At 69.9% G+C, this 57299-nt stretch carries 46 protein-coding genes and 6 pseudogenes (1 of these 52 only partly in view); 27 read left to right on the top strand and 25 right to left on the bottom strand.

What is annotated here, in order from left to right:
* Positions 1-104: pseudogene (locus IE198_RS27000) on the top strand (DUF6114 domain-containing protein); its annotated part reaches 286 nt to the left of the window's first position; the annotation flags it as partial.
* Between the two features lie 552 nt (positions 105-656).
* On the opposite strand, the gene IE198_RS26995 reads toward IE198_RS27000, so the two are convergent.
* Together IE198_RS26995 and IE198_RS26990 are read right to left on the bottom strand one after the other, a co-directional pair.
* Positions 657-1067 (bottom strand): arsenate reductase ArsC, encoded by a 411-nt coding sequence (locus tag IE198_RS26995; RefSeq protein ID WP_189891095.1) that lies wholly within the window; start codon positions 1065-1067, stop codon positions 657-659.
* A 50-nt stretch (positions 1068-1117) separates the two neighbouring features.
* Entirely contained in the window at positions 1118-1786 is a 669-nt protein-coding gene (locus IE198_RS26990) for an arsenate-mycothiol transferase ArsC (RefSeq protein WP_229834371.1), read from the bottom strand.
* Positions 1787-1829: 43 nt separating this feature from the next.
* Between IE198_RS26990 and IE198_RS26985 the strand changes: the two genes are divergently transcribed.
* From IE198_RS26985 to IE198_RS26970, 4 genes and pseudogenes are all read left to right on the top strand, one after another.
* Entirely contained in the window at positions 1830-2144 is a 315-nt protein-coding gene (locus IE198_RS26985; RefSeq protein ID WP_189891093.1) for an ArsR/SmtB family transcription factor, read from the top strand.
* A 63-nt stretch (positions 2145-2207) separates the two neighbouring features.
* Positions 2208-2978, top strand: coding sequence for an aquaporin (locus tag IE198_RS26980; RefSeq protein WP_189891091.1), 771 nt, complete (start codon positions 2208-2210; stop codon positions 2976-2978).
* Positions 2975-3154, top strand: a pseudogene (locus IE198_RS26975) (NAD(P)-binding protein); the annotation flags it as partial. The gene IE198_RS26980 and the pseudogene IE198_RS26975, both read left to right, overlap by 4 nt.
* A 307-nt stretch (positions 3155-3461) precedes the next feature.
* Positions 3462-4010, top strand: coding sequence for a DinB family protein (locus IE198_RS26970; RefSeq protein WP_229834368.1), 549 nt, complete (start codon positions 3462-3464; stop codon positions 4008-4010).
* Here the strand turns inward: IE198_RS26970 and IE198_RS26965 are convergent.
* Positions 3979-4293, bottom strand: a pseudogene (locus IE198_RS26965) (GNAT family N-acetyltransferase); the annotation flags it as partial. The gene IE198_RS26970 and the pseudogene IE198_RS26965 overlap by 32 nt on opposite strands.
* Positions 4294-4555: 262 nt before the next feature.
* On the opposite strand from IE198_RS26965, the gene IE198_RS26960 reads away from it, so the two are divergent.
* Positions 4556-5020, top strand: a complete 465-nt coding sequence (locus tag IE198_RS26960; RefSeq protein WP_189891087.1) for an ArsI/CadI family heavy metal resistance metalloenzyme — start codon at positions 4556-4558, stop codon at positions 5018-5020.
* Positions 5021-5105: 85 nt separating this feature from the next.
* Here the strand turns inward: IE198_RS26960 and IE198_RS26955 are convergent, their stop codons facing one another.
* From IE198_RS26955 to IE198_RS26945, 3 genes are all read right to left on the bottom strand, one after another.
* The gene (locus IE198_RS26955; RefSeq protein WP_189891085.1) at positions 5106-5534 is read right to left on the bottom strand and encodes a hypothetical protein; all 429 of its coding nucleotides are present in this window, start codon (positions 5532-5534) and stop codon (positions 5106-5108) included.
* Positions 5535-5566: 32 nt separating this feature from the next.
* Positions 5567-6763: a globin domain-containing protein gene (locus tag IE198_RS26950; RefSeq protein WP_189891083.1), complete on the bottom strand. Its 1197-nt coding sequence runs from the start codon at positions 6761-6763 to the stop codon at positions 5567-5569.
* 75 nt (positions 6764-6838) lie between these two features.
* On the bottom strand, positions 6839-7282 hold the full coding sequence (locus IE198_RS26945; protein WP_189891081.1) for an RrF2 family transcriptional regulator: 444 nt from the start codon (positions 7280-7282) through the stop codon (positions 6839-6841).
* 705 nt (positions 7283-7987) lie between these two features.
* On the opposite strand from IE198_RS26945, the gene IE198_RS26940 reads away from it, so the two are divergent.
* The 3 genes from IE198_RS26940 to IE198_RS26930 all read left to right on the top strand — a co-directional run bounded on the left by IE198_RS26940 (position 7988) and on the right by IE198_RS26930 (position 12312).
* Positions 7988-9505: a hypothetical protein gene (locus IE198_RS26940; protein ID WP_189891079.1), complete on the top strand. Its 1518-nt coding sequence runs from the start codon at positions 7988-7990 to the stop codon at positions 9503-9505.
* 111 nt (positions 9506-9616) lie between these two features.
* On the top strand, positions 9617-10924 hold the full coding sequence (locus IE198_RS26935) for an AAA family ATPase (RefSeq protein ID WP_189891077.1): 1308 nt from the start codon (positions 9617-9619) through the stop codon (positions 10922-10924).
* A gap of 44 nt (positions 10925-10968) precedes the next feature.
* A complete protein-coding gene (locus IE198_RS26930; RefSeq protein ID WP_373299990.1) occupies positions 10969-12312 on the top strand; it encodes a vWA domain-containing protein in 1344 nt (447 codons plus the stop codon).
* Between the two features lie 156 nt (positions 12313-12468).
* On the opposite strand, the pseudogene IE198_RS36710 reads toward IE198_RS26930, so the two are convergent.
* A pseudogene (locus tag IE198_RS36710) lies at positions 12469-12741 on the bottom strand (hypothetical protein); the annotation flags it as partial.
* A 249-nt stretch (positions 12742-12990) separates the two neighbouring features.
* A complete protein-coding gene (locus IE198_RS26925) occupies positions 12991-13305 on the bottom strand; it encodes a hypothetical protein (RefSeq protein ID WP_189891073.1) in 315 nt (104 codons plus the stop codon).
* A gap of 133 nt (positions 13306-13438) precedes the next feature.
* Between IE198_RS26925 and IE198_RS26920 the strand changes: the two genes are divergently transcribed.
* A complete protein-coding gene (locus IE198_RS26920; RefSeq protein ID WP_189891070.1) occupies positions 13439-13576 on the top strand; it encodes a hypothetical protein in 138 nt (45 codons plus the stop codon).
* A gap of 250 nt (positions 13577-13826) precedes the next feature.
* Here the strand turns inward: IE198_RS26920 and IE198_RS26915 are convergent, their stop codons facing one another.
* The 3 genes from IE198_RS26915 to IE198_RS26905 are packed head-to-tail and all read right to left on the bottom strand — an operon-like array spanning position 13827 to position 20095.
* Positions 13827-16064 (bottom strand): endonuclease, encoded by a 2238-nt coding sequence (locus tag IE198_RS26915; RefSeq protein ID WP_189891068.1) that lies wholly within the window; start codon positions 16062-16064, stop codon positions 13827-13829.
* Positions 16065-16097: 33 nt separating this feature from the next.
* Positions 16098-18134, bottom strand: a complete 2037-nt coding sequence (locus IE198_RS26910; RefSeq protein ID WP_189891066.1) for a M36 family metallopeptidase — start codon at positions 18132-18134, stop codon at positions 16098-16100.
* A 35-nt stretch (positions 18135-18169) separates the two neighbouring features.
* A complete protein-coding gene (locus IE198_RS26905) occupies positions 18170-20095 on the bottom strand; it encodes a M28 family peptidase (protein WP_189891064.1) in 1926 nt (641 codons plus the stop codon).
* A 128-nt stretch (positions 20096-20223) separates the two neighbouring features.
* Between IE198_RS26905 and IE198_RS35570 the strand changes: the two genes are divergently transcribed.
* On the top strand, positions 20224-20628 hold the full coding sequence (locus IE198_RS35570; RefSeq protein WP_229834360.1) for a hypothetical protein: 405 nt from the start codon (positions 20224-20226) through the stop codon (positions 20626-20628).
* A gap of 394 nt (positions 20629-21022) precedes the next feature.
* Here IE198_RS35570 and IE198_RS26895 read toward each other — a convergent pair whose 3' ends face one another.
* Positions 21023-21913, bottom strand: coding sequence for a S1 family peptidase (locus IE198_RS26895; protein ID WP_189891062.1), 891 nt, complete (start codon positions 21911-21913; stop codon positions 21023-21025).
* 369 nt (positions 21914-22282) lie between these two features.
* Here IE198_RS26895 and IE198_RS26890 point away from each other — a divergent pair, with 369 nt between their 5' ends.
* Together IE198_RS26890 and IE198_RS26885 are read left to right on the top strand one after the other, a co-directional pair.
* A complete protein-coding gene (locus IE198_RS26890; RefSeq protein ID WP_189891060.1) occupies positions 22283-22885 on the top strand; it encodes a GNAT family N-acetyltransferase in 603 nt (200 codons plus the stop codon).
* Positions 22886-23736: 851 nt separating this feature from the next.
* The gene (locus IE198_RS26885; protein ID WP_189891058.1) at positions 23737-24666 is read left to right on the top strand and encodes a DUF4344 domain-containing metallopeptidase; all 930 of its coding nucleotides are present in this window, start codon (positions 23737-23739) and stop codon (positions 24664-24666) included.
* 195 nt (positions 24667-24861) lie between these two features.
* On the opposite strand, the gene IE198_RS26880 is transcribed toward IE198_RS26885, so the two are convergent.
* The 6 genes from IE198_RS26880 to IE198_RS26855 form a co-directional block, all read right to left on the bottom strand.
* The gene (locus IE198_RS26880) at positions 24862-26145 is read right to left on the bottom strand and encodes a phosphatase PAP2 family protein (protein WP_189891056.1); all 1284 of its coding nucleotides are present in this window, start codon (positions 26143-26145) and stop codon (positions 24862-24864) included.
* A 586-nt stretch (positions 26146-26731) separates the two neighbouring features.
* Positions 26732-27709, bottom strand: a complete 978-nt coding sequence (locus IE198_RS26875; RefSeq protein ID WP_189891053.1) for a hypothetical protein — start codon at positions 27707-27709, stop codon at positions 26732-26734.
* Positions 27710-27945: 236 nt separating this feature from the next.
* The gene (locus tag IE198_RS26870; RefSeq protein WP_189891146.1) at positions 27946-28152 is read right to left on the bottom strand and encodes a hypothetical protein; all 207 of its coding nucleotides are present in this window, start codon (positions 28150-28152) and stop codon (positions 27946-27948) included.
* A 107-nt stretch (positions 28153-28259) separates the two neighbouring features.
* Positions 28260-28451, bottom strand: a complete 192-nt coding sequence (locus IE198_RS26865; RefSeq protein WP_189891051.1) for a CstA-like transporter-associated (seleno)protein — start codon at positions 28449-28451, stop codon at positions 28260-28262.
* A complete protein-coding gene (locus IE198_RS26860; protein ID WP_189891049.1) occupies positions 28448-30604 on the bottom strand; it encodes a carbon starvation CstA family protein in 2157 nt (718 codons plus the stop codon). The genes IE198_RS26865 and IE198_RS26860 overlap by 4 nt, the downstream gene beginning before the upstream one ends.
* A gap of 59 nt (positions 30605-30663) precedes the next feature.
* Positions 30664-30924: a DUF3311 domain-containing protein gene (locus tag IE198_RS26855; protein WP_189891047.1), complete on the bottom strand. Its 261-nt coding sequence runs from the start codon at positions 30922-30924 to the stop codon at positions 30664-30666.
* A 166-nt stretch (positions 30925-31090) separates the two neighbouring features.
* Between IE198_RS26855 and IE198_RS26850 the strand changes: the two genes are divergently transcribed.
* The 4 genes and pseudogenes from IE198_RS26850 (at position 31091) to IE198_RS26835 (ending at position 35280) form a co-directional block, all read left to right on the top strand.
* Positions 31091-32653: a sodium:solute symporter family protein gene (locus IE198_RS26850; RefSeq protein ID WP_189891045.1), complete on the top strand. Its 1563-nt coding sequence runs from the start codon at positions 31091-31093 to the stop codon at positions 32651-32653.
* Positions 32650-33315, top strand: coding sequence for a sigma-70 family RNA polymerase sigma factor (locus IE198_RS26845; protein WP_189891043.1), 666 nt, complete (start codon positions 32650-32652; stop codon positions 33313-33315). The genes IE198_RS26850 and IE198_RS26845 overlap by 4 nt, the downstream gene beginning before the upstream one ends.
* A complete protein-coding gene (locus IE198_RS26840) occupies positions 33312-33617 on the top strand; it encodes a hypothetical protein (protein WP_189891041.1) in 306 nt (101 codons plus the stop codon). The genes IE198_RS26845 and IE198_RS26840 overlap by 4 nt, the downstream gene beginning before the upstream one ends.
* 107 nt (positions 33618-33724) lie before the next feature.
* Positions 33725-35280 (top strand): annotated as a pseudogene (locus IE198_RS26835) (oxidoreductase).
* An 18-nt stretch (positions 35281-35298) separates the two neighbouring features.
* On the opposite strand, the pseudogene IE198_RS35565 reads toward IE198_RS26835, so the two are convergent.
* Both IE198_RS35565 and IE198_RS26830 read right to left on the bottom strand, forming a co-directional pair.
* Positions 35299-35629, bottom strand: a pseudogene (locus IE198_RS35565) (hypothetical protein); the annotation flags it as partial.
* Between the two features lie 13 nt (positions 35630-35642).
* A complete protein-coding gene (locus tag IE198_RS26830; protein WP_189891039.1) occupies positions 35643-36707 on the bottom strand; it encodes an alpha/beta hydrolase family protein in 1065 nt (354 codons plus the stop codon).
* Between the two features lie 113 nt (positions 36708-36820).
* Here IE198_RS26830 and IE198_RS26825 point away from each other — a divergent pair, with 113 nt between their 5' ends.
* From IE198_RS26825 to IE198_RS26810, 4 genes are all read left to right on the top strand, one after another.
* Positions 36821-37465 carry a GNAT family N-acetyltransferase gene (locus tag IE198_RS26825; RefSeq protein WP_189891037.1) on the top strand — a complete coding sequence of 215 codons (645 nt, stop codon included), beginning with the start codon at positions 36821-36823 and terminating at the stop codon, positions 37463-37465.
* Complete coding sequence (locus tag IE198_RS26820; protein WP_189891035.1) at positions 37462-38337, top strand: PaaX family transcriptional regulator C-terminal domain-containing protein; 876 nt, start codon at positions 37462-37464, stop codon at positions 38335-38337. The genes IE198_RS26825 and IE198_RS26820 overlap by 4 nt, the downstream gene beginning before the upstream one ends.
* 528 nt (positions 38338-38865) lie before the next feature.
* Positions 38866-39984: an amidinotransferase gene (locus IE198_RS26815; RefSeq protein WP_189891139.1), complete on the top strand. Its 1119-nt coding sequence runs from the start codon at positions 38866-38868 to the stop codon at positions 39982-39984.
* A 515-nt stretch (positions 39985-40499) separates the two neighbouring features.
* Positions 40500-42110 (top strand): DUF4153 domain-containing protein, encoded by a 1611-nt coding sequence (locus IE198_RS26810; protein WP_373299985.1) that lies wholly within the window; start codon positions 40500-40502, stop codon positions 42108-42110.
* Between the two features lie 623 nt (positions 42111-42733).
* Here IE198_RS26810 and IE198_RS26805 read toward each other — a convergent pair.
* Positions 42734-43942 (bottom strand): ROK family transcriptional regulator, encoded by a 1209-nt coding sequence (locus IE198_RS26805; RefSeq protein WP_229834359.1) that lies wholly within the window; start codon positions 43940-43942, stop codon positions 42734-42736.
* A 203-nt stretch (positions 43943-44145) separates the two neighbouring features.
* Here IE198_RS26805 and IE198_RS26800 point away from each other — a divergent pair, with 203 nt between their 5' ends.
* The 5 genes from IE198_RS26800 to IE198_RS26780 all read left to right on the top strand — a co-directional run bounded on the left by IE198_RS26800 (position 44146) and on the right by IE198_RS26780 (position 51184).
* Positions 44146-46317 carry an alpha-galactosidase gene (locus IE198_RS26800; protein ID WP_189891033.1) on the top strand — a complete coding sequence of 724 codons (2172 nt, stop codon included), beginning with the start codon at positions 44146-44148 and terminating at the stop codon, positions 46315-46317.
* 76 nt (positions 46318-46393) lie between these two features.
* Positions 46394-47638: an ABC transporter substrate-binding protein gene (locus tag IE198_RS26795; RefSeq protein WP_189891031.1), complete on the top strand. Its 1245-nt coding sequence runs from the start codon at positions 46394-46396 to the stop codon at positions 47636-47638.
* A gap of 23 nt (positions 47639-47661) precedes the next feature.
* On the top strand, positions 47662-48597 hold the full coding sequence (locus IE198_RS26790; protein WP_189891029.1) for a carbohydrate ABC transporter permease: 936 nt from the start codon (positions 47662-47664) through the stop codon (positions 48595-48597).
* The gene (locus tag IE198_RS26785; protein ID WP_189891027.1) at positions 48597-49457 is read left to right on the top strand and encodes a carbohydrate ABC transporter permease; all 861 of its coding nucleotides are present in this window, start codon (positions 48597-48599) and stop codon (positions 49455-49457) included. The genes IE198_RS26790 and IE198_RS26785 overlap by 1 nt, the downstream gene beginning before the upstream one ends.
* Entirely contained in the window at positions 49454-51184 is a 1731-nt protein-coding gene (locus IE198_RS26780; RefSeq protein WP_189891025.1) for a glycoside hydrolase family 13 protein, read from the top strand. The genes IE198_RS26785 and IE198_RS26780 overlap by 4 nt, the downstream gene beginning before the upstream one ends.
* Positions 51185-51402: 218 nt before the next feature.
* On the opposite strand, the gene IE198_RS26775 is transcribed toward IE198_RS26780, so the two are convergent.
* Positions 51403-52773: a wax ester/triacylglycerol synthase family O-acyltransferase gene (locus IE198_RS26775; protein WP_189891023.1), complete on the bottom strand. Its 1371-nt coding sequence runs from the start codon at positions 52771-52773 to the stop codon at positions 51403-51405.
* Positions 52774-53257: 484 nt separating this feature from the next.
* Here IE198_RS26775 and IE198_RS26770 point away from each other — a divergent pair, with 484 nt between their 5' ends.
* A complete protein-coding gene (locus IE198_RS26770; RefSeq protein WP_189891021.1) occupies positions 53258-53902 on the top strand; it encodes a dihydrofolate reductase family protein in 645 nt (214 codons plus the stop codon).
* Between the two features lie 237 nt (positions 53903-54139).
* Here the strand turns inward: IE198_RS26770 and pdxR are convergent, their stop codons facing one another.
* The 3 genes from pdxR to IE198_RS26755 all read right to left on the bottom strand — a co-directional run bounded on the left by pdxR (position 54140) and on the right by IE198_RS26755 (position 57057).
* Complete coding sequence (gene pdxR / locus IE198_RS26765; protein ID WP_189891133.1) at positions 54140-55654, bottom strand: MocR-like pyridoxine biosynthesis transcription factor PdxR; 1515 nt, start codon at positions 55652-55654, stop codon at positions 54140-54142.
* 98 nt (positions 55655-55752) lie between these two features.
* Complete coding sequence (locus tag IE198_RS26760; protein WP_229834358.1) at positions 55753-56253, bottom strand: B3/B4 domain-containing protein; 501 nt, start codon at positions 56251-56253, stop codon at positions 55753-55755.
* A gap of 198 nt (positions 56254-56451) precedes the next feature.
* Complete coding sequence (locus IE198_RS26755) at positions 56452-57057, bottom strand: LysE family translocator (protein WP_189891019.1); 606 nt, start codon at positions 57055-57057, stop codon at positions 56452-56454.
* Positions 57058-57299 lie beyond the last annotated feature (242 nt).

Below are 57299 nucleotides of genomic sequence, written 5' to 3'. Positions count from 1 at the left end.
TGTCCATCCCGATGTCCAACCTCGGCGGACTCCTCATCGGCCTCCTGCTAGCACTGCTCGGCGGAACCCTGTCCATCGCCTGGACACCTGGCCGGTCCGCCCCGACCGCCTGAACTGAAAGCAATCCCCATGCGGCCGGGTTGAGCAGGGTGCCGCCGCCAAGGATCCGACAGGCGATCGCGAACACAAGTCCACCGCTCCTGAAACTTCTCGGTCCGGCCATCGCCCGAGGCTCTCCCGGAAGCCGTGCCGCCACGACGGACCGCGCAGTACCTGCCTCATGCCGCGGATCGCGAAGGAACGGATGGTCGTGGGGCCGACATGGCTCCGGCTCCCTCGGCGAGCTTTCAGCCGTTCTTCCGCTCCAACGGGCAATCAGCCCCGCATGTACGCCCACGACGACTCACGCGGTTCGGTCCTCGCGAACCAATGCCCGAACCGCTCGTGCAACTCGGCCGGCTCCGCCGACCATTCCCGGGCATCCGCCCGCGTGGTCTCCCACCCCAATGCCCGCCCGAGGGCGCGACGGTCGTCTGCGCCGACGAACTCGGACCGATGAGCCCACGCACGTTCCCGCCGGCGCCGCCGACGAAGGTGGAGCTGCCGAACAGGTCGTCGCCGGTGGCGGTGTCGGGTCGGGCACAGGTTCACGCCTCCTACTGCGCGTCGATCTCGGCGATCAGGGCCTCGATACGGGTCTTGATCTCGTCGCGAATGGGACGGACGGCTTCGACGCCCTTGCCGGCAGGGTCTTCGAGGGCCCAGTCGAGGTACTTCTTGCCGGGGAAGATCGGGCAGGCGTCGCCGCAGCCCATGGTGATGACGTAGTCGGACGCCTGGACGGCCTCGGTGGTCAGGACCTTCGGCGTGGCGGCGGAGATGTCGACGCCGACCTCCTTCATCGCCTCGACGGCGGCCGGGTTGACCTGGTCGCCCGGGATGGAGCCGGCGGAGCGGACCTCGATCCGGTCGCCGGCCAGGTGGGAGAGGAATCCGGCGGCCATCTGGGAGCGGCCGGCGTTGTGGACGCAGACGAAGAGCACGGAGGCGAGCGGAGCGGTGGTCATCGGTTCTTCCTTCAGGGCAGGGATGAGCATGGTGCGGGGGACGGGAAGCTTCAGTTGCCGGGCGGCAGGGTGTCCAGCAGGTCGGTGATACGGGCGTCGATCGCGTCGCGAATGGAACGCGACGACCGCGGTCGGCGCGACGTCGAGGTCCGGGACGGGCCAGTCCAGGTAGCGACGGCCGGGCGCCACGGGGCAGGTGTCGCCGCGCCCCATGTGATCACGATGTCGGCGGCCTGGACGACCTCGTCGGTCAGAGGCTCGGGGTAGACCTCGTCCAGTGCGACGCCCGCCTCTGCCAGCAACTGGACCACGTGCGGCTCGACGGCCCCGGCGGGGTGGGTGCCGGCGGAGGAGACGATCACGTCCGCCCCGGCCCGGTGGGCCGGCAGGGCCGCCGCCATCTGCGAGCGGCCGGCGTTGTGACTGCACGCGAACAGCACAGGCCGTCCGCCGTCGGCCGGGCTCTCGACCTGCACCGGCGCGTCCAGGCGCTCGGCGGCGAACCGCTCCTCGAGCACGACCAGGTACGTGCGCACGTGCGGGTTCGCTGCGGGCTGCCCGTAGGAATCGGCGCTCAGCCGCTGCACCTTCTCCACGGCGTACCGGCGCCGGCGCACGGCGAGGCGGGCGGCACCGGCCGGGAGGCGTTCGGCGAGCAGTACCGGGTGCGAGGACGCGGTCATGGTGAGAACCCCCTTCGGCGGGTTCAAAGAGGTCATCCCCGGCTGGTATCAGCAGCGGGTGATGTGAGAGTATCAGCCCATGATGACGTCAGTCGACACTGACCTGATTCGGGTGCTGGCCGACCCGCTCAGGCTCCGGATCGTGACCCTGCTCGCCCGCGAGACGCTGTGCACCACCCACCTCGTCGAGGAGACCGGTGCCAAGCAGACCAACCTCTCCAACCACCTGAGAGTGCTGCGCGAGGCCGGGGTCGTCGAGACCGAGCCCTGCGGCCGGTTCACCTACTACCGTGTGCGCCCGGCCGTCATCGAGACCCTCGCCGACCAGTTCGCCGACCTCGCCCGGACCGCGCGCGCCACCGCAGAGGCGAACGCCAAACGGTCCTGCCCGTAAACCTTCCGCATCCTGCCTCACAGCCTTCCGCGCCGTGCCTCACCTGCCCGAGGAGCCCCTGCCTTGACCGCCACCGAGCCTGCTGCGAGCGACGCCGCAGCCGCCGACACGTCGCCGCAGCCCGCGCCCGGCGCCAGTCCGCCCCGTACGCCGCTGTTCGCCCGCGCCGCCGCCGAGCTCGTCGGAACCGCAGCCCTGGTCGCGGTCGTCGTCGGCTCAGGCATCCAGGCCACCGAACTGACCGACGACGTCGCGCTGCAACTGCTCGCCAACTCCACCGCCACCGTCCTCGGGCTCGGCGTCCTGATCGTTCTGCTCGGCCCGGTCTCCGGCGCGCACTTCAACCCCGCGGTCACCCTGGCCGAGTGGTGGACCGCCCGCCGCGGCGGCGGGGGTGTGAACGCGCGCGAACTGGCGGTGTACGTGCCGTCGCAGATCGTCGGCGCGATCGCGGGCGCGGTCCTCGCGGACGCGATGTTCGGCGAGCCGCTGGTGAAGTGGTCCACGCACGACCGCTCGGCAGGGAACCTGCTCCTCGGCGAGGTGGTGGCCACCGCCGGCCTGATACTGCTGATCTTCGGCCTGGCCCGCACCGACCGGCTCCGCTTCGCGCCCGTCGCGGTCGCCTCCTACATCGGCGCGGCCTACTGGTTCACCTCCTCCACCTCCTTCGCGAACCCCGCGGTCACGATCGGTCGCGCCTTCACCGACACCTTCGCGGGCATCGCCCCCGCCTCCGTCCCGGCGTTCATCGGCATGCAGCTGATCGGCGCGGTCGTGGGGCTGGCCCTGGTCGCGGTCGTCTTCATGCAAGGCAGGACGACCACCGAGTGACACAGGCCGCGGACGTGGTGGTGATCGGCGGCGGCCCGTCGGGCCTCGCCGCCGGCTGCCACCTGCGCCGCCTCGGCGTGGACTTCGTGATCCTCGACGTCCAGGCCACGCCGGGCGGCGCATGGCAGCACACCTGGGACTCGCTGCCGCCACCCTCATCGGTGTCGGCCGCCCCGCCCGTTACGCCGCCCGTCGGATCGCGGCGCTGCTGCGGGTTTGACCTTCAAGCCGACTTGCTGGTGCACGTTCGAGGCATGAGCATTCTGCGGATCTCCCGGCCGGCCGAACGCTCCGGCGTTCGCCCGTCCACGCTGCGGTTCTACGAGTCGGCGGGACCGTTGCCGGCCAGGAACGCGCCATGCAGATCGGGCAGCAGGCCTTCGGCCCGCTCCTCCAGGACGACTTAACACGGCAGCGGCCGGTGAGAGAGCGCCCCTGAGCGGGCATCATTGAAGCCCGGGGTGACGAGAGCGCGGGCAGGCCATGACGACCGAGAACTCCATGGACCGGCAGGCCGTGTACGAGGACTACGAACGCGCCCGCCGGACCTATCACCGACTCCTCGACACAGCCTCGAAGGACGACCTGGCCCGGCCCACCCGCGGCACCAAGTGGACCAACGAGCAGCTGCTGTGGCACATGCTCTTCGGTTACATGGTCGTCCGGGCGCTGCTGATCCTGGTCCGTGTCTTCGGCCGGCTCCCGCGCAGTACGAGCAAGGTGTTCGCGCGGGTGCTGAACGCGGCTACCGTGCCGTTCGACCTGGTCAACCGCGCCGGTCCGTGTGGGGCGGTGAAGGTGTACGGGCCGCGCCGCATGGCCGCCGCGTTCGACCGGGTCACAGGCTCCCTGGAGCGCCACCTGGCCGGGGAGTCCGAAGGCGACCTGACACGCGGCATGCACTACCCCGTCCGCTGGGACCCCTTCTTCCAGGACTACATGACCCTGGCGGACATCTACCGCTACCCGACGCAGCACTTCGACTTCCACCACCGCCAACTCACCCTCGGCGGCGGGAACACGGTCGACTGATCCGCGGACTCCGGCGCTCCAACAAGATCACGTCCCGCCACATGCCGTACCGGCGGCCGATACGTTCGCGGGTGCCGTTGATCCGGAAGCCGGCCCGCCCGCGGACGGCGAGGCCGACGGCGTTCTCGGGGAAGATGCCGGACTGGATCGTCCAGAGTTTGGCCGCCTCGGTGGACTCGACGAGCGCCTCCAGCAGCACGGAGGCGACGCCCCGGCCCCGAGCATGGGGGTGAACGTATACCGAGTGCTCGACGACACCGGCGTACTCGCAGCGGTCGGAGACCGTGGCGATGACCGACGTCACGTGCTCCACGAGACCCAGATTAGATGCATGTCTATGTTGACCTTCATCGAAACAGATGCGATGCTGGTGGTGCAAGCGCGAGGGCCGGCCGGGCCTGCTCCGGGCGGGTGGGCCGAGCCGAGACCGCGCAGGCCGACGGTGGCGGCTGCGCCGCCCCCGCCACCCTCAAGATCGGCATCGGCGCCCCGCCCCCTCCGGCGGCTGCTGCCTTTCACCCGCCCACCCCAACAGGAGGACCGTCATGTCACGCATACAGCTCGCTCTGCGCGTCCCCGACCTCGATGCGTCCGTCGCCTTCTACACGAAGCTCTTCGGCACCGAGCCGGCCAAGCTCCGTGACGGCTACGCCAACTTCGCCATAGCCGAGCCTCCGCTCAAGCTCGTCCTCATCGAAGGCACGACGGGCGAGGACACCCGCATGGACCATCTCGGCGTAGAAGTCGAAAGCACCGAGGCCGTCCACGCCGCCACCACCCGCCTGAGCGAGGCAGGCCTCGCAACAGCAGAGGAGAGCGACACCAGCTGCTGCTACGCCCTTCAGGACAAGGTCTGGGTCCACGGCCCCGGCCAAGAGCCGTGGGAGGTGTACGTCGTCAAGGCCGACGCCGACAGCCTGACCAAGCAAGAGGGCAGCACGTGTTGCTCCAGCCCGGCGACCGCAGACACCGATGCGCTCGAACCCGTAACCGCCGGCAGCTGCTGCTGACGCCGCGTGGTGGCGGCGAACAGGGCGCCTCCGATGGCCTGCCAGAGCGGCGGGTCCGCCGCACTCGCAGTGCCGAAGAAGGCGGTCAGACCGTGAGAACGACGATGCCCAGGGCGAGCAGGGTCAGCCCCTTGACCGACTCGGCGGCCACGTAGAAGTGGTGGGCACGGGAGCGCGGCAGGGTCTCACCGGCGAGCACGCGGCCAGAACGGCGGTTGAGCTTTGGCCGGATCAGCAGCAGTTGCAGGCCCAGCAGCAGCACCGTGGCTCCCGTCAGGACGGATACGGACGGGGGAGGGCCGCCGACCGCCACGGCCGCGATCAGCACGGAGGCGAGCACGATCTCGACGCGATTGAGCGCCCGGAAGATGATGCGGCCGATGCCGAGCCCGATGGGGACGGTCACGCCGGGCGCCCGGAACTTCAACGGCGCTTCCAGGAAGGAGATCGCCAGGACCATTCCGAGCCAGACGAAGGTGACTGCGGCAGCCACAGCGGCAGACGGGGGGTTCATGTACTGCCCTTCCTTCTCGCTCCCTGCCCGGTCTACTCGCCGCCCAGCCAGAGGTCGGGGCCGAAGACTTCGTAGTGGACCGCCTGTGCCGGCAGGCCCCGGCGGAGCAGGTCGCTGCGTACCGCGCGCATGAAGGGCAGCGGGCCGCACAGGTACGCGGTCAGCCCCTCGGGGAGATTCAGCGCGCTCACATCGGCCCGGCCGGCCCGCGCCTGCGGCGCGCTCTCGCCCGGCTCCTCGTACCACAGGTGCAGCCGGCCGTCCGGGAGCGCCTGGACGAGTCGGCGCTGCTCCTCACGGTGGGCGTGGTCGGCGGGGGTGCGGTCGGCGTGGACGACAATCACGGAGCGGGCCGTGCCCTGGGCGGCCAGGTGGTCGAGCATGGACAGCATCGGCGTAGTGCCGATCCCGGCGGACGCCAGCAGCAGGGGCCCGTCGCCCTCCGGCAGGACCAGGTCGCCGAACGGCGCGGACACGGTGAGCACGTCACCGGCACGGGCGTGCTCGTGGAGCCAGGAGGAGACCTCACCCTCCGGCCCCCCGCCGTCCCGGACGCGCTTGACGGTGATGCGCCACTGCGGGCCGCCGGGGGCCCGGGAGAGGCTGTACTGGCGTATCTGGCGGGCGCCGTCGGGCAGTTCGACCTGGACGCTGACGTACTGGCCCGGGCGGAAGGAGCCCGCGGGGCTGCCGTCGGTGCGGCGCAGGACGAAGGAGACCGCGTCGGGGGTCTCCTCCCGTCGCTCGACGATTTCCATCTGACGCCACGTCTCGCCCTCGGCTGTGCGGGCCTCTTGGTAGAGCTGGGCCTCACAGGCGATCAGCGCGTTGGCCATCAGCCAGTAGACCTCATCCCAGGCCGCGGCCACTTCAGGGGTGACGGCAGCGCCGAGGACGTCGCCGATGGCGGAGAACAGATGCCGGTGGACGAGCTTGTACTGGTCGGAGGTGATGCCGAGGGAGGCGTGCTTGTGGGAAATCCGGGCGAGCATCGCGTCCGGCCGGGACTCGGGGTGTTCGAGCAGCATGCCCGCGAAGGCCGCGATGGAGCCCGCCAGCGCCTTCTGCTGGTCGCCGTTGGCCTGGTTGCCCCGGTTGAACAGGTCCCGCAGCAGCTCGGGACGGTCGTCGAAGAGTTTGGCGTAGAACAGTTCGGTGATCTCACCGATTGCGGCGCCGACGGCGGGCAAGGTAGCGCGGACGACCGGGGTGGACTGCTCGGAGAGCACGGCGACTCCTGAACTGGTAGATGATCTTCGCATTTAGAGGTGTGGATGATCTGCGCGCGTCCGGCCAGAGGCCGGCTACTCGGGACGGCGGCCGACGAGCCCCACGAGGACCGGCCCGGTCGGGGAGGTGACCAGATCGGCCACGGTCAGGGGATCGAGCGTGGCGTAGAAGGCTTCCTGCGCGTCACGCAGCGCTCGGCGGAGCCGGCAGGCGCCGCGCAGCGGGCAGGGGGAACCGCCTTCGCAGTCGACGACCTCACCCTCGCCCTCCAGCTCTCTCACCAGCCAGCCGACCGAAGCCTGGCGGCCGAGGCGGGTCAGCCCCAGCCCGCCGCCGCGGCCACGGCGGGCCTCCAGCACGCCGAGGTGCTGGAGCCGACTGACCGCCTTCGCCATGTGGGTGGTCGGCACGCCCATGGCCTCCGCCACCTCACGGGTGGTCACAGAACCGTCCTGATCGCAAACCGCCAGACGCATCACGGCACGCAGCGCCAGGTCGGTGAACTTCGTCAACCGCACGCCAGAACGCTATCAAATGCGCATCTCAGTTTCCTATTTGAAACGTCTCGCGAGCAGTGTGCATTACGTCACCCACGCGGCGCCTCCACGACGAGGTGGACACCGGTCGGAAGCAACGGCTCGATCCCCGCCCACTGCGCACCGGCCAACGTTGCGGAAGTCATGCCCGCGACTTGTCCGGACTTGTCCGGGTGATCTCCGGGAGGCCTCAGCGCCTGGCACTGGTACGTATCTCGGGTGTCGGAGCTCTGATCACCTGGGACGGAACGGCGGCACCCGGCAGATGATCGACGTGATCATTGCACCGGATGCGGAACGGCGTTCAAGGGTGGGATCAGCCGGAGCGGTTCGGGCCGTGGATGATCTTCCATGAACGCCACCGGCTGCGGTGGGCCGACGGCACTCGGGAGCGTCTGGAACAAGTTCGAGCCGCGACCGATGCCGCGGGTGAGGTCGACTGGGACATCCGGTGGACTCCACCATCGTGGTGCTCATCAGCACGCGGCGGCGCGGCGTCCACCGCCCCGCCCCGGACCCTCGAACGCGACATCCGAAGCCCCGCATGCCGACTGGAACAGCAACAAACGAGTGTTCATCCGGAATGGGAGGGCACTGACAGATCGTCTTGCGTGTGGTTAGGATGCGGGAGATGAAGAACTTCTCCTCGTACGGATTGGGGGAATCGTTCGTGCAAGGTGAGTGCTGATGGCACATCACTTCGCGAACGGGATTCCACCCCGCCTGTTGATGTGGCAGCGCGTGCGCGAGTACGCCGTGCCACCGTCCATGATCGAGACCGCGACCACACGGCGTGCGGTCGGTGACTGGGCGGGGGCTTGCGCCGCCGCCCGGATCGACGTCGACCTCGATCTTCGCGCCGTGCGCAATCGCCACGGCACCGATCTCGTCACCCACCTTCGTGCAGATCTGCGTCGGCTGGCGCCGGATCTTCTCCGCTGGCACATGCCCCGGATCGCCCCCGACGGACGGCTCCGGCCCGGCCTCACCATCGCTCTGGCCCGTTATCGGAGTTCCGGTGCCACGCCGCTGCAGCTCGTGGTGCGGACACCGCCGGCCTGGGCGGACGCCGGACAGCGGATGTCCCTGGCTCTTTGGGAAGGCCCCGGGAACGGCGCCCCCTGGCACCATCCGCATCCACACCCGCATCCCGATCGGCGATTCCGGCTCGACCTGCACCGGCATCTCTGGGACTCCGGGCGCAGCAGCGAACTGGCGCGGCGGTGCGGTGCGGGCGGGGCACCGTCCATGACGCCGCCGCCCGACCGGTCCCCCGCACCCGGCCGGCCAGTCCTGCCGGACCGGCCGGATCTGCCACAACCCGATCGACCCAGCGTCCACGGCTCCCCATGGGCGGTGGCAAGTTGGGCCGCCGAGGCGGAGTTGCTGTTGCGGGCCGAGGGGCGCCCTCGCGGAGCCTTCACCGTGCGGCTCGGTGTGCGGAGCCGCGCCGTGCTCGAACTGGTCGCCCCCGACGACAGCCATGCCCCGACGTTCCGGCCGCTGCGGGAAGCGCTGCCGCCGCAGGAGGTCGCGGCGCTCTTGGTGCTACCGGAGGCGGCAGCCCGGGTCCTTCCGGATCTGGAGCTGCTGCGGGCCGGGCTGGTCGCGTCCGAGCGGCTGCATCCGCTCGTCGCCGCAGCACTGGCGGCCTCCTGCTCGACACCGGTGGCGCGCCCCGCCCCCGAGCCCGGCGATCCGCACCGGGTGGAGTGCCGGGGCGAGGTCCACCGGATCGCGCTGCGAGACGGGTCGCTGACGGCGATCGATCACGACCCGGCCCAACTGCGCCGGGAGGAACTGCTGGTAGCGCTCGGCGGGCCGGCGCTGCCCTGCCTGCGGGCGATCGACGCGGTGCACCGCAACCCGGAGGCACTGCCTGCGGTACGGGAGCGGCTCGGCCACGGTGACGTCGCCGGGGCGCTGGCCGTGGTCGAGGGACTGCTCGGTCCCGGTGCGGTCCTGCGCGAGGGGCCACTGCGGGACGAACTGGAGTCGGCCGCAGCCCGCCGCATCGACCACGGGCTGTTCCGCTCGGGTCTGGTCACCGTGCACCCCGGTGTCGGTGCGGCAGGGGCCGGGAACGCCTCGGGCGCGGGGCACCCGGAGGCGGGCCACCGTCCCAGGATCGACCGCCGTACGCCTCCCGCAATGCGCCGCAAGCGGAGCAGCCGGGCCCGGCCCCGCACCGGCCTGACCCGCTGACCGACTGCCCCCGTCGAAGTCCCTTTCCCGCACTGCGCCTTCCGCGCCGCACTCCCCCACGACATCCGGGGCGGGCCGTCCCGTCCCCTTATCCCACCCCAGGTGATGCCCATGACGACCAGCACCCTCCTGCCCGCCCCGGTCCCGGCCGCCGGCACCCACGCACCCACCCCCGCCGGGGCTTCCGGAACCGGCACCGACCTCGCCCTCGCCGACGACCTCCTCACCCTCCTGCGGACGACCACCACCGAGCCGCGCCCCGACGAGCAGCTCGAAGCGCTCACGCTGGCCGTCGCGGCCGACCTGCCCGTGCTGCTCTGGGGCGAGCCGGGCATCGGCAAGACCGCGGCCCTGACGCAGCTCGCCGCCTCCCTCGACCTGCCGCTGACGACCGTCATCGCCAGCGTCCACGAGCCGTCCGACTTCTCCGGGCTGCCCATCGTGGGCGACGACCCGGCAGTACAGGGGGTGCCGATGGCGCCGCCGCTGTGGGCCGTGGAGCTCGTGCGGGCCGGGCGGGGGCTGCTCTTCCTGGACGAGCTCTCCACCGCCACCCCGGCCGTGCAGGCCGCACTGCTCCGGGTCGTCCTGGAGCGGAGGGTCGGTGCGCTGCAACTGCCTGCGGGGGTAAGGATCGTGGCCGCCGCCAATCCGCGCGCGTCGGCGGCGGACGGGTGGGAGCTGAGCCCGCCGCTGGCCAACCGGTTCGTGCATCTGTACTGGGTGCACGACCAAGAGGTGGTAGTGCGCGGTCTGGGCGGGGTCTGGCCCCGGGCGGAGCTGCCCCGACTGGTGCCGGAGCGACTGCCGGAGGCGGTGGTTTTCGCCCGGCGCGCGGTCTGCGGCTTCCTGGAAGTCCGGCCGACGCTGATCCACCGGCTGCCGAGCACCGAGGCCCGGCGCGGCGGAGCCTGGCCCTCCCCCCGGAGCTGGGAGGCTGCTTTGACCCTGCTGGCCTTCGGCACGGCGGCCTCCGTCTCCCGGGAGGTGCTGGCGCTGCTGGTGCGGGGCGCGGTGGGGGACGGGCCGGGCCTCGAACTCCTCGCCCATCTGGACCGGATGGACCTGCCGGACCCGGAGTCGCTGCTGGCCGATCCGGCCGCCGCCGAACTGCCGGTGCGGGGCGACCTGCGTCAGGCGGCGCTGGAGGCGGTGGTGGCCGCCGTCGGGGCGCGGCCGGAGCGGGAGCGGTGGGAGGCGGGCTGGGCGGTACTGGTCAGGGCGCTGGAGACCGGACCCCCGGACCTGCTGGTCGCCCCGGCGACGGCGCTGGCCGCGCTGCGGCGCGACGACTGGGAGGTGCCGCAGGGGGTGGAGCGGCTGACCCAAGTGGTCGGTCTCGCGCGGCGGGCGGACCGGTCGGTGGGGCGGGCCGCGGCGGCGGCCGACGCCGGGCGTGCGCCGGGGGCGTGCCGATGACGGGGGCCGCGAAGCGCCCGGGGCCGCACCCGCTGCCGTACCCGATGTCCCGGACCGCACCGCCTCGCCCGGTGCGGGTCACCGTGCCCAGCCCGCCGGCCGCCTCCGGCGGGCGGGCGGGCCGGCCCCGAATCCCGCTGGACACGGAGAAGTTGCTGGCCGCCCGGCTGCACGCGGTGAAGGTCCGTCCCTACCTGGCCGGCGCGCTCTTCGCGCTGCACGTGGTGGAGGACCGGTCGGTGCCCACAATGGCGGTGGACGCGCACTGGCGCTGCTACGTCTCCCCCGGCTTCGTGGCGCGCACCCCGGTGGAGGAGCTGGCGGGCGTCTGGGTGCACGAGGTCTCCCATCTGCTCCGGGACCACCATGGGCGGGGCGAGCGGTATGCGCGGGAGCACGAGGAGCACGGGCCGGGCGAGCGAAGCGCGAGGGGGGTCCCCCCGGCCGAAGGCTGGGGGAGGCTGCGGCGGAACATCGCCGCCGACTTCGAGATCAACGACGACATCTACGGTGACGGTCTGCCCCTGCCTGCCGGGGCGGTGCTGCCGTCGCTGTTGCGGCTGCCCGACGGGCTGCTGATGGAGGAGTACCTGCGGACGGCGTCGATGTCCGGGCTCGCCGCGGACCTGGCCTGGCTGGACTGCGGCAGTGGTGCCGACGGGCAGCACCGGCCGTGGGAGCTGGGGCCCGAGGGGGCACACGGGCTGAGCCGGCAGCAGCGGGACGCGGTCCGCTTCCGGGTCGCAGAGGCAATCAAGGGCCGGCCGGGCGACGCGCCGGAGGGGTGGCGCCGATGGGCGGACGAGGCGTTCCATCCACCGCAGCCGTGGCGGCAACTGCTGGGGGCGGCGGTCCGCTCGGCGGCGAGTGCGCCGGGGGTGGGCGAGGACCACAGCTACCGGCGTCCGTCCCGGCGCTCGGCCGGTGTCCCGGGGGTGCTGCTGCCCAGCCTGCGCCGTACGCCGCCCCGGGTCTGCGTCGTGATCGACACCTCCGCTTCGGTCAGCGACGCCGAGCTGGGCAGCGCGCTGCTGGAGGTGGCGGCGATCTCGCGGGCGGTGGGCGGACGGCGCGACCTGGTCTCGGTGATCTCCTGCGACGCGGCGGCCGGGGTCGCCGTCCCTCTCTGCCGCGCCGAGAACATCGAACTGGTCGGCGGTGGGGGAACGGATCTGCGCTCCGGTTTCGCCCGGGCGCTCCGCTCCCGGCCACGCCCGCACGTGATCGTCGCCCTGACGGACGGTCAGACACCATGGCCCTCCGCGCAGCCGCCCTGCCGCACCGTCGTCGGCCTCTTCCCCCGTCCCGCCCACGCCGTGGACGAGAGGAACCCCGACTACGTCCCGGACGCCCCACCATCCTGGGCACGTGTCGTCACCATCAACTGAGAAGGCGCAATGCACGGCGTCGCCATCCACTACGAGCGACCCGCGACCATCTACCCGGCCGGACGCCACACCGCAGGCAAGTCCCTCCAGTTCGCGGTCGACAGCTGCACGGACTGATCCACTCATGGCACGCGCGTCGGTCTCCAGGGCCGACACCTCGGCCGGGAAGGAGCCGCTGCCGATCTGCTCGGCATACCCAGGCAGCCATTCGGCCACACCGGCAGCGATCTGCTGCACAAACGGCGCATACGTTGCGGCGTCGACACCGGCCGGCGCGTACGTTGCGGCGTCGACACCGGCCGGCGCGTACGTTGCGGCGTCGGCACCGGCCCTCCCGAGCAGGACAGTGCCCTGAGCAGTCCGCTGGGTGGCCCGTCTTGCGGACCGTCTCGACCAGCGGCACCCGCCGGACTGCCCCCGTGGGGACATGGGCAGCGGCCGGCAGTACGGCCGCCGTTCTCGGGCGCTTCGCAGCCAAGGCCGACGGAGAGGGAACATGCCGGGTCCGTCGCTGCCCTCTCGGTACTCGCACACAGCCCGGAGCGGTGAAGGGACGCACACGATGCGCCCCCGATTTCTCTCAGTCACCGCGCATCCCGTTGTCCCTGACCGGCGACTGCCCCGACGTTGCCGGCCGGGGCAGTCCAGAAACCCTCTCGGGATCAACGCGTCGCCGCGCTAATCCTCGCTCGAACGGGGCGGGTGGCCGCACACCTCCTCATAAGCTTCACGCTCGGCTGCCGTGTAGTCCTCGGCGCCGTACGTGGTGCCGGAACACCACTGGGACCGGTACAGCTCATGCCCGTCCCGTGCGGTGAGGGCCTGGTCCACCTGAGCCCACGCGATCAGGCCCATCAGGACCAGAGTCGTCAGGTACAGGAAGGCCGCGAGTTTCCCCCGGACGACGGGGAACGTGATGGTGACAGACTTGGGCGCCGTGGGCACGGGATGTGCGTACGCGGGCACTTGAGGCGGTTCGGGTATCTGTGTCATCTCTCAACTTTGTGTGTGAATCGTGTTGCGCCGGGGAGCACTCTAGCCAGATGCAGGAGGCCAAAGGCTGTCGTCACGGCAAGTCCTCGTAGGTGCCCAGTGTCCGCTCGACCGTCTGCCCGATGTGGTCGTTGTGCCGGATGGCTCGGACAGCGCGAAGATCCCGGCGCAGGACGCCCACGACATCGACCGGGCTCTTTCCTCCCTGTCAGCCGAGGTCGAGGCGGCCCTTCAGTTCCCGCAGGAACTACCGGATTTACTGCGGCAGTGAACCAGCAGGTGTGGGCCGGTACTGGTCGAACCTGCAGGCGTGCCCGGGGGCGTGATGCCCGTCTGCGCACACGGGCACGCTCGACCAGCCCAGCCCAGCCCAGCCCAGGCCAGGCCATCGTCCGGTCCGGCCCGGTGTGCATTGCGTCGGGCCGGACCGGACCCGTCGCGGGCATGCCGAAGCGCGGTCCGCTCGACGACGCCTGCCATGCGGGGCACCTCGCCCCAGGCGGCTCTGCGTTCAGGCGGGTTCAGGGCCACACGCCGGAGAAGTCGAGCTCGTGGGCCCACTCCGGGTGGTCTATCAGCGGGTTGCGATTGCCCTGGATCTCGGCGATCGCGGCATTGCGATGCAACTCGTACTCGCTCACCGGCTCGTTGTCGTGCCAGGAGAGCAGCAGCGGCAGCCGCTCCTCGGGGAATTCCCGCGCGGCATCACCGATGAGCCCGGGGTACCGCAGCAGGAAGTACAGGGTGGCCCTCGCGACGGCGCCCTTGCCTTCCTCGGGCTCGAATCCCACCGCCTCGCGCATTCCGCACTCGTGCCGGACCGCCTCCTCGAAGCCCGGGAAGTCGACGTAGGGGAAGTTGCCGCGGAAGCTGTTGCATCCCACCTCACAGGCGAAGAGGTGGTGGAGGTCTCCCCGCATGGGTTCCTCCTTGGTGAACCACGACTGCGGGACGACGTGCTCGCAGTTGAAGGGCATCAACGCCTCCAGCGCGTCGAACTCCGCCGCCAGTTCGGCCGGCCCCGCGGTGCTCTCACGCAGCAGGAGTTCCTCCAGGCGAGCGATGCGGGCGATCTCGACGGCGGCGTCGGCGCGGATGAACTCCTCGGCCGTGAAGGTCCTGCCGGAGTAGATGCTGCGCAGCCGGCCGTCCTTGTGCAGGTCGACCCATGGGTACACGAGACGGATCGGCTTGTACTTCGGCCTCGGCGCGTGTGTGTCCTCCAGCAGCCGGGTCAGCGCCGTGCGCAGCGCCTTGCCGTCACCGGTCCGGACCTCCGCGTAGTAGGCGTCGCGTGCGGCCTTGTCGGCGGCACGGTCGAAGTACACACGCTCCTGTCCGAGCCGGAAGTTGACCAGGGCCGCGTCGACGTCCTTCTCGACTGCCAGGCCGGCACCCGACGGTTGGTCCGCGCCTGTCACGGGCGGGGTGACGGCGGGCGCAACGTCGGCCCGGGGGGCCGGCTCGCGTCCTCGTCCCACACCGTCCGCCGGGCCCAGAGAGACCCTGAACCGCAGGGGGATCGTGAAACGAGCGGCGTCCTCGAAGAGAAGCGTTCCGTCCCCGGCGAGGCCTCCGACAGGTACGGCCGCCCCATCGGCGGCGGCCGGGGCGGACTCGCCCGCCGCCGCGCCGTCGAGCGAGTACGGGCCCGCCGTTCGGCGCGAGGCGGCCATCGGCGGCGGTGCGGCCGCGGCGGTGAACACCTCGTCCCGCAACTGTGCTTCCGCTCCGGTCAGTGTCGTCTCGCGCAGCGCCTGCAGTACGCGGCTGATCCGCACGCCCTCATTGGCCTTCCAGGCGATTCGGTGCTCTCCCGTCGCCGGTGTCCACACGCTTCCGTCGACGCTCAGGGGCCGGTTCGCCGCGTCCGTCACGGGGACTGCCGAATGGTGCAGCGCGACGACCTCCCACTGGTCGTTGAACACCGGAGAGCCCGACGACCCCTGATCGGTGTCGGACGCGTAGTGCAGAAACCGGTCCAGCAGGTCGACGACCTGGTTCTCGCGGAGCGCGAGTTGTTTCGGCTCACCCCGGGGGTGCTGGATGACGTTGACGAACTCGCCGAGAATGACCTTTCCCTGTGCTCCGCTGAGGGGCAGCCATCCGAACGCGGAGAGCGGATCGCCCCGCGCGTTGCGTTGGGCCACCGCGACGAGGCTGAAGTCCAGGGCCCGCTCGGTCACGAAGAACCGCTGAGGCTCCAGCGGGAACACGACCGGTGTGAGTGCTTCGCCGTCGGGTCCCGCCTGGAAGTCGAACGCGACGACGCTTCTGCCCGCCGTCTCCCTGCTGCGCAGCACATGGTTGTTGGTGAGCAGCAGGGACGGGGACACCATGAATCCCGTGCCGTGGCCGCCCCCCGGTCCGGCGGTGGTGATCCGGCCCACCGGGCGGGCGGCCCGTGTGCCGTCCTCCAGGAAGGCGACCGGTGTGAGGTTGTTGCGCCCGATGAGCCGTTCCAGCCCGAGGACATCGGCGCTGAAGCTGTCCGGGGGCAGGGGCAGGGTGCTGCCCGCAGTGGTGGCCGGTTCCGTGGGGGATTTCTCGATCGCCCGGGCCAGGGACCAGTCGGCACCCAGCCGGGCGAGTCGTTTGTCGACCCGTTCCGGCTCGTCGGCGTACAGGACGCCGCGATCGTCGAGCACGGACCGTGTGCGCTCGCGTTCCGCGGTACGGTCCGCATAGCGCCGCGCTGCCGCGTCGAGTTGTGACAGGTAGTCCGCTTCCGCCTCGGACACGCGTTCCGATGTAATCATGGCTTCGCCTCCTCGCCCGCTCCCCGGGGTGCCTCAGTCGTCCCGCCCGGGCGGCGGCATCTGCGCGCCGCCCCGGCAGCCGAAGAAGGAGGCGTTCGGGCAGAAGGCGTCGAAGCCCATCCCGAACCGCGCGAAGGCGCCCCAGGCCGCGCTGCGGACCCGTTCGTACTCCTCCGCGGTCAGCGGGCCGCCCTCGTTCTTCATCGCCTTGAAGGCGCTCAGGACGGCGTCGCGGGCCATGAGGAACGACGGGTCCTTCGGTGTGAGCTTGAGACCGTCGACGACGGCCTGCCAGGTCACGCGGTAGCCCCGCTTCTTGTCGCCGAGCGCGGCGGAGACCTTGCGGGTCACCTCCATGAGCGCCGCGCACCAGATCTCGCCGACATCGTGGACTTCTCTGTACGTCAGGTCCTCGTTGCCGACGCCGGAGATCTCTCCCGGGCCCTTGCCGATGTCCCCGAAACTGCCGGGGTACCGAGAGTCGTACGGCCTCTGCCGGATGCCTTCCGGCCGCCTGACCACCCAGCTGCCGGTGACCACCCGCTCGTCGGAGCGGGAGAAGTTCCGGGTGGTGAGCGCGAAGTAGTCTCCCCAGCCCTCGCCCATCGCCTCCGACTGCTCCTCCTCCAGTCCGTTCGCGTCGAACAGGCCGCCCACGAGGCGGTTCGTCACGCCGTGGACGAACTCGTGGAACACGACGTCCGCGTCGTTGGCCGTGTGGCGTTCGCTGCCGCCGCCCCTGACCAGGCCCATGTTCATCACCGCGGCCAGCCCGTCCGCCCGTGTCGCCATGTTGGCCGTCCCGAACACCGGCCCCGGGTGCGCGAAGGCGAGGACGGGGTCGGCGCCCTTCCCCAGCCCGGTCGGGTTCGTGGTCTGGAAGTTGCCGTGCTCCTCCGTGAAGCCGAGCGTCATGAAGAAGTCGTGCATGTAGTTGCAGAAGTAGAAGATGTTGGTGACGAACTGCTCGGGCGTGTCCTCCCGGGCCTCGAACACTCCGTTGCCGGCACCGTCGAGTGCGATCCGGACGGGTTGCCGGCTCGCCCCGTTGAGGGCGCGCACATTGTTGCCCTCGGTCGTGAGATTCCCGTTCTGCGGCTGGTTCCAGGCCATGAAGTCGGGAGGGAAGCCCGTCGGCAGGAGAGTCGGATAGTCGCTGGCAGGCAGCGGGAAGGGCACCTGGTCGAAGGTGCTCTCGCCCGGGTTCTGCCGGAAGACGTGTCCGGCGACCGCGTGGTTGGTGGTGTCGTGGAAATAGAGGATCTCAGGCGCGCTGATGTCCGCGGTCCGGTCGTCTGCCTCGACGAGTGCCTGGTACTGAGCGGCCAGGTTCTCCCTGGAGAAAACGAACAGCCACGTCAGCCGGACGTGGTCGCCCATGTTGAGGTACACCAGCCGGGCCGGGACGGGCTCCTCGAACGGTCCCTTGCTGAACGTCATGGGCTGGTCGTTGCGCGGCTGGTGCGACAGGCGCTCGAAGCCCTCCGAGAGGTCCAGGCGGGGGAGTTCGTCCGTGCCGAAGGGGCTCTGGAGCGTGCGCGGCTCGGCGGCCTTCGCGGCCGCCACCTGCAGAGCCACCTCGGCCGGAACCGCCGCCTTCGCCGGGAGACGGGCCGGCACGCTCGCCGTCTGGCCGACGATCCGGTCGACCCGGCCGCCCTCGTGAAGCCACACCTTCGGCGACATCGCCCACACCTCGATGCCGTTGAGCGTCTGCCGCAGGCTCACCACCCGCATGCCCTCGCTCGTGGTCGTCACCGCCGGATCGGCCTCGAATTCCACCGCGTCCTCGGGTGCGAACCCGATCGCCTCCGACGCGGAGGTGATGTAGGCCTTGGCACGGTCGATGTAGTCGGCGTCCGAGACCGCACGGGTCTCGTCCTCTGCGGCGAATCCGGGAGCGTCGGCCGTTCGCAGCTCGCCCAGGTGCCCGGTGAAGCGGTTCAGCTTGCCGCGCTGGGCTGTGCGGGTGTCGGCGTCCGGGCCCGTCGACTCCAGGAAGGCGTCGGCTCCCTCCATCTCGCCCAGGCGGTCGTAGGTCATGTCTCGTTTGTCGATGAGTGCGCTCATGGCGCGGTCCCCTGTCCGGAGCGTTCGAAAGTGCGTCAGAGACCCGCGAGGGTCAGTGCGGCCACCGCTACCGTGCGCGCGATCGAGGCCGCGTAGTCCGTGTCGTGGTCCCTGTCGAGAAGGGTGTCGCCCGGTCTGTGGTACTGCCGGGTGCCGGTGGCCGGTCGGTTGTCGTCGAAGAAGTTCTCGGAGACGGCGACGGCCGCCCAGCCGCGTTCGTGGAAGCTCGCGTGGTCGCTGCGGCCCACGGCCGGATCGGTGGCGCCCGTGAGCTGCTGGACCGTGAAGTCGGGGGCGACCGCGGGGCCGGCCTGTGCGACGAGGTCGGCAAGTGCGTCGGAGGCGCCTGCAACCGGACCGGGAACGACGGAGCCCGCGTGGATCTCCATCGTCCGCGTGCCGCCCTGGAAACCCGCGATCATGTCCATCTGCAGGACGCCGGCGATGGCCTCCCCTGCCGCCGCGGCCGCCCGCGCGTAGGCCTTGCTGCCGACGAGCCCCTGCTCCTCGGCGTTGAACAGCACGAAGCGCACACTCCGTGCCGGCGTCCTGCCCGAGGCGACCATCGAACTCAGGCACTCCGCCGTCGCCATGACCGCCGCTGTTCCGCTGCCGTCGTCGTCCGCGCCCGGGGCCGGATCGACCGCCGGGTCGTACGGGCGTGAGTGGCCCGCGGAGTCGAAGAACTCGCCCTCGGCCCCGGTCGAGTCGAGATGAGCGGTGACGAGGACGACGGCGTCCGAGGCCTCGGTCGCGAGTTCGGCCTCCACATTGGAGAGCCTGTGCCCGCGCCAGGTGAACTCGTGGCGCCTGACGTCCAGACCCAGCTCGTGGAGCCGCCCGGCGAGCGCGTCGACGACCCGCTCGTTGTCCGCGCTCGACGCGTCACGGCTGCGCACCGTGAGCGGGTCGCCGTCGACGAGAGGATCCGCACCGGAGATACGGGCCACATGGGACCGGATGGCCGACGGCGTCACCACCGCGCGCACCGTGTCGACCGTCTCCTGGGACGGCGCCCCGGGGGCGAAGGCGGCGACGAACCGTTCGGCACGCGCCTGACCGGGCCGGGAAAGCAGAGCGGGGTCGGGAAGCAGACGCTCGATGTGGCCGGGCCGGGCGCCGGGGATGTGCACGTCCTCGACCGGGAGACCGGCAGCGGCTGCTGTGTAGACGCCGCCGGGCGCCGGACCGAGCGAGGAGACCGGCGGCCGCGATCCGGAGAGTTCGGCCGAGACGAAGGCGAACGCCGCCGCCGCGCGCATGGAGGCCTCGGCCGTGGCCCTGGAGGCCGCCGAGGCTTGAGCGAAGGCCTCCGGTACGGAAACCGGACGGTCGTCACGCACGAGGAAGGCTGACGTCTCATCCACCTGACCGCGGAGGTCGGCGGTGAACCCTCTCTGCTCGACGGCGCGCACGCCCCGCCCGGTCGCCATGGCGAGGACGAGCCGGTCGGACGCCACGTGCACCGGCACGACCTCGTCGCTGTTCGCGACCGCCTCCAGCTCGGCGAGGATCCGGTCCTCCGGCACCTCGATCCTCGCCCAGAAGACGGGTCGGCCCTCGACCGCGGCGAGCGTGAAGACGGGGTGGGCCGCGGTGCGCATCCCCGCCTCGCGCGCGAACGCGCGCTCGTCCGCATCCTCGCCCACGAACACGCAGTCGCCGGCTCCCGGCCCCGCGCTCGTGAGGGCGCCGTCGAATATCGCCCGACGGTCCTTGGCGCCCCAGTGGACCAGTGCCTCGTCCGCGAAGCGGCCGCCGAACGCCGCTTCGAGCGCGGCCGCCGCGTTCTCGCCTGCGGTGGCTCCTGGTCCCGGGTTCGAGATGATGCCCTTGCGTACCTGCGCAAAGGAATCGAGAACGTCGACGACGCGCGGGCGTGGGCGAAAGGTCAATGAGCCGTCGGCTGCGACGCTCACGTCCGCGAGTGTGGCACCGATGTCGAAAAACAGTACGGACATCTCGGCGTCTCCAAGAGAAGAACACGCCTTCCGGTGAGGACTCCAGCGGCTGCAACTCAGGGGCGCTGGCTCGAAGTCCCCGTTGTCTCCACTATCCCCGCGGCTGCGGATTCCTGCATCCGGGGGGCGTGTGTGGCTTCGTCCGCGACCAGAGCGTGCTGCGTGTCGAGGTTTCGGCCGGTGTCACGATCGCCGGCGACGAACCGTTCGGCACGCTCCGGCTGTACCTCGCCGCGACGCTGTCACGCTTCTGCCGCCCTGCCCAGGACGTGGTGGAGTTGGACGGCTTCGTCCACGGCTCCATCAAGGTGGACGAGGCAGGCGAGCGGCGGGACTCCGTGGCCCGCCGCGTGGCGTGGATACGACGCGGCGCGGGCCACGACCCCCGGCCCTGTGAGCAGTTGGCGAGCTGGTACGGGGAGGCCGGCCACGACGACGAAGCCCACCGCGTACTCCCACTCACGCCCCCACCCCGGTCAAACGAGGGGAAGGCGCCCCGTTCCAGCCCCTCGTCTGCACACTCGACCTCTTGATCCCCATTCGGGGGCCTGGTTCAGCGCACGGCCTGGTACTGGGAGAACGACAGCCTCCAGTGGCTGACCTACCTGCTGATCGCCTTCGGCTGGGTGCTGAAGACCGCGGTCGTCGCGGGTGTCACCCGCACCCTGCAGATGAGTTGGCGGTCGACAGCCGATCGCCCGCCCGGGCACCCAGCCGGCCTGCCTCGGCGCCGCCCCACGTGATGCCGGGCGCTTCGGCAGAACGGCGGCCGGCCGGTTGCGCGACCGTGAGGCGTTACCGCTGTTGGATCGACGACGCCGGCCACCTCGGGTGGTCGGTCATGTGCGACTGCGGCCGCCCCGGCGATGCGTGTGCGAACGGGGTCCGACCGAGGCACCCGGGGTGGTCCGGCACCGCCTCGCTGCGTCAGCGCCGCAGCAGCTGCTTCATCCGCTTGCCCTCGGGGGACTCGGCGAGCGTGTCCCACAGCTTCTTCGAGCTGGTGGAGGTGTAGACGCCGGGCGCACCCTGCTCACCGCAGCCCTCGCCGTACGACACGATGCCGATCTGGTACGTACGGCCCGCGACCTTGCGGAACAGCGGCCCGCCGCTGTCGCCCTGGCAGGAGTCCTTGCTCTCGACGCCCGCGCAGACGTTGACGGCCTTGTTGTAGCCCGGGTATGTCGCCGTGCACTCGGCGTGCGAGAGCAGCGGCACCTTCACGCCGCGCAGCCGGTCGGGAAAGCTGGGCACCTCGGTGTCGGTGTTGCCCCAGCCGATGACCATCGCCTGCGCGCCGGGGCGGAGCAGGGCGTCGGTGCCGGCGGTCGGCATCTTCACGGCGGCGGTGCCGGTGACCGGCTTGGCCAGCTCCAGCAGCGCCAGGTCGTACGCCTCGTTCCCCTTGACGTAGCGGGGGTGCGAGACGATGCTCCGCACGTTGCGCAGCTGCCCCTGGCGCTTGTCGGACAACACGGTCCGGCCGACGGTGACCTCGAGCTGCTTCGGCTTCGTGCCCGTCACGCAGTGCGCGGCCGTCAGCACCACGGTGTCGCTGACCAGGCTGCCGCCGCAGAACTGGCGATCGGCCGGGTTCCCGGAGCCCTTGCTCAGCAGGGCCGCCATCCAGGGGTGGGCACCGTTGGACTGCTCCACCCCGCCGATGATCTTGGCGCCGGGCTTCGTCCTCTCCTTGTCGGGTGCGGTCTGCGCCGTGGCCGTGGTGACGGCCGATCCGACGAGGGCCAGCGCCGCGCTCGCCACCAGCCCGGCGGAGGTTATCCGGCGAAGGCGGTGGCGGATCGGGGAAACACTCATGGGGGTTGGTCTCCACTTCTGATTACGGACGCCGAAGGGCCGGACCTGGCAAGGGGGTTGGCCCTTCGGCACTGTCGAGACATCAGAGCGGCAAATCACGCGGGAGGTTCACTCGAATCCGGAGGTTTTCCGGTGCCGCCCGCTCGGATCAGCGGCTGGTGCTGCCGGCAGCTCCGCGCCCGGGCTGCTGATCACCGTCCCCTGGACCAGGCCGCACACCGGTCGCGGTATCCGCGTACTCGTGGGAGTGCTCGGGGGAAGTACGAACGGAACGTGCTCAGCTGTGTTCGCATGCTGGTCACCGCGGTGCCCGGCATGCCCGTGCCGGTAGCGTCCACCCGGCGCCGGGTGACCACTTGGGGGTAGAGCATGGAGCTGGAAGCCACAGTACTGACAGGCACACAGGTGCGGCTTGAACCGCTCACACACGACCATCACGACGGTCTGTGCGAAGCAATCCGCGACGGCGAGCTGTGGAACCTTCAGGTGACTCTCGTTCCCCACCCCCGCGACGTACGTGCATTCATCGACGACGCACTCGGTGCTCGCGACGCCGGCACCCAGCTCGCGTACGCGACCATCGACCTGGCCACCGGACGCATCGCCGGGTCAACCCGGTTCATGGCAATCAACCTGCCGAATCGCAGACTCGAGATCGGCTTCACCTTCCTCGGCCGCACCTGGCAGCGCACTGCCGTCAACACCGAGGCCAAGCTGCTGATGCTGACTCACGCCTTCGAGATTCTCGGTATGAACCGTGTCGAGTTCCTCACCGACGTCCGCAACCGCACATCGCGGGCTGCGATCACTCGCCTCGGCGCAACCCACGAGGGGATCCTGCGCCGGCACATGATCATGCGCGACGGCTGGATCCGTGACACCGCGGTCTACAGCATCACCAGCCTTGACTGGCCCGCCGCGAAGAACGAACTCACGGCTCGCGTGCAGCAACCGCGCGCCACCTGCGATTGACTCCGCTTCCTACGAGTTGAGAAGTGAGTGGCTGCCGGCCCACGGCTTGGCGCGTAGCCGGGCGATGGAGCCGAATACGATCCCCAGGACGAGACCGGTTCGGTTCTTGCGGGGCGGCGGTCCGGACGGCGGCTGCCCCCCATGCGCCGGGTCCGGGACACGACGGGTACGTCTGCTAATGCAGGTACGGCGCCTGGCCATAGGGCGGTTGCGGGTGCTGCGGATAGGCCTGTCCATAGGGGCTCGGCCGAGGCGGCGGCCCGTAAGGACCAGCCGGCTACGGAGGAGGCATGGTCATGATCACCCGCTACGCCAGCCTGCGGCCGATCCGGGCAGAGGAATTCGCGCTCAGGTCGACAGAGTCGAGTGGCGCGGCGTGCGCAGCCGCGCCCGGGTGTCTCGCTGAGGGTGGAGGCACGGACATCTCGGCGTGCGGCGCGGCGACAGGCTGACACGCGGTACGGCGACGGCAGCCCGGCCCCGGCGGGAGCACCGCCCCGAACGGCCAGGCCGACGGCCCGCCGCCACGAGCGAAGAGCGGTCGTACACCCATGACGTGCACGACCACGGCCGGCCCGAACCAACAAGACGAAAAACGCCGCAAAGCGTTCATTGCGGACACAGGGTCCGTCGATCATAATCCGCGTGTCGGGTTCGAGTCCTGCCGCCGGCATCCCGGCCGTCGGCACGGTCGAACCTGCAATACCGCTCACGGTTCCGACTCGCTGCGTTCGAGTTCTCCTCCGGCAGCGGGGCACGGCTCCGGTGACCACGAAGAGCAGCCGCCCGCCCCAACGCCCCTACCAAGGAAAAGAGCTGACCAGGTGCTGAGCAGTGGTGGGCCCCCGGCCATGTTGAGGACTGCTTTCGCGGGGACGCTGCTCGTCGCCGGCCTCGCAGTCACCTCGTGTGACGGCGTCGGCAACACGGCAGAAGCGAACGGCAAGGTCACGGTCGTCTACGAGGACAACACGATCAAGCCGAAGGACCGGCAGGCCGTAGCGGTGGTCCGGGAGTCCCGCGTGCTCGAGCAGCTCGCCGACTGGGTGAACAAGTCGGTCGCCCTCCCGCACGACCTGGTCGTGAAAGTCACCGACAAGGTCCCACCAGGCGTTATGGATGCGGTCACCCAGCCCGACGGCAGGACGATCTTTGTGCCCCCGGCGTTCCTGACCCAGATCGAAGGGGTCCTCAGCAACGTGGTCAAGACCGTCAAGCGTCCCGCCCTGTTCCCGCAGGACAAGTTCAACGCCGACGACCTGACCGCGCTGTCGACCCAGTTCATCTTCGGCCACGAGATGGGCCATGCTCTGCAGCGTCATCTTCGGCTTCCGAACCTCGGCCTCGAGGAGGACGCCGCCGACGGGTTCGCGTCGTTCTACACCGTCAACGAGGTGGGACCGGGTCCATCGCTGGCAGCCGCGATCCTCTTCGACCAGATCGCCCGCGAGGAGGGCAAGCTGACGCTGGAGGGGCTCTCGAGCGATCATCCCGTCACCCAGCAACGGGTCTTCAACTTCCTTTGCTACCTCGAGGGGAGCGACCCGAACAAGTTCTACGGGCCCCTGGTCGATGCGGGTTACCTGCCGAAGACCCGCGCCCCGTTGTGTCCGCAGGCCTGGGCGATGCTGGACTACGGCTGGTGGACCCAACTCCAGCCACATTTCGCCGAGACATTCAAAAACCAGGGTGACAAGACGCAGGAGAACGCACGCGACCAGTTGATCGCGGAAACGAAGGCATTCGAGAAGCAGCTCGACAAGCTCCGCACCGCGCAATGAGCGTGCAGAGCCATCGGCCCGCGTCTCCGGCCGTCCCTCAGCGGCGGTGGCGGCGCGGCTGTCGGTGAGTTCGGCCACCGGGCGCCGGCCGGCCGGGGTGAGCCAGGCGGCAGCGGGTCGCCCGCGGGGTCTGAACCAACGACACCGCCGGCCTCACCCGGGAGGCGCTCGGCCCACGACCCGCTGCAGCATGACTCAAACCAGCTCGGGCTGCTGTTCGCGTCGCGGTTCCGGCAGATGCGCCGACGCGGCCTTCCGTTCCCACAGCGTGGTGGTCCGTACGTAGCCGAATACCACTGACGTCATCGCCAGAATGAGCAGCGGGCCGAACACCCACGGATGTTCGGCCATCTCCATCGACAGATAGCGATACGACGCCAGGAGCGCAGCGAAGACCGCGGCGCCGAAGACGACCAGCTGTATTCCCGGCCGGTCCCAGCCGCGGTCGAGCGAGCGCAGCGCCGTCTCGATCGTGAGCGTGAACACCACGCCGGCGATGATGTCCGCGCCGTAGTGGTAGCCGAAGCCCAGCGTTGCGCCGAGCGTGGCGATCAGCCAGAACGCTCCAACGCATTGCAGAACCCGCGGGCCCTTGCGGGAATGAATGAAGATCGCGGTGGCCCACGCGGTGTGCAGGCTGGGCATGCAGTTGCGCGGGGTGATCTCGTCGAAGGGCATCGGATACGGGGTACTGACCGGCGGCGGCGTGTCCGGCCACAGGTTGGCCACCGCCCAGAGCCCCCCGTCCGCGCCGTAGGCGAAGATCGGTCCGACCACCGGGTAGATCATGTAGATGCCCGGCCCGAGCAGGCCGATGACCAGAAAGGTGCGCACCAGGTGATGGCCCGGGAAGCGGCGCTCGACCGCCACGTGGCGCAGTTGGTACAGCGCGACGACGATCGCGGCCACCGCGAGCTGAATGTAGACCCAGTCGAGAACGTGGGCACCGACCGTGCCGGTGGCCGCGACCATCCGGCCCACCAGCCACGACGGGTTGCCCAACGCCTGATCGGCGGTTGCCACGTACTGGTCGAGCACCACCGGGCGGGTCTTCGACGTGATCAGCAGCCAGGCATAGCCTGTCTTGCGGCCGGCCACCAACAGCAGGGCCAGTCCGACGCCTTTCAGCAGCAGGACGCGGTCCCGGCCGGTGCGGCGCGTGACGGCGACGACGGCACAGGCCAAAGTCACCCACAACGCGCCGTTGCCGAACATCATCTCGGCGCCGACAGCCCACCGCACGAGCCAGAAGACGACGTCGATGCCGATCGCTGCGCCGGCCGCGATGAACCGCTGCCGCCAGGTGAGCACCACCATCATCAACGCCATACTGACGTACAACACCGTCCCCGATTTGGGGGCGAATATCACCTCTCGCGCCTGATCGGTGATGGGCCCCCGCTCGCCGTACCGACGCGCGGCGATCTCCAGTGCAATGAGGAATCCGAGGCCCACCACACTCACTGCGACCCACAGCATGACGCGTGGTTGACGCCAAGCAGCCAACCGAAGGCTGCCATCTGTTCGCGAAAACACTCGCGTTACCGTAGATATCAATTTTTCAGCCGATTTGTCCTATATCAACATGATCCTTGCGAGCTCGAACATATTAGCGGAGCGGGTGGGTTTTGCTGATCACGGGTACGTCAAATCCAGCGATCCGATCCCCTTTTGCCCGCGGCCACGGCCACGGCCACGGCGGACATGAAACGCCGCGCGGCTCCGGATCGGAGCGGCCCGGGCGGCTCGGTGGACGGGAGGGCGGGTGCCGGGGCGGCTTGATGGCGACAGCGGCGATGTCGAGGGCAGCGCGATTCACGCCGCCCCCGCGGGCTGCGGCCCTACAGAACCTTGGGCCCGTCAGTCACTGCAGTGGCGATCAATGCCTCGAGGGCCTCGTCCAGGCAGCCGGCGTCGGCCGGTCCGGGTCGGGCAGCTGGGGACACAAGTCCCGCTCCTCGCGCTCCCTCAGGCGCTGCGCGACGTCGTGCTGCCAGTGCTCGGGCGGCCGACGTCTCCCACCCCGTGGAGGATCGGAAAGCTGCGGTGCCCCATGCCGGCAACTCTACGAACCCGGGATGCCCACTTCCCCGGCTCGCTCGCCCCGCTCCGCACAGCGCCGCGTGTACAGCACGGTCAGCGCGGTGTGCGTGAACGGCAGCGTCAGCAGCGCGCACAGCGACAACGCGAATGCCACAGGCGCCAGTTGGGCCACTGTGTACGCGAAGTAGGTGTTGCCCGAGCTCACCGCCATCGCCAGGGCGTGCGCCGCGCGGTCCGTCGGCTCCGCCGCGTACCGCAGCGTCAGGTACGCCGCGACGGTCAGCGCCGCGAGTGGAGCGACGCAGACCGTGGTGCGCCACCACGCACCTCGCACCAGCCTCCAGGAGCGTTGCAGCGCGGCGGTCGCACCCAGGCCCTCGAGGGCCGCGGCGGCCGGTGCGAGGGCGAGGCCGACGCGCAGGGTCAGCACAGCCGGCACCAGCAGCCCCAGCAGGACGTACCCCAGCACCGGCTCGGCCGCGGGCAGCACCACATCGGCCAGCGACCACAACAGCGCCCCCGCAAGAGCCAGTCCGCCCACCAGCACCCCGCGGCACGCCTGCACCGCCGCCGACCGCCCGGCCTGCCGCCGCGCCCGCCGCCACAGCTCGCCCACCGCGGCGGGCCGGACGTGGGCGACGACGGCCAGGGAGTGCGCCGTGTGCAGCACGCCGAACGCGAACGCGGCAAGGCCCAGCAGTACGGGCAGGGCTCCGACCGAGACCAGCAGCAGCACCTCGGTGTCCGGCACGTACGAGTCCTCCTGCCGCCTGGCCAAGTCGGCCTCCCGCTGCATCTCGGTGAACGCCGGCCGGCTGGCGGCCAGGGCGAGCAGCAGCACAACGGTTCCGGCCAGCGTGGCCCAGGCGGTGCCGCGAAGTGCCAACCGGTAGGCGAGGCCCGGGCGTTGGGCAAGGGTGCGCAGCGCGGTGCGCAGGACCCCGGGGCCGAGCAGCGGGGCTTCCCTGGTGCCGGCCGGTTGCCCCGTGGTCCCCTTCATCCGGGGTGCCTCCCTTGTGTCTTGGTGCGGGCTGCCACTATCCCGACCGAGTCGGGGCGGGGCAATGGCTTCATGGCTGCCCGGGACGGGCAGCCGGTCCTGGTTACCGCCACCAGAGCCTGTGGCCGGTCCTCAGGACGAGATGGGCACCGCCTCGGCTCCGACCGGAACGCGCAGCCCGGCAGGTGGCTTCTTCGGTTCGACCCCGCCGGAATCGATGCGTGGGGCGCTGCTCTTCAGACACGGTTCTGGTCGCGCCAGTAGACGAAGTTCTCAACGGGGTCGGGCAGCAGCTCCCAGGGGTGGGGCGTCATGTGGCGGCCGATGCGCCGGAAGACCGGGGCGGCGTCGGCGCCGCGTCGTGTTCGAGCATCGAGCGCCCGGTGCAGGGGCCGGTCGTTCGGTTCGGGCGGCGCGAGCAGGGGTGGTCGGCGTCGCAGCACCTCGGGCCTCCGCTAGGGCGGAACAGGTGGAGCGCGGGACGGGCGCCGTTGCCAGGGCATGGATGAGGGCGCCCGTCCCGCAGCTGGTGTGGTGCTGCAAAGACCTCTCAGCAGCAGCGACCGGGTCTCTCCAGTTCGCAGTGGGAGGAGCGGATCTGTTGGTACTCGCGCCGTGTGGGGACCGGAGCGTTCGGGTGGTGACGGCGGTGACGGTCGCAGTAGCGGTCGTACTCCGCCTCGCCGGTCAGTTCACGTACGTACCAGCGCACAGCGCCCAGCACCTTCCGTACGGTTCTCATGAGCGCGTCCCCACCAGTTCCTCGGGGCTCCGCTGGTCGGGCACCTCGATGCGGGACTTGACGTACGGGGCCTCGGTCGTCGGTAGCGCCTGCGCGGAGCGGATGGCGCGGACGCACACCACGGCGCAGTTGACCAGGACCGTGAGGACGAGCAGCATGAAGAGGCCCATGAGGACTCCGTCGACCGTGTTGTTCAGCACGATGGTGTGCATGTCGTCCATGTTCGTGGCGCCGGGCAGGAGCTTGCCGTCGTCGATGGCCTGGGCGTACTTGTCGCGGAGGGCGAAGAAGCCGATCTTGGGGTCGTCGGAGAAGATCTTCTGCCAGCCGGCGGTGTAGGTGACGGCCACGTCCCAGGCCAGCGGAATTCCGGTGACCCAGGCCCAGCGCAGCTTACCCCTCTTGATGAGCACCGTCGTGGTGACGGCCAGGGCGACCGCGGCCAGGAGCTGGTTGGCGATGCCGAAGAGCGGGAACAGCTGCTTGATACCGCCGAGCGGGTCGGTGACACCGGCGTGGAGGAAGTAGCCCCACGCACCCACCACCAGGGCGCTGCACAGCCAGATGCCCGGCTTCCAGTTGACGCGGCCGATCGGCTTCCAGACGTTGCCCAGCATGTCCTGGAGCATGAAGCGGCCGACCCGGGTGCCCGCGTCCACCGTGGTGAGGATGAACAGAGCCTCGAACATGATGGCGAAGTGGTACCAGAACGCTTTCGTCCCCGCACCGCCGAACACCGTGGCGAAGATCTCCGACATGCCCACGGCCAGGGTGGGCGCGCCGCCGGAGCGGCCGACCAGGGTCTCCTCCTCGACGGCCTGGGCGGCCGCGGTGAGCTGGTCCGGGGTGATCGTGAAGCCGAGGCTCCTCACCGCTTCAGAGGCGGTCTCCACGGTCGGGCCGAGCAGCGCGGCGGGCGAGTTCATCGCGTAGAACAGACCCGGCTCCAAAATGCAGGCGGCGATCAGCGCCATGATCGCGACAAAGGACTCCGTGAGCATGGAGCCGTAGCCGATGAGTCGGACCTGGGACTCCTTCTGGATCAGCTTCGGCGTGGTGCCGGAGGAGACCAGGGCATGGAAGCCGGACAGGGCACCGCAGGCGATGGTGATGAACAGGAAGGGGAACAGCGCCCCGGCGAAGACCGGTCCGGCGCCTGTGGAGGCGAACTCGGTGATCGGCTCGGCCTTGAGCACGGGGGCGGCGATCACGACCCCGACGGCCATCAGCGCGATGGTGCCGACTTTCATGAACGTCGACAGGTAGTCGCGGGGGGCGAGCAGCATCCACACCGGGAGCACGGAGGCGACGAAGCCGTAGCCGATCAGGCAGAAGACCAGGGTCTCCGGGCTCCACAGGAAGTACCCGGACAGCGAGGAGTCCTGGATCCAGCCGCCGCCGAGGATGGCGAACAGCAGCAGCACCACACCGATGACACTGGTCTCCACGACCCGACCGGGCCGCAGGTAACGCAGGTAGAAGCCCATGAAGAGGGCGATGGGGATGGTCATGGAGACCGAGAAGGTGCCCCAGGGGGACTCCGCCAGAGCGTTCACGACGATCATCGCCAGGACCGCGAGAAGAATGATCATGATGGCGAACACGCCGATCAGCGCGGCGGCACCGCCGACCCTGCCGATCTCGTCCCGGGCCATCTGCCCGAGGCTCTTGCCGTCCCGGCGCATGGAGAGGAACAGGACGATCATGTCCTGCACCGCGCCGCCGAAAATGACGCCGACGATGATCCAGACGGTGCCGGGCAGATACCCCATCTGGGCCGCCAGGACCGGGCCCACCAGCGGGCCGGCTCCGGCGATGGCCGCGAAATGGTGGCCGAACAGGACCCGTTTGTCGGTGGGGTGGTAGTCGACTCCGTCCTCGAGCCGCTCCGCCGGAGTGGCACGCGTGTCGTCGACCTCCAGGACCCGGCGGGCGATGAAGCGGGAGTAGAAGCGGTACGCGATGGCCCACGAACCGAGGGCGGCGACCAGCAGCCACACGGCGGAGATCTCCTCGCCCCGGGACAGGGCCAGCACACCCCAGCCGATCGCGCCGAGCACGGCTACCGTGCTCCACAGCAGGATGGCGCGCGGAGTCAGGCGGTTGGCCCGGTGCTGTGGCCCGGCGGGTTCGGGCAGGGCGGATTCGGACATGGCGGCTCCTCACCTCGGGGGTGTTCGGGGGGTTCTGTGACGATGTGCTGTGCTGCGGATCAGGGTCCGGGCCGGTGATGCCGGCGGCCGGAAGCAGGGTCAGGACGGCGATGGGTGTTCCTGGTCAGCAGATACGCGGCGAGTAGGGCGAGACCGCATCCAGGCACCCAGGCGAGCTGGTACCAGTAGAAGAACGGCACTCCTGCCAGCCGCGGGCGCGCACCGCTGTACCAGGGGACCCACAACAGCCCGGCCGCAGGAGCGAGGAGCAGGACGGCTGCCGTGACGCGCCGCAGCCGGTTGGAGACGAACCGCGTCATGCCGTGTACTCCTCTCGCGTCATCAGTGGGCTTGTGGAAGAGTTGCCGACCTGCCGCAGCCGGTTGACAGCAAATTTCCAGAAGAATTCCCGCGGATTTCTGTCATCCGAACCGGCCATCCGCGCAACTCGCGATCAGGGGCAGGTCTACACAGGGAAGGTCAGCGATGACGGATGCCACCATGGTCGCTTCGTTCCTCGCCGTCATCGGCGGGGCGTCACTCGCCGCCGTCACCGCGCGCCGTTTCCACCCGACCGACCGTCTGCCGTCCCTGGAGGGCTGGGCACTGGCCGACCGCAGCCTCGGGCCCGTGTGGACGTGGTTCCTGCTGGGCGGCACGATCTTCACCGCGTACACCTTCACCGCCGTGCCGGGACTGGCGTACGGCGTCGGCGCCCCTGCCTTCTTCGCGGTGCCGTACACCGTGATCCTGTGCCCGCTCGCCTTCGTCCTGCTGCCCCGCCTGTGGAACGTGTCCCGCCGGCACGGTTACATCACCGTCGCAGACTTCGTCCGCGGGCGCTACGGATCGTCGCCTCTGGCCCTGGCGGTCGCGCTGACCGGCATCCTCGCCACCATGCCGTACCTGGCGCTGCAACTGCTCGGCATCCGCGCAGTGCTCACTGCGGGCGGCCTCTATCCACGGGGTGCCGCCGGCGATCTGGTGATGGTCCTGCTCTTCGCCGGACTCGCCGTGGCGACGTACCGGTACGGGCTGCGCGCCCCCACCGTCATCTCGGCCCTCAAGGCGGTGGCCGTCTTCACCTCGGTCGGCGTCGTGTGCTGGCTGGCCCTGAAAAGCCTCGGCGGACCGCGAGCGGTCTTCGACACGGCCGCCCTCCGGACCGCCGGGGCCGGCGCCGAGAACGCCTCACTGCTTCTGGCCCCCGGACAACAGACGGCCTACGCCACGCTCGCCCTGGGCTCCGCCCTGGCCCTGCTGATGTACCCGCACGTGCTCACCGCCGGCTTCGCCGCCTCCGGCCCCGACACTCTGCGGAAGGCCACGGTCGCGCTGCCCGCATGGACCGCGCTGCTCGCCGTCTTCGGGCTTCTCGGCATCGCCGCGCTGGCTGCGGGCGTACGCGCCCCGCAGGGCGGCGCCGAGTCGGCCGTTCCGATGCTGGTGGACCGGCTCATGCCCGCGCCGCTGGCCGGGCTGGTGTTCGCCGCGATCACTGTGGGTGCGTTGGTCCCGGCCGCGGTGATGTCGATCGCCGCCGCCACGTCCTTCGTACGCAACGTCTATGTCGAATATGTTCACCCGACGGCCACGCCCAAACGGCAGGTGCGCATCGCCCAGGCGGTGTCGCTCACCGCGAAGGCGGGGGCAGTCGCGTTCGTGTTCGGTCTGCGAGACCAGGACGCCATCAATCTCCAACTCCTCGGTGGAGTATGGATCCTTCAGATCTTCCCCGCGGTGGCCATCGGGCTGTTCACCAGCCGGCTGCACCCGAGGGCACTGCTCGCGGGGTGGGCGGCGGGCATGGTGGCCGGGACGGTCATGGTCGTGCGCGAGGGGTTCTCCTCCGTCGTACCGTTCGGGCCTGCCGCCCACCCCATGGAGATCTACGCCGGACTGGCAGCTCTCCTGATCAACCTGACGGTCGCTCTGGTCACCACCACGGTGCTCGAACGCCTCGGCACACCTCGCGGCACCGACACCACCGAACTGCCGTCCCGCCTGACTGCCGGGCGGCGCTCCGAGACGGGAACGAGCAACCCATGAGACGCAGACACGACAGTCGCGCGACACTGCCGTCCGCAACACGGGTCCCGAAGCTGCCCCTGCCGGAATCCGCCGACGGCGTCACCGACGGCGCAACCACCAGCGACAGCGCCACCGGTGAAGTCAGCGCTGGTGACCGCGAGCCCGCGCAGACCGTGACCGACCCGGACGGACTCGAACGTGAGGTGACCGTGGCCCGCTTGTTCAATCTGCACTACGCCTCGATGCTCCGCCTCGCCGTCCTGCTCGGCGCCGACGATCCCGAGAACATCGTCGCCGAGGCCTACTACCAGATCTACCGGAAATGGCGAAGGTTGCGGGAACCCGAAGCTGCGGAAGCGTATCTTCGCTCCACCGTGTGCAATCTGACCCGCATGCGAATCCGCCACCTGCAGGTCGCCCGCAAGCACGCCGAGACCCCGCCCGCTGATTTCGTCGCCTCGGCCGAGAACTCTGCCCTGCTCCGCGCCGATCAGCGCGTGCTGATCGCCGCCCTCCAACAACTGCCGACGCGACAGCGCGAGGCCCTCGTTCTCAGACACTGGCTCGGCCTGAAGGAGAGCGAAATAGCCGCAGCAATGGGCATCTCCACGGGCTCGGTCAAGACACACACATCGCGCGGCATCGCCGCCCTGACCCAGGTGATGGAGGCCCGGCGATGAACGACACCGCCCACGACCGGACCGAACAGCGACTGCGCGAGGCGCTGGAAACCCTGGCCGGCGACGTGCATGCCGCGCCCGACGCCTACCGCATGGCCCGCGGTGACTGGCTGCGCCGTGAACGCCGCCGCCGCCTCGTCCTCACCGTCCTGATCACCGTCGTCTTCGCGCTCGCCATCCTGATCGGCCTGTGGGTCCTCAACGAGAGCCCGTCCGGACCCGGTGTCGTCTTCCACAACGCAGGCCTGCTCGGTCCCGGACTCGACAGCGAGGCCAAGGCCGCGCTCATGGGGCATCTCTGACGGCCACCGCGCGAGCGCAGGTCACTTACTCCTAACAGAATGGGCCACCCTCCGATCTGCGCGAGGTAGGCAAGGCGAGTGCAAGGGAAGATCACTACTCTTCACGAGTGCTCTCATGCGATGAGTTGACTTCACCGGAGCGTGAGCTGTGGGATGCGTTCCCCGAGGGACACCGCGTGGATCTGCGCACAGGTGTGCCCGAGGAGGATCGCGTCGCCGAGGGTGAGCAGTGGGGCCCCGTGCGGACGGTTCGGGCCGCCGCGATCGTGGCGCTCCTCCAGGGCGCGAACACCGCACAGCCGGGCGCCGTCGCATGTCTGAGGCTCGCCGGGGCGAGGATGTCCGGGCACCTCAACCTGGCCGGCGCGCAGATCGCTCACGCCCTCTGGCTCGAGGACTGCTGGTTCGAGGAGGACGTGGACCTCTCCGGAGCGTCGACCCAGTCAATTGCGATCGTGGGCAGCCGAGTGCCGGGCGTGGAAGCCGGATTGATCCGTATCGAGGGACGCCTCGACCTTCGGCGCTCTCGCCTCGAAAGCGGCTCTGCCTCGCCCTTCCACCGCAGGGTCACCGCCTTGTCGCTCATCAACGCCCACGTGAGCGGCGCCGTGAACCTCAACGGCGCCGAGATCACCGCACCCGAGGAATGGGCGGTGTCGGCTGGCGGACTGGTCGCGGAGGGCGGCTTCTACTGCCAGGACGGATTCGTCGCGCACGGTGAACTCCGTTTCATGGGGGCACAGCTGCCAGGCGGACTGCACATGCGGGGCGCACTACTGGAACGCCCCAGCCGGCGCGGTGTTGCGCTCGCCCTGGACAACGCCGTGGCCTCGACGCTCGACTTCTCCGACGGGTTCACCGCGAACGGGATCGTACGGCTGCGCGGCACCCGGATCTCGGACGACCTGACCTTCGAAGGAGCCGTCCTGAACGGGCCGCCCGATGGCCGCGGCCCGTCATTGGTCGCCCTGCGGATGCAGACCGTCGACTTCGACTTCACCCTCGCCCGGCCACCGTCCGGCACCGTGGACCTACGGGGCGCGCAGGTGTCCTACCTCCACGACAGCGACCACAGCTGGCCGGACGTGGTGGAGCTGGACGGCTTCGTCTACGGCTCCATCAAGGTGGACGAGGCAGGCGAGCGGCGGGAGGCAGTGGGACGGCGGGACTCCGTGGCCCGCCGCGTGGCGTGGATTCGACGCGACCCGGGCTACAGCCCCATCCCTATGAGCAGTTGGCGAGCTGGTACCGGAAGGCCGGCCACGACGACGACGCCCGCCGCGTACTCCTCGCCAAACAGCGCCATCGGCGTCAAACTCTGCCCCCGGGCGCGCGTGGGTGGGGGCACCTGCTCGACGTGACCGTCGGTTATGGCTACCGCCCCTGGTTGGCCGGAGTCTGGCTCCTCGCTCTGACCGTACTGGGCACACTGTCCTTCGGCAGTCACTCCCCCAACCCGGTCAAACGAGGCGAAGGAGCCCCGTTCCAGCCCCTCGTCTACACACTCGACCTTCTGATCCCCATCGGTGGTCTGGGTCAGCGCACGGCCTGGTACTGGTCGAACGACAGCCTCCAGTGGCTGGCCTACCTGCTGATCGCCTTCGGCTGGGTGCTGACGACCGCAGTCATCGCGGGTGTCACCCGCGCCCTGCAGAAGAACTAGCTGGCCCACAGCCGTGCTCAGTCGTCGCCAGCAGATGAGTGCGCATCCGAGGGTGAGGAGGGCCTCGTGGATGTCGTCGCGTATCTCCCAGCGGATCCGCAGGCGGCGGAACCAGTGCAGGTGGGCGAACGCGCGCTCGGTGACCCAGCGTTGGGTGATCAGATGGTGCTTGCTGCCCGTCCCGCCCCGGTCGACAGGGCTTCGTCCCGTCTTGGGCCCCCTTCAACGCCCGGATGTGGGAGCCGTCGACCGCCGCCCGGGAGAAGTCCAGGGCGTCCACACTGCGCAGCTTGGCCAGGCCGCGGTGACCACGGCCACGGGATCGTACCCAGCCACCCGCCTCGGCCCACCGTGCGGAAGTGTCATGGAGTGGCGTTGCCGCCTCGGCCGAGATCCGTCAGGAACTGTCGCTGGTCGTCCAGGAATCCGTCCCCGAAGAGCGAGCGGGGGCAGAGGAGCGCGGTGAGCGTGGTCTTGAGGTCCGAGTCCTCGATGGACTGCTTGAGCAGTGAATGGGTCGCGTCCGGGTAGTGCTCGACTTTCAACGCACCGCCTGGGCCAAGCACCTTGTGGTAGATGCGCTGCGTGTCGGCGGTGTCCACGTTGATGTCGTGGCCTGCGAGGGTCAGCAGCACCGGCACGCCGCGCAGGGCGCGAAGGTCTTGCGTGGCGTCCGCTGTGTAGTTCTTGGAGATGAAGCCCCAGCGGTCGGCGGTCATGCCGCGTGGGTCGCCGCGCATGGCCTGGACGTACTCCTCGAAGGTCGCGTGGCGTGCCAGCAGCCGGCGGGTGGTGTCGCTCCTGGCGATCTCGGCAGTGGTGCGGGCCGGCGATGCGCCGTCGGCACGCAGCTCGGCGAGGAGGTTGTAGCGGCCCTGCTGGAGCCAGTTGATCGCGGGCGAGACGGCGATGACGAAGCTCACCGGCGTCTTGGCGGCGATTTTCGGCAGGACCCAGCCCGCCTGGCTGGCGCCCCAGAGTCCGATCCGGTGGCCGTCGATGTCCGGACGGGCGCGCGCCCAGGTGATGGCGGCGGATGCCTCGTCGGCCCGGTCGCCCATGGACTGGTCGAGCCAGTTGCCGGGTGCGCCGGCGACGCCGGGCTTGTCCCAGGACAGGGAGGCGTACCCGGCCTTGGCGTTCGCTTCCCACATGGGCTTGTAACCGTCGTCGTGGGTGGCGTCGACGGGGCCGTCGCCGTGGACGTACACGACCAGGCCGTGGCGCTTGCGGCCGTCCTTGGGGGTGGCCAGTACGCCGTTGAGGGTGTGGCCGCCGTGGCGGATCGAGACCCGCTGCTCGTGCATGTCGTAGGAGTGCTGCCACAGCACCACTCCGACGAGACCTGCGGCCACGACCAGGAACGTGACGAGCAACCAGATGGCGATGCGGAGCCTGCGCCGTCGGGGCTGAGTCTTGGGACACATGCGATCTGACCGCCTCTGCTCGGACCTATGTCCCAACTGAAACTATCACTGCGTACACGGTCGTTGCCAGGATGATAGTTTTGAGTGAGGTTGCAGCGAGAAGGAGGCACCGCATGGGACGGGACGCGACGGGTACCGGCACGGGATCGGTGACAGTCCGGCGGGGCATTCCCGCCGGTGCCGAGCGGCAGGCGGCCGAGCTGTACTGGGGCGCCTTCGGCCGCAAACTCGGCCCCGCCCTGAACCCGCCGGACAAGGCGGTGCCCTTTATCGCCGCCCACCTGAACACCGATCGCGGGGTCTGCGCGCTCCTCGACGGGCAACTCGTCGGCCTCGCCGGCTACCAGCTCGAAGGCCGGGCCCTCACCGGGGGATCGGCCGCTGCCGTTCTGCGCGCGTACGGACATCTGAGAGGACTGCACCGACTCCTGCTCCTCGCCCTGTTCGAACGCCACCCGGCACCCGGGCAACTCGTCATGGACGGCATCGCCGTGGACGCGGGCCTACGCGGCCGCGGCGTCGGGAGCCTGCTCATCGAGGAAGTGGCCGCCGTCGCGACGGAGCAGGGCTGCCGGGGCATCAGACTGGACGTGATCGACACCAATCCGCGCGCCAGGGCCCTGTACGAGCGGCGCGGCTTCACGGCCGTACGGACCGAGCACACGCCCTACCTGCGCGGGCTGCTGGGATTCGGCGCGGTGACCACCATGCACCGCCCCGTCGAGGCGAAGGGACCGAAAGGACTGCGCACACCATGACCGACCCCATCGACATCCCCACCCGCATGCTCGTCCACGCACTGATCCGCGAGGACGGCACGGTCAGCGCGGACGAGCTCTACACCGTCGCCGCGACCCTCGGCATGAGCGACCAGCAGGTACGGCTGTGCGTCAAACGCCTCGTGGCCGAGAGCCGGTTCACCCACGAAGGCCGCGGCCGCAAAGCACTGCTGCACGCCACCGAAGACACCACACACGCCCTGGCCCCCAACGCGGACTTCCTGCGGCACGCGTTCCGACAGGACGCCGGGCTCGCCCCCTGGGACGGCGTCTGGCACCTGGCCGCCTTCGCGGTGCCCGAATCGGCCCGCACGGCCCGCGACGGCCTGCGCGAGACGCTCGTCCACCTCGGCGGCGCCCCGCTCCAGGGCGGACTGTACGTCTGCGCCAACCCCTGGGAACCGTACGTCGAAGACGCGGCCCACCGCCTGGGCGCCCACGGCGCGCTCACCCTCCTCACGACGACGGACCTGCGCAGGGGCGAGACCCGAGAGCCTGCCGAACTCACCCGCCACCTGTGGCCGCTGCAGGAGATCGCCGACCGCTACCACCGCCTCGCCCGCATCGCCCGGCCCCGCCTCGACCGCCTCACCGGTACTGCCGCACTCCCCCCGTCCGCACTCCTGACCATCGCGGTCGAACTGGCCGCCGAACTCACCCGCGCCATGGAGCCCGACCCGCTGCTGCCGCCTCAGCTCCTGCCCCAGCCCTGGCCCGGCACCGAGGCCCGCGAGCTCATCGCCCGCTGCTGGGCAGCCCTGCACGAACGCGACCACGGCGAAGCCCGCCCGGCACTCTTCCGCCTCTACGCCGACATCACCCGAGAAGCTGGACACCGGGCCACACACTGACGACAAATCAGTCGGCGCACATCATGCCCGTAGGGCGAAGACACAGAGACGGCACCCACCCACGCAGACAGACGCCGCGACGAGCGAGACCCTCGCCGGCTCTATCCACGCAATCAGCCAACCCAGCAGGAACCTCCTTCGAGCACGCCGAGCACCACAACCCGCACCAGCGCCCAGGCCCACGACACGACCCACCCCCACAACCACGCCGGCCGCACTGAACCAAAGAACTCCTGACGCCGGCGGACGGCGAGGCGGCCGAGGGTCAGGATGATGCGAGTCCGCCGACGCCGACCGGGCCGAAGAGGATGATCGACTCGCCGACCACGCGGCCTGAGCACAGCCCTGCGCTCGTCACCGGCTCGGACGGTTCTGCTCGTTGACGCGCACCGGCCGTGCATGTTCACTTTGGGAGACTTGCCGAATGCATTCAGTCATCGAATTCTGTCATCGAAAGCGGTCGAGCATGGCGGTAGTGCACAGGCCCGGCGGTCCGAAAGCTGCAACGGGCAATGGGGTCCACGCGTGATGTCGACGCCATCGGCCTCGACTGCCGACGCGAATCCTCTCGTTTCACCGGTCAATTCGCACAACGAGTGGGACCCGCTGGAGGAGATCATCGTCGGGCGTCTGGAAGGCGCGACGATCCCCTCCAACCATCCTGTCGTGGCCTGCAACATCCCGCCATGGACGGCGCGGTTGCAGGGGCTCGCCGCCGGGCTCAGGTACCCAGGCATGCTGATCGAGCCGGCGCGGCGTGAACTCGACCAGTTCATTGCCCTCCTGCGGTCCCTCGGCATTACGGTCACGCGCCCGGACGCGGTCGACCACAGGCAGCGCTTCGGTACCCCGGACTGGTCCTCGCGAGGTTTTTGCAACACCTGTCCGCGCGACAGCATGCTCGTGATCGGCGACGAGATCATCGAGGCGCCGATGGCATGGCCGTGCCGCTATTTCGAAGCCCACTCCTACCGGGGGATCCTCAAAGACTACTTCCGGCGCGGTGCGCGCTGGACGGCGGCACCGAAGCCGCAGCTCACCGACGAACTGTTCGAGGCGGATTTCCGTATCCCCGAAGCCGGCGAGCCCATGCGCCACATCCTCACCGAGTTCGAGCCGGTGTTCGACGCGGCAGACTTCGTTCGCGCGGGACGGGACCTGTTCGTCACACGAAGCAACGTCACCAATCAAATGGGAATCGACTGGTTGCGCCGCCACCTCGGACCCGGCTATCGGATCCATGAGATCGAGAGCCGCTGCCGCACGCCGATGCACATCGACACGACGTTCCTCCCGCTCTCCCCCGGCAAGCTGCTGGTCAATCCCGAATACATCGACGTCGACCGCCTGCCCGACGTCCTCAGCTCGTGGGACATCCTGATCGCCCCCGAGCCCGACCCGATCGGCGAGCGCCTGCTCGCGCTCACCTCGCTGTGCGGCAAATGGCTCAACATGAACGTCCTGATGATCGACGGCAAACGAGTGATTGTCGAACGGCACCACACCAGCATGCTGCGCGCACTCGAAAAATGGGGGTTCGAGCCCATCCCGTGCGACCTACTGCACTACGCACCGTTCGGCGGCTCATTCCACTGCGCAACGCTCGACATTCGGCGCCGTGGCACGCTCGAATCCTATTTCGATTGACCGTCGAACGTAGGAACCGACGCCCCGTACACTGCTTCACGGCGGCGGCCAGGACCACGGCGGCGTCGCCCTCGTACGGATCGCAGAAGCGCTCGTGGTGGCTGACGTCGAACGGCGCGTTCCTCGCGGTGACCTTGCAGCCGGGCTCGACGGTGGTCGCCCGGCCGTCCGGTTCGGAGTGTTTCAATCCGCCCTGCCCGGCCCCGTGGGTGGGACCTTCACCAGCTGACGAGGGGTCGGACTGTCAGACGTGAGCACTGGCGTGTGCGGCTCTGGCTGACACTGAGGGGCGACCTGCCCCGGAACGGCCACCGATGTGAGCATCCGTCCGGGCTGTTGGGCTGCGCATCTGTCACGGTCCTGCTGCAGCCCTTTACGAGAGGGGCCGGTGGGCACCGCCGGGACTAGCCTGTCCGTCACGCCGCGCGGCTGATCATGAAAGGCGCGTGCCGACGAAACACCGGGTCGCACCCGCCTGAGAGCGGTGGCCGGCGATCCGGTCGGGAGGGGGTCCCGTGCCTGATGTACATGACGCACCACCGCCGAGGTCCGGTGACGGGCCGTCAAGAGCCTGGGCGGGACCGTCGCCCTGGCCACCAGCGCCGCCACGGCGCGGCACGAAGATCAGCCCCGCCAAGCCGGCCGCGGCGAGCGTCGCGACCCTGGTGTGTGCGCTGGCCACCGGGGTGTTCAGTGCGTCTCTGCTGGGCGACGGCGCAGGCCTGAATCTGCTGATCGTCGCCGTGCCCGCGGCGCTCGGCGCGTATTTCGCCGCCCGGGCCGCCGGCCGCAGACTGCGCCCGTGGACCTTGGTGTGGGCGCTCGGTGGCGTCGCGCTGCTCGCCGTGCCCGCCCTGCGTGACGCCGGCTGGCCGACGTTCCTCGCCGTCGTGTCGTCGCTGGCCCTCGCGTCCCTGGCGCTGAACGGCGGCCGGACCTGGGTGGGCGTGCTGCTGGGCCCGCTCGGCCTGCCCGGCTCGCTCGGCACCGGCATGGCCTGGGGATGGAGTGGACTGCGTACCCACGCCGCTGCCTCGAACGGGCGGGTGGCGCCGGTGCTGCGGACCGGCGCGGTGGCGGCGTTGCTGGTGATCGTGTTCGGAGCACTGTTCGCCGGAGCGGACGCGGCCTTCGCCGATCTTCTCGGTGGCCTGATCCCGGATGCCTCGGTCGCCGACGGCCCCTGGCGTTTCCTGCTCCTCCTGCTCGGCCTGGTCGGCGCGCTCGCGGCGGCACGCCTCGCGGCCGCCCCCGTGCGATGGGACCGTCTCGAGATACGCCCCGGCCGCGCCCGGTCCCGGTGGGAATGGGCGCTGCCGCTCGTCGTGCTCAACCTGCTCTTCGCCGCGTTCATCGCCGTCCAGCTCGCCGTTCTCTTCGGCGGCTACGACAAGGTGCTCAGCGAGACCGGTCTGACCTACTCCGAATACGCTCGCCAGGGCTTCTGGCAGCTGCTGTTCGCGACCCTGCTGACGCTGGCCGTGATCGCCTTGGCCACCCGCTGGGCCCCACGCTCGACCGCGGGCGATCGCACCCTGGTGCGCGCCGTCCTCGGGGCGCTGTGCGTGCTCACTCTGGTCGTGGTGGCGTCGGCGCTGCGCCGGATGGACCTGTACGTCGACGCCTACGGACTGACGCGGCTGCGGGTGTCCGTCGCAGCCATGGAGTTGTGGCTCGGAGTGGTGATCGTCCTCATCATGATGGCCGGGGCGTACGGCGTGAAGTGGCTGCCCCGTGCCGTAGCGGCGAGTGGCGCGGCGGCCGTGCTCGCGTTCGGCCTCGCCTCACCGGACGGCCTCGTCGCCGAACGCAACGTACAGCGCTACGAGCGCACCGGAAAGATCGATATCGACTATCTCCAGGAGCTGTCCGCGGATGCCGTTCCGGCCCTCGACGGTCTGCCGGAGCCGCTGCGCGCCTGTGCGCTGGAGGAGATCGCACGCGATCTGGAGGAGACGGACGACTCCTGGTACGCCACGAGTTGGGGCGAGCACAGGGCGCGCAGCATCCTGGCCGAGCACGGCGTCGCCGACGAGGCGTTGTGCGACGCGATCGACTCCGACCGCTTCGGCGAGTACGGCGAGTGGGAGCAGTCGGGCGAACTCGGCCCGTCCGACGACTACTGAGAGGGCGCAGACCCCGCCCGCCCGAAGCCGAGCGGAGCCTGGGTACCGGCCGCCCCTTCGTGCCGGTCCGTACCCGGGCCGCTGCGGCTACGCGGCAGGGCCGCCCCGCGCCCGCTGTCCCGCCGAGTGCCTCCGGGTCGCTCTGGCATGCCCGGATGACGAACACTGCGGCCAGGCCGACCAACGCCCGCACCAGCGCGGAACGCCGTGGCGCCCGTACGCATCCGCTGTCGCTCGCACATGCGGCGAAGCTTCAGTCACGAGCGAGGACACCAGAGCCTCCCTTGTCGCGCTGACGAACCGCCCCACCGGCACAGGGTCATACAGCCGTGGGCAGATCCGCCGTCCGGGCACGGGCCCCGGCGGGGAGCGCCACCGCACGCCTGTCCGGGCGCTCCGAGGGGACCGCAGGTTCGTACGCAGGCACGGGACAGCACGACGCGGGGCCACGCTGAGGCACGGCGACGTCAGCCCTGCAAGCCGCGCCGGGTCATGGGTGGCCCGGAAAGGGGAGTGAGAGCGGAGGTGCTCCTGGCGTGGCGGATGCGCTCTGCTGCAACGCCGACGCAAAGGTGCCGTAGGCCTCGTCGACATGCCCGGGCCCTGCTGCTGGAGTCCCCGCTTCAGCCCGCCACGGGGGCGTCGTCCAGCACGTACGTCTGGATGGCGGTGACCGCGGCGCCGCGGGCCCACTGGGTGAAGTCGCTGGGACGGATGTCCAGGTCGAGCGGGGCGAAGCCCGGGTCGCGGTCGGCTCGTACGCCCTCGTCGACCGCTGCGCGGGCCACCTCCGCCAGGCGGATCCCTTCACCAGTGAGAACGATCTTCTGGACCAGTGTGAAGTTGGCGGCGGCGGCGATGAGGCGGCCGAGCGCGCGGCCGGCCGCGGTGATGACCGGTTCGGCGACCCGGTCACCGCTTGCGGCGAGGTCGAGGCACTCGTCATAGGTCACCGATCGGCGCAGTCCGACGGAGACGGCGGCGCAGATGGAGGAATGCGCCAGCATGGCGGTGGCACACCCTCGGTGGCCGCTGGGACACAGCGGCCCCAGGGGGTCCAGGGGGTAGTGGCCGAGCAGTCCGAAACCGGCATCCGGGCTGTCGACGATCGTGTCGTGGATGACCAGGCCGTAGCCCACTCCCGCGCCGATGGTGACGACGGCGAAGCGATCGTGGCCGCGGGCGGCTCCGAACCAGTGCTCGGCCCGGGTCAGCGCCAGAAGGTCGTTGTCCACGGCAGTGGGGAACCCGAGGGCGTCGGTGAGGAGCCGGCCGAGGGGGACATCCTCGAACCATTCCAGGAACGGCGCGGCCGTGACGGTCGCGTGATGCGCGACCCGCCCGCCGAGACACACTCCGGCCGCGGTGATCGGCGGGCCCCCTGCGGCAAGTTCGCCGGTCAGGGTCCGGACGGTGTCCACCACGGAGTCAGGGTCACGGCCGGGCAGCGCGGCGTGCGCGGAGGCGATCACTTCGGCACGCAGTGTCGTGATGACGACGTGGACCTCGTCGCTGGTGACCTTCGCGCCGACGAAGTGGTGCGCGGTGGGGTTGATGTCCAGCGGCCGTATCGGGCGGCCCGTCCGGGCCTCGCGGCTGGTGCCCACCTCCACGAGCAGGCCGCTGTCGATGAGGGGCTTGGCGAGCCGGGTGAGGCTGCCGGCCGACAAGCCCAGGCGCCTTGCGATTTCACTGCGGGGAGCCGGGCCGCGCAGCAGGACTTCGAGGGCGACGGCACGGCTGGCGCCGGCGAGCGGGTTCGACGGCGCTGGCGTGGCATCCACCGTGCGGTCCTCCATGGAGTTGTGACAGGCGGCAGGTGAGGTGTTCATCGTGCCACGCGAGCCATGGATTCCGTAATGAAAGTAATCTACGCGGCTTCCCGGCGTTTCAGCAACGCAAAATTCGCGTTTCCAGGGGGTTGACGCGACATGCCTTCCGCTCTGAAAGTAACCCCCAGGAGCTGACAGCTCGCTCCTCCTGGACACCGTCCGTGGGTGTCCGGCGTTCTCAGTGCTCTCTCAAGGGATCCTCCATGGCTGAGCGTCTCCATGACGACTACCTCCATCTGCGCGCCGCAGGCATGAGCCTGGTCCTGGACTGCACCGAGGGTCTGCTGCCTCGTGTCCTCCACTGGGGCGCGGACCTCGGAGAGCTGACCGACGACGCTCTGGCCGCGTTGACCCTGGTCGAGGCGACACAGATCATGTCCAACACGCTGGACGCCGCTGCACAGGTCAGCGTCCTGCCCCAGCAGTCCGCCGGCTGGCTCGGCACCGCGGGACTCACCGGTCACCGGGACGGCAGGGACTTCTCCACCGCCTTCACCGTCCGCTCCGTGCAGGCCGACCGCGTGCAGGCCGATTCCGGCAAGAGCCCCGTGCGGCACCGAGTGGCCGTCGACGCCGTCGACCCCTCAGCCGGTCTGGCGCTGGCCCTGGAGCTCGAGGTCACCGGTTCGGGACTCGTACGGCAGCGGGCCACCCTCACCAATGAAGGCGACGGCCCGTACACGCTTGACGGCCTCCTCCTTGCCCTTCCGGTACCCGGCCAGGCCACCGAACTCCTCGACCTCACCGGGCGGCACCTGCGTGAACGCGCCCCGCAGCGCCACGAGTTCACGCTCGGTACCCATCTTCGGGAGAACTGGAGAGGCCGCACCGGCACCGACGCCACCCTGGTGCACGTCGCGGGCGAGGCCGGTTTCGGCTTCCGCACCGGCGAGGTATGGGGACTGCACGTCGCCTGGAGCGGAAACCACCGCTCGCTGGCCGAGCGAACCCCCGCGGGAATCCGCCTGCTGGGCGGCGGTGAAGGCCTGCTGCCCGGCGAAGTCCGGCTCACCACCCGCGAGTCCTACACCTCCCCGTGGATCTACGGCTCTTACGGACAGGGCCTGGACGAGCTCGCCGGGCGCTTCCACGGCTATCTGCGGGACCGCGCACACCATCCCCGTACGCCCCGCCCCGTCACCCTCAACACCTGGGAAGCCGTCTACTTCCAGCAGGACCTGACCAAGCTGAAGGCCCTTGCCGACGCGGCCGCCGAGGTCGGTGCGGAACGCTTCGTACTCGACGACGGCTGGTTCCTGGGCCGCCGGGACGACACCGCAGGGCTCGGCGACTGGTACGTCGACAAGGACGTCTGGCCCGAGGGGCTGCATCCGCTGGTGGAGCACGTGCGCTCGCTGGGCCTTCAGTTCGGCCTGTGGTTCGAGCCGGAGATGGTCAACCCCGACTCCGATCTCGCCCGCGCCCACCCCGAGTGGATCCTGGCCACAGGCGGCCGCACCCCACCCCTCTCCCGCCACCAGCAGGTTCTCGACCTCGGCCACCCAGAGGCGTACGCCCATCTCCTCGAGCGCCTGGACGCCCTCGTCGCGGAGTACGGCATCGACTACATCAAGTGGGACCACAACCGGGACCTCGTCGACGCCGGACACAGCCCGCTCGGCACAGCCGGGGTCCACGCACAGACAACCGCCGTGTACCGGCTCATCGACGAACTCCGCATGCGCCACCCCGATGTGGAGATCGAGTCCTGCTCCTCCGGCGGTGGACGCGTCGACCTGGGCATCCTGGAGCGAACCGACCGGGTGTGGACCAGCGACTGCCTCGATGCCCTGGAACGTCAGCAGATCCAGCGCTGGACCGGCCTCCTCCTGCCGCCCGAACTCCTCGGCGCCCACGTCGGGTCCCCCGTCGCCCACACCACCGGCCGTACCCACACCCTTGACTTCCGGGCCGGAACGGCCCTGTTCGGACACTTCGGAATCGAGTGGGACCTCACGCTCGCCTCCACCGAGGACCGCGCCCGGATCGCGGAGTGGGTGGCGGCGTACAAGAAGCTGCGCCCCCTGCTGCATTCGGGCACCGTCGTTCACGCCGACCACCCCGATCCCGCCCTGTGGCTGCACGGCGTCGTCGCACCCGACCGGTCCCGTGCCGTCTACGCAGTGGTTCAGGCAGCCACCAGCGTGCAGTCCCCGCCCGGGCCCGTCCGGCTGCCCGGCCTCGACCCCGACGCGGTCTACCACCTCTGCCCGCTTCGACCCGGAGACCGGCCCGAGGGTCCCACCGACTCGCCACTGCCCTGGTGGCACACCGACGATGTGCAACTGACCGGCCGCGTCCTCGGCACCCTCGGCATCCAGGCGCCCGCGCTCCACCCGGAGCGCACGGTCCTCATCCAAGCCCGCCGCGTCTGACCCACCAGCCACCGCGCACCCGGCGTCAGGCACCTCGGCCCGGCGCCCGGCATCCGCTCCGGCATCTGGAGACACCATGATTCGTGCAAGAGGCAGGGCCGCCCTCTCCGCCGGCCTGGCCGCCGTGCTGTTGAGCGCCTGCGGCAGCTTTGCCGGCCAACCCGAAGACGAACCGGTGACCTTGGACTTCTTCCAGTTCAAGCCCGAAGCCGTCGCGACGTTCGACAAGCTCATCGCCGACTTCGAGGCCGAGCACCCGGGCATCAAGGTGCAGCAGCACCACGTTCCGGAGGCGGAAACCGCCATCCGTTCCCGGCTGGTGAAGGACAACATGCCCGACGTCATCACCCTCAACGGGAACAGCACGTTCGGCGAGCTGGCGTCGGCCGGCGTGCTCTACGACTTCTCCCAGGAGAAGGTGGCGGACGAGATCGTGCCCGGGGTGAAGAAGGTGCTGCGTGACCTCGGCACCGCCGGCAAGGGCGAAGTCAACGGACTGCCCCTCGCCTCCAACGCCAGCGGCGTCATCTACAACAAGGAGCTGTTCGCCAAGCACGGGGTCGAGGTCCCCAGAACCTGGGACGAACTCATCGACGCGGCAAAGACCTTCGAAGAGGCCGGAGTCACACCTTTCTACGGCTCCCTGAAGGACGCCTGGACCTCACTGCCGGCGTTCAACCAGCTCGCTGCCAACATCCCGCCCGCGGGCTTCTGGGAAGCACGCCGGGCGGGCCGGACCAGCTTCGGCAAGGAGTACCCCGAGGTCGCTCGCAAGCTCACGGAGATATACCGCTACACCCAGAAGAACACCTTCTCCCGGGACTACAACGCAGCCAACCAGGCCTTCGCCAAGGGCGAATCCGCCATGTATGTGCAGGGCAGCTACGCCCTGCCGGCCATCAAGACGTTCAAGCCCGAGTTCGAGGCCGGCCTCTTCCCGCTGCCGGCCGGAAACGGCCCCGGGGCGACGCGCCTGGTGTCGGGTGTGGACGTGGCGCTCACCATGAGCCGCCACCCCGAACACGCCGAGGAGTCGATGGAGTTCATCAACTACCTCATGCGGCCCGAGGTGGTGAGCGCATACGCCGAGGAGCAGAGCGCCATTCCCCCGCTGAAGGGCACGGCGCCCGCCGACCCGGCTCTCAAGCCGCTGCTCCCGTACATCACCGAGGGCCGGATCACCGGCTTCCCCGATCACCGGATACCGCTGGCCGTCAAGCTGGACGCGGTCACCCAGCAATTCCTCATCGACGGCAAGCAGGCCGCGTTCCTGCGGACCCTCGACAGCGAATACACGAAGGTCCTCAAGCGCAGGGCGTGACAGCCGAAGAAGGAGGAAAGACCATGACAGCGGTCACCGCTCCACCCCCCAGCACATCCGCAGATCCCACGCCGCGGCATCCTCGCCGCCGTCCCCCGTCCACGGGCCGCCGCGCCTACTACGTGATGGTGCTCCCCGCGCTCGCCCTGTTCCTGCTCTTCCACACCCTCCCGGTGCTGCAGGGCCTGTACTACAGCCTCACCGACTACGCGGGCTACGGCCGCTACGACTTCGTGGGGCCGAGCAACTACCTCGCCCTCTTCCAGGACAGCCGCATCTGGGAGAGCTACCTCTTCACGTTCCGGTTCGCCCTCGTCGCCACCGTGCTGACCAACCTCATCGCGCTGGCCGTCGCCCTGGGCCTCAACGGCAGGATCCGCTTCCGCAACACCCTGCGCGGCGTGTTCTTCATTCCCAACGTGCTGGCGATCCTCATCGTCGGCTACATCTTCAACTACCTCTTCTCCAACTCCCTCCCGTACATCGCCGAGAAGCTGGGCATCGAGGCGCTGAGCACGAGCATCCTCGCCGATCCCGATCTGGCGTGGGTGGGTGTGGTGATCCTCGCGGTGTGGCAGGCCGTGGCGTTCAACGTCATCATCTACCTGGCCGGGCTGCAGACCGTCCCCGAGGACCTGTACGAGGCCGCGACCCTGGACGGGGCCGGCGCCTGGCAGCGGTTCCGGTCCGTCACGCTCCCGCTCATCGGACCGTTCGTGACCATCAACATGGTCCTGGCACTGCGCAACTTCCTCCAGGTCTTCGACCACATCGCCGCACTGACCAAGGGCGGCCCCGGAACGTCCACCACCTCCGTGGCCCATCTCATCTACAACGGTGGTCTCAACGGCGGGGAGTACGCCTACCAGACGGCCAATGCCGTGCTGTTCTTCATCTGCATCGTCGTGATCTCGATCTTCCAGCTGCGCATACTCCAGCGCCGCGAGGGGAGCGTCTGATGTCCACCACCGTCCCCGGCAACGAACCTCTCCCCCGGCCGAGCCGGCCTCGCGTCAACTGGTGGCTGACGGCCCTGATGGCCGTGCTGTCCCTGACGGTGCTCGTTCCGCTCTACTTCACCGCCGTCACCGCCCTCAAGAGCCCCGACCAGCTGGGCGGCTCCGGGTTCGGCCTGCCCGAGGACATCCGCTGGAGCAACTTCTCCGACGCCTGGAGACTGACGAACTTCCCGTCGGCCATGATGAACAGCGCCTTGATCACCGTGGGCGCCGTGGTGCTGACACTGCTGACCAACTCACTGGTCGCCTACGCCATCGCCCGCAACATGCACCGCAGGTTCTTCAAGGGGCTGTACTACTACTTCGTCTCGGCGCTCTTCGTCCCGTTCCCGATCATCATGCTCCCGGTCGTCAAGCAGACCTCACTCCTTGGCCTCGACAACCAGTCCGGGCTGATACTGCTGTACGTCGTCTACGGACTGGCCTTCAACATCTTCCTGTACGTCGGCTTCCTGCGTTCGGTGCCGAAGGAGCTCGAGGAGGCAGCCCGTACCGACGGCGCCGGCACCTGGACGATCTTCCGGCGAGTCATCTTCCCCCTGCTCATGCCGATGAACGCAACCGTCGGCATCCTCACCTGCCTGTGGGCGTGGAACGACTTCCTGCTGCCGCTGGTCATCCTCTCCGACCCCAGCGCACAGACCCTGCCGCTGGCTCAGTACATCTTCCAGAGCCAGTTCAACACCAACTACACCGTGGCCTTCGCCTCTTACCTCATGGCACTGGCGCCGGTTCTCCTTGTGTACGTCTTCGCCCAGCGCTGGGTGATCTCCGGAGTCATGCGAGGTTCCATCAAGTGACCACAACGAGCGCGTGGTGGACGTCCGCCGTCGTCTACCAGATCTACCCCCGCAGCTTCGCCGACAGCAACGGTGACGGGATCGGGGACCTCCCCGGCATTCTCGACCGCCTCGACCACCTCGCCGGCCTCGGCGTCGATGTCCTGTGGCTCTCCCCCGTCAACCCGTCACCGCACGACGACAACGGGTACGACATCAGCGACTACCAGGACATCGACCCGGCGTTCGGCACCCTGGACGACTTCGGCAAGCTCCTCGCCGCCGTCCACCAGCGCGGCATGAAGCTCGTCATGGACCTGGTCGTCAACCACACATCCGACGAGCACCCCTGGTTCGCCGAGGCCCGCAGCGGCCCGGGCAGCCCCAAGCGCGACTGGTACTGGTGGCGGCCGGCCCGGTCCGGCATGCAGCCCGGCACACCCGGCGCCGAACCGAACAACTGGGGCTCGGCCTTCTCCGGTCCGGCCTGGGAGTACGACCCGGACAGCGGCGAGTACTACCTCCACCTCTTCTCACCCAAGCAGCCCGACCTCAACTGGGAGAACCCGGAAGTCCGGCAGGCCGTGTACGCCATGATGCGCTGGTGGCTCGACCGCGGCGTCGACGGCTTCCGGATGGACGTCATCAACCTGATCTCCAAGGACCCGGCCCTCCCGGACGGCCACACGCCCGCACACAGCCGGTACGGCGACGGATCGCCGTACTACGTCTGCGGCCCCCGTATTCACGAGTTCCTCCAGGAGATGCACCGCGAGGTCTTCGCCGGACGCGAAGGCCGGCTCCTCACGGTCGGCGAGATGCCCGGGGTGACGGTCGAGGAGGCCAAACTCTTCACCGACCCCGCTCGTGCCGAGGTCGACATGGTGTTCCAGTTCGAACACGTCGGACTCGACCAGGGGGACGGCAAGTTCGACGTCCGGCCGCTGCGCCTGCACGACCTCAAGGCATCACTCGGCCGCTGGCAGGCCGGTCTCAACGAAACCGGCTGGAACAGCCTCTACTGGAACAACCACGATCAGCCGCGGATCGTCTCCCGCTTCGGCGACGACGGCCCGCGCTACCGCGAACGCTCGGCGACCATGCTGGCCACCGTCCTGCACCTGCACCGCGGCACTCCGTACATCTACCAGGGCGAGGAACTCGGCATGACCAACGCCGCGTTCACCTCGATCGACGACTTCCGGGACATCGAGTCGCTCAACCACTACGCCCACGCGGTCGCGAGCGGCGAAGACCCCGAACAGGTCCTCGAGGGCCTACGAGCGATGAGCCGGGACAACGCCCGTACGCCCATGCAGTGGGACGCCTCCCCCAACGCCGGCTTCACCACCGGCGAACCGTGGATCGCCGTCCACCCCGACCATGTGGACATCAACGCCGAGGCTGCCACCGCCGACCCCACATCCGTCTACCACTACTACCGACGCCTGATCGCCCTGCGTCACACCGAACCGGTCGTCGCCCATGGCGACTTCACACCACTCCTCCCGGACGACGAGCGCGTGTACGCCTTCACACGACGCCACGAGTCCACGGAGCTCCTCGTCCTCGGCAACTTCACGGGCGAGGCCGCACAGGTCGACCTTCCCGCAGGCTGGGAGAATGCGGACCTGGTCATCGGCAATGTCCCCGACGCCGCTCCCCTGAAGGCGGCGCTGACCCTGGCGCCCTGGGAGGCACGGGTGCACCGCAGGACGGTGCGGCAGGGCGTCGTTGCAGTGTCTTGACCAGTGGGAGGGCGTGAGGGGTCCTGCCACATCCCACGCTGGTCATGAGCAGCGGCGGGACCGACACCGGACCGCAGGCGCACACCGTTGCGCGGACGGCAACGAAGGCGATCCAGCGCGGCGTGGGATCCGCAAGGACCGGCGGTACGTGACCGCACTTCGTTCGTCGACACCCGTGTACGGGAAAATCCCCGGGCAGGGCCGGTCATCGGTCCGATCTATCGCGGTGCGCCCTGTCGACCTGCGGCGCTGCCGTCGAGGTCCAGCAAGGCAGCCAGCTCCTCCCGCGTGGCGAGCGCCAGGGTGTCGAGGTCGGGCAGTGCCTTGCCGTCGGCGACCAGCCCGATGTGCACCTGACCGCCGTACGTCGACATGGCCACCGCCAGCGACTGGCCCCTGGCGAGTGGCGCCATCGGGTAGATCTCGCGCAGGGGGCAGCCGCCGAGGGACAGGGTCGAGCGGGGCAGCGGCACGCTCGTGACGAGGACGTCGAAGAGCATCCGGGCGGCGCCGCCCGCCAGCGGGGCGCCGAACCGATGGGCCAGGGACGGTAGTTGGTCGGCGAGGAGTGCGACGGCTCCGGCGCCGCGCGCCGGCCCCGCCGCCTTGTTGCGGTCCATGGCGTCGCGGATGGAGGCGAGGCGCGCCAGGGGGTCGGGCTCGGCGACGGGCAGCTCGACCAGATAGGCGGACAGCTTGTTGCCAGCGCCGGGCGGGCTGCCGGGGCGGCGGCGTGAGACCGGTACGAGGGCCCGGGGGCCCTCGGCGGGCAGCTGTTCGCCGCGCTCGTGCATCCAGCGCCGGAGCGCGCCGGCGACAACGGCGAGCAGTACGTCGTTGGCGGTGCCGCCCGCGACGCGCCGCACCTGCTGTACGTCGTCCAGCGGCAGCACGGCGGTGCCGAGCCGTCGGGTGCCGCTGGGGGCCGCGGTCAGGGCGGGCAGTCCGGGCGGGTCGAACCGGCTGGCGCGTACGACGGAGGCCCCGACACCCACCGCGCGGCCCAGCTCCTCGATACGGCGCTGGGCGAGGTCGGCGAGGACCCGGGGTCCGCCGAGCCAGGAGCGCGGGGGCACGGGGTGCGCGCGGCGGGTCCGGGTGCGGCGGGCGTCGGCGATCTCGTCGAAGATGCCCGCGCCGATGGCTACGGCCCGCATGCCGTCGGCGAGGGCGTGGTGGAGTTTGACGAGGACGGCGAAGCCTTCGTCGCGGGGGCCGCGCAGGAGGTACATCTCCCACGGGGGCAGACCGCGTTCGAGCGGACGCTCCATCAGCTCACCGGCTGCCGCGGTGACCTCCGCGGTGAAGTCGTCGCCGGTCAGGCACACGTCCCGGACGTGGCGGCGCACGTCGAAGTCCTTGGCGGTGCTCCAGGCGGCTCCGCCGACGGGGACCAGGACGTCGCGCACCCGCATCCTGAGCCGCGGAATGGCGGCGGAGCGTTCCGCGAGCAGGCCGAGAACGCGGTCGGCGCCCCCACCTCCCGGCCGGGGGCCGAAGAGGGCGAGGGCGCCGAGGTGCATGGGGTGACCGGCGGATTCCAGATGCCAGAACGCCAGATCCAGCGGGGCGAGAAGCTCAGAGCTCACATGGTCCTCATGTCTCTGGGAGGCCGGGAGTCGCAGTCAACATCTTCCGATCGGTTACGGTCAAGTACGATCGGTTTACAGTCAGTTAACCGTCGCCGATCAACAGACCCCGGACCGGTCCGGCGTGATGAGCCCGGCACCGCCGCCACGCGACTCCACGCCCCACGACTCGGACGGCCGGTCGGCCGGTCGGCCGGTCGGCCGGTCGGCCGGTCGGCATCGGATCCCGTCCGGCCCCCCACTCCCCTCGTCCCGCCTGCGCGACCGCCCGGTCCTGCGCACGCGGCACGCCCCGAACCGGTTGCAATGGGCTGGAGCCGTTGACGCCGCGAAGGGCACTGCAAACACCCCGGCAGCGCTGAAGTCGATCCGCGCCACACCCGAACGGCGCCCCGATCCACCTGCTGACCGGCCACGGACGCAGCGATGAGTTTCCCCGGCCCGGAGAGTCTCACCACCGTTGTCGACAACACAGGAGAAACACATGGCTCAGCTACTGAGAGTCCAGAACTTCAATGTCTCGAGTGACGGAATCGGTGCCGGTGAGGACCAGAGCCTCGAGAGTCCGTTCGGCCACCCGGATCCCGAGAGGCTGTTCGCCTGGGCCGGCGCCACGGCGAGCTGGCCCATGCGCACCGGCCCCGGGGGGAGCCGGGGCCTCGACGACTACTTCACACGCGACTACGCTCGCAACATCGGAGCCGAGATCATGGGCCGCAACAAGTTCGGGCCCCAGCGCGGGCCCTGGCACGACCATGAGTGGCGCGGCTGGTGGGGCGACGAGCCCCCGTTCCGCACGCCGGTGTTCGTCATGACCCACCACAAGCGGCCTTCGTTCACGCTCTCCGACACCACTTTCCACTTCGTCGACGGCGACCCGGCCACGGTCCTCGAACGGGCGCGGGACGCGGCGCAGGGCAAGGACGTCCGACTCGGCGGCGGGGTCACCACCATCCGGCAGTTCCTCGACGCCGACCTCGTGGACACCATGCACATGGCGGTCTCGCCGGTGAAGCCCGGGTCCGGGGTACGACTTTGGGAGTCACCCGATGAGCTGCTCGACCGGTTCCACCTCGAGATCGTGCCCAGCCCGAGTGGCGTGACGCACCACCTGTTGTGGCGAAAGTGACACGAGGGCCCGCGCGGGATGTCAGCACGGCCAATGCGGGCGTTCAGTGGGTGATCGCGTAGTTGCGGGCCGGTTACCGATACGGGCCGCGGTACTCGTACGCAACTGTCGTCCGCGCACCCAAGGTCGAGCGGCTGACACCTGACCACGAACGGTCGGACGCGGAAACTCCAACCCGGGCCGGTGACTGAGCAAGTGCCATCAGGGGCTCCGTACCGGTGCCGTAGTTTGCCTGCATCAGGCCAGTTCAAGCAGCGCCTCGCCGAGCATCGCCACTCCCTCGGCGATGGCGCCGACCGGGGTGGCCGCATAGCCGAGGACGATGCCGGGTGGTCCGGGCAGCTGCCGGTGCCACGACAACGGATGGCACTTCACGCCCCGGGCGAGCGCTGCGGCGGCCAGCTCGGTGTCGGGTACGTCTGCCCTGTAGGTGACGGTCAGGTGCAGACCGGCTGCTGCACCGTGGACCACCGCGCCCGGCAGGTGCTCGGAGATGGCTTCGATCATCGCGTCGCGGCGCTGCCGGTGACGGCCGCGCAGCAGCCGCAGATGCCGTTCCAGGTCGCCGCATTCCATCAGGCGGGCCAGCACCAGTTGAGGCAGTACGGCGTTGCCCAGGTCCGTGAAGCGTTTTATCTCGATCAGGGCATCTCGGTGGCGGCGCGGAGGTATCACCCAGCCGATGCGCAGGGCGGGTGCGAGCAGTTTGGACACGCTGCCCATGTAACACACATGGTCGGCGAGCAGCGCGCGTAGCGCGGGTACCGGCGGCCGGTCGTAGCGGTGTTCTGCGTCGTAGTCGTCCTCCAGGATCAGTCCACCGTCCTGGGCCCAGCGCAGCAGTTCGCGGCGGCGCTCGCCGCTGGTCACCACGCCGGTGGGGAATTGGTGGGCAGGCGTGAGCAGTACCGCGCGGGCGCCGGTGGCGCGTAGTGCCTCTACGTGCACACCGTCGCCGTCGAGGGGCACCGGTGGGGTGGCCAGGGCTCCGTTCTGCAGATGCTGGCGTATACCGAGTGAGCCCGGGTCCTCGACTGCGACGCCGTCGATGCCATCCGCCCGCAGCACCGGGTGCAGCAGGGTGAGCGCCTGCGCGGTACCGGCGACGACCAACACCTCGTCCGGGTCCGTCCGCATGCCGCGGCTGCGTGCCAGCCAGCCGGCGATGGCCCTGCGCAGTCGTGGGGTGCCGCGAGGGTCACCGTAGCCGAGGTTCTCGGCGGACAGTTCGGTGAGCACGGTTCGTTCCGCTCTCAGCCAGGCCGCTCGGGGGAACACAGTCAGATCGGGCTGACCGGGGGTGAAGTCGATGCGGGCAGGGGCGGCACGCAGCATGTCGAAGACATCGGCGCCCGGTTCGCCGACGAACAGCGTGCCAGGTGCGGCCTTCTCGGCGGTGACCGGGGCCGAGGGCCGCGAGGGCCCGGTCCCGGGAGGTGCCTTGGGTGACACAACAGCAGGTACCGCGACCACTATGGTCCCGCCGCGTCGGCGCCCCTCGACGTGACCGTCCTCGGACAGCCGCCGGTATGCCTCGGCGACCACCCCACGAGACACCCGCAGTTCGGCGGCGAGCACCCGGGTGGGCGGCAGAATGCTGCCCACCGTCAGCCGGCCATCGGCCATCGCCTCGCGCAGCCGCCCGGCCAGCCAGGCCGACTTGCCACCGACAGGCGCTTCCTCGGCGTCGAGCTGCAGGAAATCCGAGCCATGGGCCGAGGTGGTCCCGCCGTTCGTCGACGACGGTTGCATCACGCCTGCGGCGGTCGGTCCGCCCGCTCCCCGTCTCCCCTGGTTCACCCGGCCCATGGTGTCAGGCGCCACTGCGGCTTCCGCTCGCCGGCAGATCCTCAGCAGCCAAAGACGACCTCCAGTGAGGATGGGGTGAGGATGGCGGACGTGGGGTCGGCCGACCAGTGCGCGGCCGACTCTTCGGCGAGTGCCTTCAGTAGCTCCGGCACGGCCTGCGCGCCGTCGTCCTGCATGGCCTCCGCCACTACGAGGACCGTGCTGGTGTGCTCGCTCACCGCGGAATCGCCGCTTTGCCGGTTGGTCCAGCGCCGGGCATGGGCCCTTCCGGCGGAGTCGGCGAAGATCACCTCACCGGGTGCCGGGTGCTCGATGGCGCCGCCGAAGGTCGTGCAGCGCTCGTCACCCCGGGCATGGCGCACCGTGAGCAAGGGGCCGGCGATGCGGTCGACGTCGAGAACCGCGACCGGGACCGCGTAGGCGACGGAGATGGCGTTGCACAGGTCGACCACCGGATGGATGCGCGGCAGCTTCCCCTCCTTCCGCAACCGCCGCAGAAGCGACTCCGCAGCGCACCGATACTGTGTGGGCTTGAGCCCCATTCGGGAAGACGCCCGCCTCCAGGCCAGCACTTCGGGGAACTCGCTCTCCGTGGCACCGGCAGGCCGAGCCGCAGCGCGGGCGGTGTATGCAACGACTCGCGGACCGACCGTCGGCACCGACTCCGGTGGCGTACAGCGCTCCGGCGGTGAGCTGGGGGTGGCCCGACCAGATGGCATCCGTGTGCCCGAAACGCATGATCACGCCACCGCCAGTCGCACGCTCATGCCCAGGAAGCAGGCTGCGAACACCCGCCGGATGCCGGTCATCACCCGAGGCCGGGTCAGCACGCGGCTGCGGACGGCGGCGGCGCACAATCCGTACGCGGCGAAGACGACGAAGGTGAGCACCATGAAGACAGCACTGAGTTGGAGCATCACGTCAAGAGAGCCGGATGCGCCGACGGGGACGAACTGCGGCAGGAACGCGACAAAGAACATCGTGAGCTTCGGGTTGAGCAGGTTGACCAGCACTCCGGAAGCGATCACGCGGACCGCCGGGCGCGGCTCGCTTTCCTGCGCGACCACCAATGCCTCCTTGTCACGCAGCATCGCCCACGCCATGAACAGCAGGTAGCCGACACCGAGGTATTTCACCGTCTCGTAGGCGACTGCGCTGGTGTGCAGCAGTGCGGAGAGGCCGGTGATCGTCGCCGCCAGGTGCGGCACGACACCGAGCGTGCAGCCGAGCGCTGCGACCAGGCTCGCCCGGCGGCCATGGGACAGCCCGGCAGCGAGGGTGTACACCACGCCCGTGCCGGGGGTGACCACCACAACCAGGGTGGTCAGCAAGAACGCGATACTCAAAGGGGACCTCCGTGAAGTTCGGCGTCCTCTCACCCTGGCGCGACCATGGTCCGACCGACAGGGCCAAAGCAGTCCCGGATCAGTGGTCCATAAAGGAGGGCCTGGGCTGTGAGGCCCAGACCACGAGGACGGTGCACCTGATGGGTCCTCCACACGGCTGCGGCTCCGTCGGAGATGGCCGGTGACCTTGACGCCGCCCCGTCCTCCTACCGGGCCGCCGCGCGCCGGACGACCCGCCTTCG

Origin of the sequence: Streptomyces xantholiticus (genome assembly GCF_014651015.1) — a bacterium.
Taxonomy (GTDB): domain Bacteria; phylum Actinomycetota; class Actinomycetes; order Streptomycetales; family Streptomycetaceae; genus Streptomyces; species Streptomyces xantholiticus.
The sequence above is the reverse complement of the archived record's forward strand: the minus strand, read 5'-3'. Positions and strand labels throughout refer to the sequence as shown.

Bases quoted from the DNA above. Each gene is read 5' to 3' on its own strand.
- IE198_RS26970 (WP_229834368.1), top strand. From the start codon at position 3,462: ATGACGACCGAGAACTCCATGGACCGGCAGGCCGTGTACGAGGACTAC.
- IE198_RS26820 (WP_189891035.1), top strand. From the start codon at position 37,462: ATGACCGACCCCATCGACATCCCCACCCGCATGCTCGTCCACGCACTG.
- IE198_RS26960 (WP_189891087.1), top strand. From the start codon at position 4,556: ATGTCACGCATACAGCTCGCTCTGCGCGTCCCCGACCTCGATGCGTCC.
- IE198_RS26940 (WP_189891079.1), top strand. From the start codon at position 7,988: ATGGCACATCACTTCGCGAACGGGATTCCACCCCGCCTGTTGATGTGG.
- IE198_RS26800 (WP_189891033.1), top strand. From the start codon at position 44,146: ATGGCTGAGCGTCTCCATGACGACTACCTCCATCTGCGCGCCGCAGGC.
- IE198_RS26830 (WP_189891039.1), bottom strand. From the start codon at position 36,707: ATGTGTCCCAAGACTCAGCCCCGACGGCGCAGGCTCCGCATCGCCATC.
- IE198_RS26860 (WP_189891049.1), bottom strand. From the start codon at position 30,604: ATGTCCGAATCCGCCCTGCCCGAACCCGCCGGGCCACAGCACCGGGCC.
- IE198_RS26805 (WP_229834359.1), bottom strand. From the start codon at position 43,942: ATGAACACCTCACCTGCCGCCTGTCACAACTCCATGGAGGACCGCACG.
- IE198_RS26880 (WP_189891056.1), bottom strand. From the start codon at position 26,145: ATGCTGTGGGTCGCAGTGAGTGTGGTGGGCCTCGGATTCCTCATTGCA.
- IE198_RS26815 (WP_189891139.1), top strand. From the start codon at position 38,866: ATGTCGACGCCATCGGCCTCGACTGCCGACGCGAATCCTCTCGTTTCA.
- IE198_RS26845 (WP_189891043.1), top strand. From the start codon at position 32,650: ATGAGACGCAGACACGACAGTCGCGCGACACTGCCGTCCGCAACACGG.
- IE198_RS26935 (WP_189891077.1), top strand. From the start codon at position 9,617: ATGACGACCAGCACCCTCCTGCCCGCCCCGGTCCCGGCCGCCGGCACC.
- IE198_RS26825 (WP_189891037.1), top strand. From the start codon at position 36,821: ATGGGACGGGACGCGACGGGTACCGGCACGGGATCGGTGACAGTCCGG.
- IE198_RS26930 (WP_373299990.1), top strand. From the start codon at position 10,969: ATGTCCCGGACCGCACCGCCTCGCCCGGTGCGGGTCACCGTGCCCAGC.
- IE198_RS26990 (WP_229834371.1), bottom strand. From the start codon at position 1,786: ATGACCTCTTTGAACCCGCCGAAGGGGGTTCTCACCATGACCGCGTCC.
- IE198_RS26890 (WP_189891060.1), top strand. From the start codon at position 22,283: ATGGAGCTGGAAGCCACAGTACTGACAGGCACACAGGTGCGGCTTGAA.
- IE198_RS26865 (WP_189891051.1), bottom strand. From the start codon at position 28,451: ATGAGAACCGTACGGAAGGTGCTGGGCGCTGTGCGCTGGTACGTACGT.
- IE198_RS26910 (WP_189891066.1), bottom strand. From the start codon at position 18,134: ATGAGCGCACTCATCGACAAACGAGACATGACCTACGACCGCCTGGGC.
- IE198_RS26760 (WP_229834358.1), bottom strand. From the start codon at position 56,253: ATGGGGCTCAAGCCCACACAGTATCGGTGCGCTGCGGAGTCGCTTCTG.
- IE198_RS26955 (WP_189891085.1), bottom strand. From the start codon at position 5,534: ATGAACCCCCCGTCTGCCGCTGTGGCTGCCGCAGTCACCTTCGTCTGG.
- IE198_RS26850 (WP_189891045.1), top strand. From the start codon at position 31,091: ATGACGGATGCCACCATGGTCGCTTCGTTCCTCGCCGTCATCGGCGGG.
- IE198_RS26895 (WP_189891062.1), bottom strand. From the start codon at position 21,913: ATGAGTGTTTCCCCGATCCGCCACCGCCTTCGCCGGATAACCTCCGCC.
- IE198_RS26855 (WP_189891047.1), bottom strand. From the start codon at position 30,924: ATGACGCGGTTCGTCTCCAACCGGCTGCGGCGCGTCACGGCAGCCGTC.
- IE198_RS26925 (WP_189891073.1), bottom strand. From the start codon at position 13,305: ATGACACAGATACCCGAACCGCCTCAAGTGCCCGCGTACGCACATCCC.
- IE198_RS26985 (WP_189891093.1), top strand. From the start codon at position 1,830: ATGATGACGTCAGTCGACACTGACCTGATTCGGGTGCTGGCCGACCCG.
- IE198_RS26790 (WP_189891029.1), top strand. From the start codon at position 47,662: ATGACAGCGGTCACCGCTCCACCCCCCAGCACATCCGCAGATCCCACG.
- IE198_RS26995 (WP_189891095.1), bottom strand. From the start codon at position 1,067: ATGACCACCGCTCCGCTCGCCTCCGTGCTCTTCGTCTGCGTCCACAAC.
- IE198_RS26770 (WP_189891021.1), top strand. From the start codon at position 53,258: ATGGCTCAGCTACTGAGAGTCCAGAACTTCAATGTCTCGAGTGACGGA.
- IE198_RS26785 (WP_189891027.1), top strand. From the start codon at position 48,597: ATGTCCACCACCGTCCCCGGCAACGAACCTCTCCCCCGGCCGAGCCGG.
- IE198_RS26915 (WP_189891068.1), bottom strand. From the start codon at position 16,064: ATGATTACATCGGAACGCGTGTCCGAGGCGGAAGCGGACTACCTGTCA.
- IE198_RS26905 (WP_189891064.1), bottom strand. From the start codon at position 20,095: ATGTCCGTACTGTTTTTCGACATCGGTGCCACACTCGCGGACGTGAGC.
- IE198_RS26795 (WP_189891031.1), top strand. From the start codon at position 46,394: ATGATTCGTGCAAGAGGCAGGGCCGCCCTCTCCGCCGGCCTGGCCGCC.
- IE198_RS26885 (WP_189891058.1), top strand. From the start codon at position 23,737: ATGTTGAGGACTGCTTTCGCGGGGACGCTGCTCGTCGCCGGCCTCGCA.
- IE198_RS26875 (WP_189891053.1), bottom strand. From the start codon at position 27,709: ATGAAGGGGACCACGGGGCAACCGGCCGGCACCAGGGAAGCCCCGCTG.
- IE198_RS26840 (WP_189891041.1), top strand. From the start codon at position 33,312: ATGAACGACACCGCCCACGACCGGACCGAACAGCGACTGCGCGAGGCG.
- pdxR (WP_189891133.1), bottom strand. From the start codon at position 55,654: ATGCAACCGTCGTCGACGAACGGCGGGACCACCTCGGCCCATGGCTCG.